This window comes from Nocardia sp. NPDC059195, assembly GCF_042754695.1.
Taxonomy (GTDB): domain Bacteria; phylum Actinomycetota; class Actinomycetes; order Mycobacteriales; family Mycobacteriaceae; genus Nocardia.
Genome location: NZ_JBHZBG010000035.1, coordinates 1 through 56,763 on the forward strand (window position 1 = coordinate 1; position 56,763 = coordinate 56,763).

The 56,763-nt window shown below is 68.0% G+C and carries 53 protein-coding genes and 1 pseudogene (1 of these 54 only partly in view); 22 read left to right on the top strand and 32 right to left on the bottom strand.

Annotation, left to right across the window (positions count from 1 at the left end; genetic code table 11):
- Positions 1–266: 266 nt before the first annotated feature.
- The 6 genes from ACFXKN_RS29630 to ACFXKN_RS29655 form a co-directional block, all read right to left on the bottom strand.
- The gene (locus ACFXKN_RS29630) at positions 267–980 is read right to left on the bottom strand and encodes an MBL fold metallo-hydrolase (protein WP_379434244.1); all 714 of its coding nucleotides are present in this window, start codon (positions 978–980) and stop codon (positions 267–269) included.
- 133 nt (positions 981–1,113) lie between these two features.
- The gene (locus tag ACFXKN_RS29635; protein ID WP_379434245.1) at positions 1,114–1,863 is read right to left on the bottom strand and encodes an adenosylcobinamide-GDP ribazoletransferase; all 750 of its coding nucleotides are present in this window, start codon (positions 1,861–1,863) and stop codon (positions 1,114–1,116) included.
- A 91-nt stretch (positions 1,864–1,954) separates the two neighbouring features.
- Complete coding sequence (gene cobT, locus ACFXKN_RS29640; protein WP_379434246.1) at positions 1,955–3,070, bottom strand: nicotinate-nucleotide--dimethylbenzimidazole phosphoribosyltransferase; 1,116 nt, start codon at positions 3,068–3,070, stop codon at positions 1,955–1,957.
- Between the two features lie 39 nt (positions 3,071–3,109).
- Complete coding sequence (locus ACFXKN_RS29645; protein WP_378964227.1) at positions 3,110–3,646, bottom strand: bifunctional adenosylcobinamide kinase/adenosylcobinamide-phosphate guanylyltransferase; 537 nt, start codon at positions 3,644–3,646, stop codon at positions 3,110–3,112.
- 79 nt (positions 3,647–3,725) lie between these two features.
- Positions 3,726–4,640 (bottom strand): alpha/beta hydrolase, encoded by a 915-nt coding sequence (locus ACFXKN_RS29650; RefSeq protein ID WP_379434247.1) that lies wholly within the window; start codon positions 4,638–4,640, stop codon positions 3,726–3,728.
- 256 nt (positions 4,641–4,896) lie between these two features.
- On the bottom strand, positions 4,897–5,850 hold the full coding sequence (locus ACFXKN_RS29655) for a helix-turn-helix domain-containing protein (protein WP_379434248.1): 954 nt from the start codon (positions 5,848–5,850) through the stop codon (positions 4,897–4,899).
- An 85-nt stretch (positions 5,851–5,935) separates the two neighbouring features.
- Here ACFXKN_RS29655 and ACFXKN_RS29660 point away from each other — a divergent pair, with 85 nt between their 5' ends.
- Entirely contained in the window at positions 5,936–6,103 is a 168-nt protein-coding gene (locus tag ACFXKN_RS29660) for a hypothetical protein (RefSeq protein ID WP_379434249.1), read from the top strand.
- Between the two features lie 203 nt (positions 6,104–6,306).
- On the opposite strand, the gene ACFXKN_RS29665 is transcribed toward ACFXKN_RS29660, so the two are convergent.
- The gene (locus ACFXKN_RS29665; protein ID WP_378964693.1) at positions 6,307–6,906 is read right to left on the bottom strand and encodes a DUF3043 domain-containing protein; all 600 of its coding nucleotides are present in this window, start codon (positions 6,904–6,906) and stop codon (positions 6,307–6,309) included.
- 315 nt (positions 6,907–7,221) lie between these two features.
- Here ACFXKN_RS29665 and ACFXKN_RS29670 point away from each other — a divergent pair, with 315 nt between their 5' ends.
- Both ACFXKN_RS29670 and ACFXKN_RS29675 read left to right on the top strand, forming a co-directional pair.
- Positions 7,222–7,578 carry an iron-sulfur cluster assembly accessory protein gene (locus tag ACFXKN_RS29670; RefSeq protein WP_056816608.1) on the top strand — a complete coding sequence of 119 codons (357 nt, stop codon included), beginning with the start codon at positions 7,222–7,224 and terminating at the stop codon, positions 7,576–7,578.
- A 420-nt stretch (positions 7,579–7,998) separates the two neighbouring features.
- Positions 7,999–8,925 (top strand): carbohydrate kinase family protein, encoded by a 927-nt coding sequence (locus ACFXKN_RS29675; protein WP_378964688.1) that lies wholly within the window; start codon positions 7,999–8,001, stop codon positions 8,923–8,925.
- A gap of 137 nt (positions 8,926–9,062) precedes the next feature.
- On the opposite strand, the gene asnB is transcribed toward ACFXKN_RS29675, so the two are convergent.
- Positions 9,063–11,039, bottom strand: a complete 1,977-nt coding sequence (gene asnB, locus ACFXKN_RS29680) for an asparagine synthase (glutamine-hydrolyzing) (RefSeq protein WP_378964684.1) — start codon at positions 11,037–11,039, stop codon at positions 9,063–9,065.
- A 483-nt stretch (positions 11,040–11,522) separates the two neighbouring features.
- On the opposite strand from asnB, the gene ACFXKN_RS29685 reads away from it, so the two are divergent.
- On the top strand, positions 11,523–12,512 hold the full coding sequence (locus ACFXKN_RS29685; RefSeq protein ID WP_378964676.1) for a cytochrome c oxidase subunit II: 990 nt from the start codon (positions 11,523–11,525) through the stop codon (positions 12,510–12,512).
- A 10-nt stretch (positions 12,513–12,522) separates the two neighbouring features.
- Complete coding sequence (locus ACFXKN_RS29690) at positions 12,523–12,939, top strand: cytochrome c oxidase subunit 4 (RefSeq protein WP_101463622.1); 417 nt, start codon at positions 12,523–12,525, stop codon at positions 12,937–12,939.
- Positions 12,940–12,998: 59 nt separating this feature from the next.
- On the opposite strand, the gene ACFXKN_RS29695 is transcribed toward ACFXKN_RS29690, so the two are convergent.
- The 3 genes from ACFXKN_RS29695 to ACFXKN_RS29705 form a co-directional block, all read right to left on the bottom strand.
- Positions 12,999–14,270 (bottom strand): FAD-binding oxidoreductase, encoded by a 1,272-nt coding sequence (locus ACFXKN_RS29695; RefSeq protein ID WP_378964207.1) that lies wholly within the window; start codon positions 14,268–14,270, stop codon positions 12,999–13,001.
- A 51-nt stretch (positions 14,271–14,321) separates the two neighbouring features.
- Positions 14,322–15,875, bottom strand: coding sequence for an alkaline phosphatase D family protein (locus tag ACFXKN_RS29700; protein ID WP_378964200.1), 1,554 nt, complete (start codon positions 15,873–15,875; stop codon positions 14,322–14,324).
- A gap of 96 nt (positions 15,876–15,971) precedes the next feature.
- Positions 15,972–16,664 (bottom strand): O-methyltransferase, encoded by a 693-nt coding sequence (locus ACFXKN_RS29705; protein ID WP_378964195.1) that lies wholly within the window; start codon positions 16,662–16,664, stop codon positions 15,972–15,974.
- Between the two features lie 161 nt (positions 16,665–16,825).
- Between ACFXKN_RS29705 and ACFXKN_RS29710 the strand changes: the two genes are divergently transcribed.
- Positions 16,826–17,530, top strand: coding sequence for a TetR/AcrR family transcriptional regulator (locus tag ACFXKN_RS29710; RefSeq protein WP_378964189.1), 705 nt, complete (start codon positions 16,826–16,828; stop codon positions 17,528–17,530).
- Between the two features lie 19 nt (positions 17,531–17,549).
- Here the strand turns inward: ACFXKN_RS29710 and ACFXKN_RS29715 are convergent, their stop codons facing one another.
- The 11 genes from ACFXKN_RS29715 to ACFXKN_RS29765 all read right to left on the bottom strand — a co-directional run bounded on the left by ACFXKN_RS29715 (position 17,550) and on the right by ACFXKN_RS29765 (position 28,201).
- A complete protein-coding gene (locus tag ACFXKN_RS29715; protein WP_378964185.1) occupies positions 17,550–18,929 on the bottom strand; it encodes an ABC1 kinase family protein in 1,380 nt (459 codons plus the stop codon).
- A gap of 331 nt (positions 18,930–19,260) precedes the next feature.
- On the bottom strand, positions 19,261–19,989 hold the full coding sequence (locus tag ACFXKN_RS29720; RefSeq protein WP_378964176.1) for a lysophospholipid acyltransferase family protein: 729 nt from the start codon (positions 19,987–19,989) through the stop codon (positions 19,261–19,263).
- A 118-nt stretch (positions 19,990–20,107) separates the two neighbouring features.
- Positions 20,108–21,103, bottom strand: a complete 996-nt coding sequence (locus ACFXKN_RS29725) for an ROK family protein (RefSeq protein ID WP_378964171.1) — start codon at positions 21,101–21,103, stop codon at positions 20,108–20,110.
- Positions 21,100–21,795 carry a hypothetical protein gene (locus ACFXKN_RS29730; protein ID WP_379434250.1) on the bottom strand — a complete coding sequence of 232 codons (696 nt, stop codon included), beginning with the start codon at positions 21,793–21,795 and terminating at the stop codon, positions 21,100–21,102. The genes ACFXKN_RS29725 and ACFXKN_RS29730 overlap by 4 nt, the downstream gene beginning before the upstream one ends.
- On the bottom strand, positions 21,785–23,035 hold the full coding sequence (locus ACFXKN_RS29735; RefSeq protein ID WP_378964164.1) for an ArsA family ATPase: 1,251 nt from the start codon (positions 23,033–23,035) through the stop codon (positions 21,785–21,787). Before ACFXKN_RS29735 ends, ACFXKN_RS29730 begins: the two co-directional genes overlap by 11 nt.
- 26 nt (positions 23,036–23,061) lie before the next feature.
- The gene (locus tag ACFXKN_RS29740; RefSeq protein WP_379434251.1) at positions 23,062–23,499 is read right to left on the bottom strand and encodes an SRPBCC family protein; all 438 of its coding nucleotides are present in this window, start codon (positions 23,497–23,499) and stop codon (positions 23,062–23,064) included.
- A gap of 196 nt (positions 23,500–23,695) precedes the next feature.
- Complete coding sequence (locus ACFXKN_RS29745; protein ID WP_379434252.1) at positions 23,696–24,091, bottom strand: polyketide cyclase / dehydrase and lipid transport; 396 nt, start codon at positions 24,089–24,091, stop codon at positions 23,696–23,698.
- Positions 24,092–24,134: 43 nt separating this feature from the next.
- Positions 24,135–25,262 (bottom strand): glycosyltransferase family 4 protein, encoded by a 1,128-nt coding sequence (locus tag ACFXKN_RS29750; protein WP_378964151.1) that lies wholly within the window; start codon positions 25,260–25,262, stop codon positions 24,135–24,137.
- A gap of 63 nt (positions 25,263–25,325) precedes the next feature.
- The gene (locus ACFXKN_RS29755) at positions 25,326–26,333 is read right to left on the bottom strand and encodes a peptidase MA family metallohydrolase (protein ID WP_379434253.1); all 1,008 of its coding nucleotides are present in this window, start codon (positions 26,331–26,333) and stop codon (positions 25,326–25,328) included.
- 9 nt (positions 26,334–26,342) lie between these two features.
- Complete coding sequence (locus ACFXKN_RS29760; protein WP_379434254.1) at positions 26,343–27,407, bottom strand: NlpC/P60 family protein; 1,065 nt, start codon at positions 27,405–27,407, stop codon at positions 26,343–26,345.
- A gap of 224 nt (positions 27,408–27,631) precedes the next feature.
- On the bottom strand, positions 27,632–28,201 hold the full coding sequence (locus ACFXKN_RS29765; protein ID WP_378964133.1) for a C40 family peptidase: 570 nt from the start codon (positions 28,199–28,201) through the stop codon (positions 27,632–27,634).
- 674 nt (positions 28,202–28,875) lie between these two features.
- On the opposite strand from ACFXKN_RS29765, the gene ACFXKN_RS29770 reads away from it, so the two are divergent.
- The 4 genes from ACFXKN_RS29770 to ACFXKN_RS29785 all read left to right on the top strand — a co-directional run bounded on the left by ACFXKN_RS29770 (position 28,876) and on the right by ACFXKN_RS29785 (position 32,996).
- Positions 28,876–30,150: an ATP-binding protein gene (locus ACFXKN_RS29770; protein ID WP_379434255.1), complete on the top strand. Its 1,275-nt coding sequence runs from the start codon at positions 28,876–28,878 to the stop codon at positions 30,148–30,150.
- 37 nt (positions 30,151–30,187) lie between these two features.
- Positions 30,188–32,047, top strand: coding sequence for a DEDD exonuclease domain-containing protein (locus tag ACFXKN_RS29775; RefSeq protein ID WP_379434256.1), 1,860 nt, complete (start codon positions 30,188–30,190; stop codon positions 32,045–32,047).
- 117 nt (positions 32,048–32,164) lie between these two features.
- Entirely contained in the window at positions 32,165–32,716 is a 552-nt protein-coding gene (locus ACFXKN_RS29780) for a hypothetical protein (RefSeq protein WP_378964115.1), read from the top strand.
- A gap of 4 nt (positions 32,717–32,720) precedes the next feature.
- Complete coding sequence (locus ACFXKN_RS29785) at positions 32,721–32,996, top strand: Lrp/AsnC family transcriptional regulator (protein ID WP_378964112.1); 276 nt, start codon at positions 32,721–32,723, stop codon at positions 32,994–32,996.
- Positions 32,997–33,005: 9 nt separating this feature from the next.
- On the opposite strand, the gene trpD is transcribed toward ACFXKN_RS29785, so the two are convergent.
- Both trpD and ACFXKN_RS29795 read right to left on the bottom strand, forming a co-directional pair.
- Entirely contained in the window at positions 33,006–34,067 is a 1,062-nt protein-coding gene (gene trpD / locus ACFXKN_RS29790) for an anthranilate phosphoribosyltransferase (protein ID WP_379434257.1), read from the bottom strand.
- A gap of 91 nt (positions 34,068–34,158) precedes the next feature.
- Complete coding sequence (locus ACFXKN_RS29795; protein WP_378964101.1) at positions 34,159–34,575, bottom strand: hypothetical protein; 417 nt, start codon at positions 34,573–34,575, stop codon at positions 34,159–34,161.
- A gap of 179 nt (positions 34,576–34,754) precedes the next feature.
- Between ACFXKN_RS29795 and ACFXKN_RS29800 the strand changes: the two genes are divergently transcribed.
- From ACFXKN_RS29800 to ACFXKN_RS29815, 4 genes are read left to right on the top strand one after another with little or no spacing between them, the layout of a single operon-like run.
- Positions 34,755–35,366 carry a heme-copper oxidase subunit III gene (locus ACFXKN_RS29800; protein ID WP_379434258.1) on the top strand — a complete coding sequence of 204 codons (612 nt, stop codon included), beginning with the start codon at positions 34,755–34,757 and terminating at the stop codon, positions 35,364–35,366.
- Between the two features lie 55 nt (positions 35,367–35,421).
- Positions 35,422–36,294: a c-type cytochrome gene (locus ACFXKN_RS29805; protein ID WP_378964090.1), complete on the top strand. Its 873-nt coding sequence runs from the start codon at positions 35,422–35,424 to the stop codon at positions 36,292–36,294.
- The gene (locus ACFXKN_RS29810) at positions 36,291–37,430 is read left to right on the top strand and encodes a ubiquinol-cytochrome c reductase iron-sulfur subunit (protein WP_378964085.1); all 1,140 of its coding nucleotides are present in this window, start codon (positions 36,291–36,293) and stop codon (positions 37,428–37,430) included. The genes ACFXKN_RS29805 and ACFXKN_RS29810 overlap by 4 nt, the downstream gene beginning before the upstream one ends.
- Complete coding sequence (locus tag ACFXKN_RS29815) at positions 37,427–39,037, top strand: cytochrome bc complex cytochrome b subunit (protein ID WP_378964082.1); 1,611 nt, start codon at positions 37,427–37,429, stop codon at positions 39,035–39,037. The genes ACFXKN_RS29810 and ACFXKN_RS29815 overlap by 4 nt, the downstream gene beginning before the upstream one ends.
- A 58-nt stretch (positions 39,038–39,095) precedes the next feature.
- On the opposite strand, the gene ACFXKN_RS29820 is transcribed toward ACFXKN_RS29815, so the two are convergent.
- On the bottom strand, positions 39,096–39,593 hold the full coding sequence (locus ACFXKN_RS29820) for a polyadenylate-specific 3'-exoribonuclease AS (RefSeq protein WP_378921815.1): 498 nt from the start codon (positions 39,591–39,593) through the stop codon (positions 39,096–39,098).
- A 143-nt stretch (positions 39,594–39,736) separates the two neighbouring features.
- Between ACFXKN_RS29820 and ACFXKN_RS29825 the strand changes: the two genes are divergently transcribed.
- Both ACFXKN_RS29825 and ACFXKN_RS29830 read left to right on the top strand, forming a co-directional pair.
- A complete protein-coding gene (locus ACFXKN_RS29825) occupies positions 39,737–40,393 on the top strand; it encodes a response regulator transcription factor (protein ID WP_378964077.1) in 657 nt (218 codons plus the stop codon).
- Positions 40,390–41,583: a sensor histidine kinase gene (locus ACFXKN_RS29830; RefSeq protein WP_378964070.1), complete on the top strand. Its 1,194-nt coding sequence runs from the start codon at positions 40,390–40,392 to the stop codon at positions 41,581–41,583. The genes ACFXKN_RS29825 and ACFXKN_RS29830 overlap by 4 nt, the downstream gene beginning before the upstream one ends.
- Before the next feature lie 64 nt (positions 41,584–41,647).
- On the opposite strand, the gene ACFXKN_RS29835 is transcribed toward ACFXKN_RS29830, so the two are convergent.
- Positions 41,648–42,022 carry a hemophore-related protein gene (locus ACFXKN_RS29835; protein WP_378964067.1) on the bottom strand — a complete coding sequence of 125 codons (375 nt, stop codon included), beginning with the start codon at positions 42,020–42,022 and terminating at the stop codon, positions 41,648–41,650.
- Between the two features lie 154 nt (positions 42,023–42,176).
- On the opposite strand from ACFXKN_RS29835, the gene ACFXKN_RS29840 reads away from it, so the two are divergent.
- The gene (locus tag ACFXKN_RS29840; RefSeq protein ID WP_378921718.1) at positions 42,177–43,562 is read left to right on the top strand and encodes a class II 3-deoxy-7-phosphoheptulonate synthase; all 1,386 of its coding nucleotides are present in this window, start codon (positions 42,177–42,179) and stop codon (positions 43,560–43,562) included.
- 78 nt (positions 43,563–43,640) lie between these two features.
- On the opposite strand, the gene pknB is transcribed toward ACFXKN_RS29840, so the two are convergent.
- Positions 43,641–45,560 carry a Stk1 family PASTA domain-containing Ser/Thr kinase gene (gene pknB, locus ACFXKN_RS29845; RefSeq protein ID WP_378964667.1) on the bottom strand — a complete coding sequence of 640 codons (1,920 nt, stop codon included), beginning with the start codon at positions 45,558–45,560 and terminating at the stop codon, positions 43,641–43,643.
- Between the two features lie 125 nt (positions 45,561–45,685).
- Here pknB and ACFXKN_RS29850 point away from each other — a divergent pair, with 125 nt between their 5' ends.
- Positions 45,686–46,054, top strand: coding sequence for an Rv2175c family DNA-binding protein (locus ACFXKN_RS29850; RefSeq protein ID WP_378964056.1), 369 nt, complete (start codon positions 45,686–45,688; stop codon positions 46,052–46,054).
- Between the two features lie 97 nt (positions 46,055–46,151).
- On the opposite strand, the gene ACFXKN_RS29855 is transcribed toward ACFXKN_RS29850, so the two are convergent.
- The 4 genes from ACFXKN_RS29855 to ACFXKN_RS29870 all read right to left on the bottom strand — a co-directional run bounded on the left by ACFXKN_RS29855 (position 46,152) and on the right by ACFXKN_RS29870 (position 51,925).
- Positions 46,152–47,276, bottom strand: coding sequence for a phytoene/squalene synthase family protein (locus ACFXKN_RS29855; RefSeq protein ID WP_379434266.1), 1,125 nt, complete (start codon positions 47,274–47,276; stop codon positions 46,152–46,154).
- A gap of 38 nt (positions 47,277–47,314) precedes the next feature.
- Positions 47,315–48,976 (bottom strand): alpha-(1->6)-mannopyranosyltransferase A, encoded by a 1,662-nt coding sequence (locus ACFXKN_RS29860; RefSeq protein WP_379434259.1) that lies wholly within the window; start codon positions 48,974–48,976, stop codon positions 47,315–47,317.
- Between the two features lie 101 nt (positions 48,977–49,077).
- On the bottom strand, positions 49,078–50,757 hold the full coding sequence (gene crtI, locus ACFXKN_RS29865; protein WP_379434260.1) for a phytoene desaturase family protein: 1,680 nt from the start codon (positions 50,755–50,757) through the stop codon (positions 49,078–49,080).
- Between the two features lie 13 nt (positions 50,758–50,770).
- Positions 50,771–51,925 carry a polyprenyl synthetase family protein gene (locus ACFXKN_RS29870; protein ID WP_379434267.1) on the bottom strand — a complete coding sequence of 385 codons (1,155 nt, stop codon included), beginning with the start codon at positions 51,923–51,925 and terminating at the stop codon, positions 50,771–50,773.
- Between the two features lie 251 nt (positions 51,926–52,176).
- Here ACFXKN_RS29870 and ACFXKN_RS29875 point away from each other — a divergent pair, with 251 nt between their 5' ends.
- Entirely contained in the window at positions 52,177–53,178 is a 1,002-nt protein-coding gene (locus ACFXKN_RS29875; protein WP_370585530.1) for a methylenetetrahydrofolate reductase, read from the top strand.
- Between the two features lie 193 nt (positions 53,179–53,371).
- On the opposite strand, the gene ACFXKN_RS29880 is transcribed toward ACFXKN_RS29875, so the two are convergent.
- Positions 53,372–53,881: a DinB family protein gene (locus ACFXKN_RS29880; protein ID WP_379434261.1), complete on the bottom strand. Its 510-nt coding sequence runs from the start codon at positions 53,879–53,881 to the stop codon at positions 53,372–53,374.
- A 446-nt stretch (positions 53,882–54,327) separates the two neighbouring features.
- Between ACFXKN_RS29880 and ACFXKN_RS29885 the strand changes: the two are divergent.
- The 3 genes and pseudogenes from ACFXKN_RS29885 to ACFXKN_RS29895 all read left to right on the top strand — a co-directional run.
- Positions 54,328–55,071: pseudogene (locus ACFXKN_RS29885) on the top strand (pyridoxal-dependent decarboxylase); the annotation flags it as partial.
- A gap of 80 nt (positions 55,072–55,151) precedes the next feature.
- Complete coding sequence (locus ACFXKN_RS29890; RefSeq protein WP_379434262.1) at positions 55,152–56,756, top strand: pyridoxal-dependent decarboxylase; 1,605 nt, start codon at positions 55,152–55,154, stop codon at positions 56,754–56,756.
- On the top strand, positions 56,753–56,763 hold the 5' end (the start) of the coding sequence (locus tag ACFXKN_RS29895; protein ID WP_378964023.1) for a hypothetical protein. Its footprint extends 748 nt past the window's final position; only the first 11 of its 759 coding nucleotides appear in the window; it begins with the start codon at positions 56,753–56,755; its stop codon lies beyond the right edge, outside the window. Before ACFXKN_RS29890 ends, ACFXKN_RS29895 begins: the two co-directional genes overlap by 4 nt.

Sequence of the window (56,763 nt, forward strand, 5' to 3'; positions counted from 1 at the left end):
AGCCTTCGGCTCAGCGCTTTCGAGCGCTAACCGGCGACCCGGCCGCGGACCGGCCACTTCGTGGCCGCCGCTCCCTATGGGTCGCGGGTGCGGGGCTGGGAGTGCGGTCATGGCGGACCTGGGGTGCACGGTGGGGCTGGGAGTGCGGTAGGGCTGCGGACTTCGGGGTGTGGGGTGGGGCTGGGAGTGCGGTCATGGCTGCGGTCTTCGGGGTGTGGGGTGGGGCTGGGAGTGCGGTCATGGCGGGCTTGGGTTTACGGGAGTTGTTATCCCGGCATCAACGCCTGCCATTCGCCGAGGGACTTCGGGCGTAGGACGTAGTTGCTTTCGCACACGGAAGTCAGTGCGGCGCTGGGGGCTTCGGAGTACCAGTGGCCGGGGTAGACGACTGGGTTGCCGTCGAGGGCGGCTAGTTGGCGCAGGCTGCGGAACATCTCGTCGGAGTCGCCGCCGGGGAAGTCGGTGCGGCCGCAGCCGTCGATGAACAGGGTGTCGCCGGAGATGAGGCGGCCGTCGAACAGGAAGCACTGGCTGCCGGGGGTGTGGCCGGGCGTGTGCAGTAACTCGATGTCGAAGGCGCCGACCTTCACCTTGTCGCCGTGGTCGTGGCCGGTCAGCTCGCTGGGGGCGATGCCGGTGGTCTGGGCGACCCAGTCCAGTTCGAGCTTGTTGACGTGCACCGGGACGCTGGTCTTCTCGAGCAGTTCGGCCACGCCACCGAGGGTGAAACCGAGCATGGTGCCACCGACATGGTCGGGGTGATGGTGGGTGGCGAGTACGCCGGACACGCGCATGCCGTCGGCCGCCGCGACGTCGACCAGGTCGGCCGCCTGGTAGGCAGGATCGACCAGCAGGGTCTCGCCGGTCTCCCGGTCGCCGATCAGATACGCGAAGTTGCGCATCTGCGTGGCGATCGGATCGCCGACGGCGTAGTCCCGGCCGGACAGCAGCTGGCGGAAGTAGAGGCGCTCGGATGACATGCGCTCCACTGTATTGCCACCGATGTGCTGGCAACCCACCCGAGTACCGTTGACCGGACGGTCTGTGGGACCACACAACCGCCGATATCCCGGACTTGTGGCCAGTCGGAGTTCGGTGCGATTTCGCGATCGGCTATAACGCCAGCGAGAAGCCCACCGCGGCAACCGAAACCGTGATTTCGATGACAGTTCCGAGAATATCGCCGGAGAGGCCTTCGAACCGGCGGACGCAGTGGCGGGTGATCGCGAAGGTCAGCGCGAGGCCGGCGATCACCACAACGGGGCCGAGCCAGAGGTTGGCTGGGACCGCCGCGACCGCGGTGACAACCGCGAGCGCCGACCAGATCAGCACAGCGCCGCGGCGCTGAGTGCCCGCGACCAACGCGCCGAAACCCGCGTCGGGGGCGGCGGGGATGCCGGTGCGGCAGGCCAGCACGACGGCGACTCGGCCCGCGGCGACGGCGAGGACGATCGCGAGCCAGCGCTGCTGATCGGCCAGAGTCGCGAAGGCGACCGATTGGACAGCGATGGCGAAAATGAGGGCGGCGACGCCGAACGGTCCCGCGCCACCGGACTTCATGATCTCGCGAGCGCGGGCGGGTGGTCCGTAACTCCCGAGGCCGTCGACGGTGTCGGCCAGGCCGTCGAGGTGCATGCCCCGGGTGAGCAAGGCGAGCAGGCCTACGGTGAGCACACCGGCGAGCAGGGTGGTCAGGCCCGCGCTGACCAGCAGCCAGAGCGCGGCCGTCGCCGCCGCCCCCAGAGCGAGGCCGATCAGGGGAGCGAGGGTAATGGCGTGGCCCGCGATCCGTCGGTCCACCGTCGCGGGGCCTGGCACCGGGATGACCGAGAGCCAGGAGACCGCCAGTCTCAGGGCGTCCATGGCGAGGTCTCCGCGGTAGTACCCGATCCTGCCGAGCAGTGCACCAGGTCGGGCCTCCGGGTGGGCGTCTCGACGGCCCAGCGGAACTCGCTCACTTCGCCAGGTCGACGGTGTCCGATTCCGCGGCGCCCGTGCTGACACCCGCGTCGGCGAAGGTCGACATTTCGGCGAGGGTGGCGACGGCAGCGCGCAGGATCGGGAGGGCGGTGAGGGCGCCGGAGCCTTCGCCGAGGCGCATCTCGAGATCGATCAGCGGGGTCAGGCGCAGGTGCTTCAAGGCCAGGTCGTGGGCGGGTTCGGTGGAGCGGTGGGCCGGGAGCCACCAGGCTTTCGCGCCCGCGGCGATGTCTTCGGCGACCATGGCCGCGGCGGTGACCACGACGCCGTCGAGCAGAACGGGGGTCCGGCGGATGGCGGCCTGGGCGAGGAAACCGGCCATGGCGGCGAAGTCGGCGCCCGCGGCGACGCGGAGCAGGTCGACGGGGTCGGTGGCCACGGGTCGGGCGCGGCGCATGCCGTCGCGGATGGCGGCGACCTTGCGAATCCAGCCCTGGTCGTCGACGCCGGTGCCGCGGCCGACAGCGGCGACGGGTTCGGTGCCGGTGAGTACGGCGATGAGGACGGTGGCGGGGGTGGTGTTGCCGATGCCCATGTCACCGGCGATGAGCAGGTCGGCGCCCGCGTCGATCTCCTCGTCGGCGATCGCGCGGCCCGCGGCCAGCGCGGCGGTGATCTCGGCTTCGGTGAGGGCGTCCTCGCGGTCGATGGAACCGCTCGACCGGCGAACTTTGTGCTGGGAAACCGAAGGCTCGGTGTCGCCGTCGACGGCGATATCGACGACCCGCACGGTCGCGCCCGCCACGGCGGCCAGTGCGTTCACGGCCGCGCCGCCCGCCAGGAAATTGGCCACCATCTGCGCGGTGACCTCGCTCGGATATGCCGAAACGCCGTGCTTCGCCACGCCGTGATCGCCCGCGAACAGCACCACCCTGGCGCGTTCGAACTGCTCGGGCGGGCACACGCCCTGGCACGCGGCGACCCAGTTGCCGAGTTCCTCGAGCCGTCCCAGCGATCCGGCCGGTTTGGTGAGCTGCGTCTGGCGCTGCTCGGCCGCCGCGCGCACCTGCGCGTCCGGGGCCGCGACCGGGTCGAATCCGTGAGTCACTGGCAAGCCTTTCGGAAGTGGTACTGGGTGTTCGACGCTCATCTTGCCCGGATCACGGTGCGCGGCGCCGACCGACCCGGCTCATTTCAGTCGAATCGGCAGCCCGGCGACGATGAGATACGCCGCGTCGCACGCCCGCGCGAGACGCTGGTTCAGCGTGCCGATCTCGTCGCGGAACAGCCGCCCCGAACGGGTCGCGGGAATGACGCCCATGCCCACCTCGGGCGATACGATCACCAACCGCCCTCGGTAGGCCTCGACGGCTTCGACGAGGGTGTCGCAGTCGGGGCCGACGGTGCCGCGCGGTGCGTCCCAGGCCGCGCGGGCATCCAGACGCGCGGTGAGCCAGGTGCCGATGTCATCGAGCAGCGTCGCGGGGGCCCCGGTGGCGAGAACCGTTGCGGGCTCGATGTTCTCGACGGTCGTCCAGTGCGCGGGGCGCCGGTCGCGGTGGACGGCGATCCGGTCGGCGAAGTCGTGATCAGCGGGGTCGAGGACAGCAGTGGCCAGGTAGCGGACCGCGGTCGCATCGGCCACGAGGTCCTCCGCAAAGGCGGACTTACCGGAGCGAGCGCCACCGAGGACGAGGATGCGGGTCTGCTCGACGCTGGCTGGCATTCCAGCACCGTAGCTGTTCCGCCTCCCCGCGACTTTTGCCGGTCGTGGGTGGGGAGCGGGCTCCGTGCTGGTGGCTAGGTCAGCGCGTCCCGAGAGCGTCGAGGATCATCGGGCGGGCAGTGGTGAGTGCCTGTTGCCAGTACGGCCAGGTGTGGGTGCCGTTGACGATGTCGACGCGGGCGGAGACACCGAGGGCGGTGGCCCGGTCGCGGAAGATGCCGGCGGCGACCACCGTCATCGCCTCGAGGCTCATCGCGTTGAGGGTGTTGCCGAGACCGTAGGGGACGTCGGCGGAGCCGGGGACGCCATTGCCGGTGGTGACGTAGAGGGGCAGGCCGCGTAGACGCTCGAGCTGGGCGGTGGCGTCGTTGCGGACCCACGCGGGATCGCTCGCCGGGCCCCACATGTCGTCGACGTTGAAATTGCCCTCGTCGCGCATGGCGACGCGCATGGCTTCGTTCCACATCGGGTAGGTCGGGTTGACGAAGCCGGAGAACGAACCGGCGAAGCGGAATTGGTCGCGGTGGTGGGCCGCGAGGACGAGTGCGGCGTTGCCGCCCATGGAGGCGCCGACGATCGCGTTGTTGGTGCGCGAGACCCCGTATCCGGCAAGGAAATCGGGGAGTTCGCGGGTGAGGAACGTTTCCCACTTGTAGGCCGTCTTCTGACCGTTGGTTCGGCTTGGCCGGTACCAGTCGGTGTAGAAACTGGAGTGCCCGCCGACCGGGAACACCAAAGTGACGTTGTCACCGGCGAATTGGCGCAGGGCGTCGGTGTCGGTGGTCCACTGGCTGTGGTCGGCGGGTGCGCGCAGACCGTCGAGCAGGTACAGCGCTGAGCTGCCGCCGCGCGAAGCCCACTGCACCTGGACCTTGATCGGGCCCATGCTCGACGGAACGAACAGCTCCTCGAAACCGCCTGCGGGCGCGCGCATCACCGGTGCCGCGATCGGCACGGCAACGGCCGCGGACGTGCCGACGGACGACACGACCACGGCCGCCGCGACGATCGTGAGAGCTCTGCTCAGCCGACGAAAACTTCCCCACCCAACGTGAAACACCTTGCTAGCCGACCAGTTTCCGCCGGTCGCGTCAAGTCGATTGTGGGGCTTCACAGCATCCGGGCAGTGCCTACCGCATCAATTCGCCGATGCGAGCCTGCGCGGTATCGGGCCGACCCGATGTGTCCCGGGCACTGCGCACCGCGGCTCGGGCGGTGAACGATCTTGCTGCCAAAGGTTTTCCCGAGGCTCAACCGGCCGCACCGAAGCGGCGCCGGTATTCGGTGGGCGCGATGCCGACCTGGCGCTGGAAGTGGTGGCGCAACAGGGCGCCGGAGCCGAAACCGGACTCCTCGGCGATCCGCTCCAAGGCCATGCCGGTGGTTTCGAGCAGGTGCTTGGCGAACAGGACGCGCTGGGTGGTGAGCCACTTGACCGGGGTAGTGCCGGTCTCGGCGGCGAAGTGGCGGGCGAAGGTGCGAGTGGACATGCTGGAGCGGGCGGCGAGTTCGTCGACGGTGTGCGGGTGGGCGAGGTTCTCGGTGAGCCACGCCAGGGTGGTGGACAGGCCGAGGGAGCTGCACTCGGGGACCGGCTGTTCGATGAACTGGCGCTGGCCGCCGTCGCGTTGCGGCGGAACGACCATGCGGCGCGCGATGCCGTTGGCGGCGGCGGTGCCGATCTCGCGACGGACCAGGTGCAGGCACGCGTCGATGCCGGCGGCGGTGCCCGCGCTGGTGATCAGGTTGCCCTCGTCGACGAACAGGACGTCGGGGTCGACGGTGGCCTCGGGGAACGTCGCGGCGAGTGTGTCGACATAGCGCCAGTGGGTGGTGCACTTGCGGCCGTCGAGTAGACCTGCCGCGCCGGCCAGGAAGGCACCCGAGCAGACGGTGAGGATGGTCGCGCCCGCATCGGCGGCATCGCGCACCGCTTCGAGGACCCGGTCGTCGTACTTGCCGATCGGGGAGGCGGGGATGGCGACCAGGTCGGCTTTCGTGAGTTGGTCGAGGCCGAAGTCGGGGGTGACGGAGATGCCGGGGGTGGTCGAGCGCAATGGCTTGCGGGGCTCGGCGCCGCAGACCCGGAAGTCGAAGCCGGGCAGGCCGTCGGCGGTGCGGTCGAGGCCGAAAACCTCACAGACGACACCGAATTCGAACATGGCGAGCCGGTCGTTGAGGACCACGGCGACGTTCGAGAGCACGCCTCATCCTAGCTGGCTGAATCTTTACGCACAATGACAGAACAGCCACTTTCGGCTGAAAATCATCGAGCGCAAAATTACTGCCATGCTTACTTTTCTGATCGTCCTCGCCGCCATCATCGGACTCGCCGTACTGATCGGTCACGGCACCGCCGGAACCACCGGAATCACCGACCGCGACGCCCAGCGCATGGACATCGAACTCAAGGCCATCGCGGGCTACGCCGACTACATCCGCCCGAGTCATCACTGAAAACACGAATACGCGATCGCGTCGAAAGTGACCACCCTCACGGGCGAATCGCCGCGCCTCCCGCAACCACCTACGGACTCCCAGTCAAGCCACCACGTTTTCGGCCGCCCCGGATCCGAGGGGCGAGACGGAACGCCGAAGGCGCAGTATCGCCCCTCGGATTCGGGGTTACGAGGCCGAAAACCCGCGGCGCCAGCCGCCAATTACACCGCGTCGCCGGGGCCGACCCTGGGCTTCGGGGCGCGCATCTTGCGGATCTGGGAGGCGCGGACGAACGCGTACCAGCCGAGCTTGAAGCCGGTGTCGGTGGTGTCGGGGAAGCGTTCGATCACCCGGTTGTTCACGATCTTGCCGAGGACGAAGCCCTCGATGATCATGAAGACCATCATCACCAGCATGGCCAGGGTCACGATGGTCTGCAGGCCGGGGGCCACGAACATCGACAGGATCAGCACCAGTGCCATCGGCATGAACAGGCCGACCAGGTTGCGGCGGGCGTCCACCAGATCGCGCACGTACGCGCGGACGGGGCCCTGATCGCGGGGCAGCAGGTACTTGTCCTCGCCGGCGAGCATGCGGGCGCGGCGGTCCTGCACGGCGGCGCGGCGGTCGGCCGCGGCGGCCTTGCGATCCTGCTTGCTGCCCTTGACGGCCTTGCGGCGGGCGCGGGCTTCCTTGGCAGTCAGTGGGGCGGGCGCGACGGGGCCGCGCCGCTTGCCTTCGGCCTCTCGCCTTTTCGGCGTCGGCTTGCCCTTACCGGGGGTGGTCGAAGTGGTGGCGGCGGCCTGTTCGGAGCCGGACACCGACGGGTCGACGGACTCGTCGGTGGTGCTGGACTCGTCGCGACGGAACAATTTCACGTTCACCAGGCTATTCGATGATGCCGACCATCGGGAAATGCGGTCCGCTCAACGGTGGGCCCGATCTCATACCAGGTGGTCTGCGACGCAGATCACGCCGTTATAGGGCGTACTGTGGGCGCAAGCACCCAGGTGGCGGCTACTCGGCTGCGCCGAGGGTGGCAAAATAGGAATAGCAGTTGCTGCGACAGCGTTGAAATCAGTCGTGCGCTGTGCACCTGAGGTCCGTTGACGGGCTGAGTCGAACTAGGAGTGTCCATGACTGTGCAGAACGAGACCGCCACCGAGACCCACGGTGCGACGCTGACCGACGCTGCCGCCATCAAGGCGAAGGCGCTGCTCGACCAGGAGGGCCGCGACGACCTGGCCCTGCGGATCGCCGTGCAGCCCGGTGGCTGTGCCGGTCTTCGCTACCAGCTGTTCTTCGACGATCGCATCCTCGACGGTGACATCGTCGTCGAGTTCTCCGGCGTGAAGCTGGCTGTCGACCGCATGAGCGCCCCGTACATCGACGGCGCCTCGATCGACTTCGTCGACACCATCGAGAAGCAGGGCTTCACCATCGACAACCCGCAAGCCACCGGCTCCTGCGCCTGCGGCGATTCGTTCAACTAGCGGCTGGCGCCGCGGGTTTTCGGCAGCGTTAATCAGCGGCTGGGCCGCGGGTTTTCGGCCTCGTAACCCCGAATCCGAGGGGCGATACTGCGCCTTCGGCGTTCCGTCTCGCCCCTCGGATCCGGGGCGGCCGAAAACGTGGTGGTTGGGTTGGGAGTCCGTAGGTGGGCGGGTAAGTGCGCGTGGTCCACTCGTGAGGGTGGATACCTTCGGTGCGGTGGCACGTGGGCCATTTGTGACGGGGGTTGCCCCCGGCGGGGTGCTCAGGTTGCGCTGAGGTGAACCATCGGGGTGTGGCGCTTGCTACCGTTGAAGTCCGGGATCGGTTGATCCCGGACTTCTTTTGTTTCCCGTCTAGCGTCGAAGGGGCCCTGCCTCGTGTCTGTTGCCGTGTCCGCATCCATCGCCACCGACCACCTCATGCGCTTCCCCGGCCGGTTCGCCGATGCGCTGCTCGCTGATCAACTCGATCATGTGTCCCTGAGCTTTCTCGTCGACGATCTGCAGATCCGCCGTGGCGGAGTGGCGGGCAACATCGCCTATGCGATGGGTCTGCTGAAGCAGCGTCCGGTGCTCGTGGGTGCCGTCGGCGCCGATTTCGCAGAGTACCGCCAGTGGCTGGAGGCCAGCGGCGTCGACTGCTCCGCGGTGCACGTCTCCGCGACGTCGCACACCGCGCGGTTCGTGTGCACGACCGATGAGACGATGGCGCAGATCGCCTCGTTCTATCCGGGTGCGATGAGCGAGGCGCGCGATATCGACATCGCCGCGATCGCCGCCGCGCACGACGTCGACCTGGTGCTGGTGGGTGCCAACGATCCCGAGGCGATGGTCGCGCACACCCGCCAGGCCAAGGCGCAGGGCATCGCCTATGCCGCCGACCCGTCCCAGCAGCTGGCTCGCCTCGACGGCGAGCAGGCGAGCGAACTGGTCGACGGTGCGGCCTACCTGTTCACCAACAAATACGAGTGGGCCCTGCTGCAGCAGAAGACCGGCCTCAGCGAAGCCGACATCACCGCCAAGGTCGGCATCCGGGTCACCACACTGGGCTCCGAAGGTGTGCTCGTCGTCGACGCCGACGGCACCGAGGTCCGCGTCGGCGTGGTGCCCGAGGTGGCCAAGGTCGACCCGACCGGCGTCGGCGACGGTTTCCGCGCCGGCTTCCTCACCGCCCACCGCGCCGGCCTGAGCCTGGAACGCGCCGCCCAGCTCGGCTCCCTGATCGCGGTCCTCATCCTGGAAACCACCGGCACCCAGGAGTGGACCCTCAACACCGAAGACGCACTCGAGCGCCTCACCAAGGCCTACGGCACCGACGCCGCCGACGAACTGGCCTCGCTTCTGTAGCGATGATCTACGCCCCGGGGTGGCACGTGCCACCCCGGAATGCGTAGCGCAACAACTGATTTCGTTACGACATGGGTAACTCGCCGGGAACGGCCAGAACCCGCATGGTCCTGACCGTCGGCCCGGCTACTCAGCCCTTACGCACTCACGTCCGGCTGAATACCCGGAGAGGCGGGCCGGACCGGGTAGGTCGGTTCCTGGATTTCGGGCTTGATGCGGTCTTCTACGAAGATGCCGTGCCAGACCATGAAGACCAGGACGGTCCAGAGGCGGCGGCTGTGGTCCGAGAGGCCTGCTTTGTGGTCGCGGAGCATCTGGAGGATGGCCGGCTTGTTCAGCAGGTGGTCGGTCTGGGACTCGGCGATCTGGGTTTCGGCCCAGTCGTAGAGTTCGGTGCCGCGCAGCCAGTGGCGCAGGGGGACCGGGAAGCCGAGCTTGGCGCGGTGGAGGACGTGGTCGGGGACGATCCCGTCCAGGGCCTGGCGCAGCGCGTACTTCGAGGTTTCCTTGGTGATCTTCTGGTCGAAGGGGATGCCTTCGGCGACGCGCATGACCTCGTTGTCGAGGAACGGCACACGCAGTTCGAGTGAGTTGGCCATGGTCATTTTGTCGGCCTTGACCAGGATGTCGCCGCGCAGCCAGGTGAACAGGTCCAGGTGCTGCATGCGGGCGACCGGGTCCCAGCCGGCGGACTGGGCGTAGATCGGGGCGGTCACGTCCTGGTGGGTCCACTCGGGGCGGAAGTCGCGCAGGACCGAGCGCAGCTGGGCGTCGTTGAAGCTGCGGGCGTTGCCGTAGTAGCGCTCTTCGAGGGACAGCGATCCGCGGTGCAGAAGGGACTTGCCGCGCTTGCCGTCGGGGATCTTGTCGCTGAGCTTGCCGAGCAGCTTGCGCGCACCGGCAGGCAGGTATTCGAAAGGCTTGAGCGACAACGGTTCCCGGTAGATCGTGTAGCCGCCGAACAGTTCGTCGGCGCCCTCACCGGAGAGCACCACCTTGACGTGCTTGCGGGCCTCCTTGGCCACGAAGTACAGCGGGACCAAGGCAGGGTCGGCGACCGGGTCGTCGAGGTACCAGACGATCTCGGGGATCGCGGCGGCGAACTCGGCGGGGGAGACCACCTTGACGATGTGGCGGGCGCCGATCAGCTCGGCGCTCTCGGCGGCCACGTCGACCTCGGAGTAGCCCTCGCGCTCGAACCCGGTGGTGAAGGTGATCAGCTTCGGGTTGTGGCGCATGGCCAGCGCGGCGATGGCGGTGGAGTCGATGCCGCCGGACAGGAACGAACCGACGGTGACATCGGCGCGCATGTGCTTGGCGACCGAGTCCTCCAGCGCGGCGGCGATCTCGGCGTAGCGGGCCTTCTCCGCACCCTCGGCGAACGGGCGAACCCGGAAGTCGGGGCGGAAGTAGCGGGTTGTGACCGGCTCCTGGCCGAGCTTCACCGTGGCGTAGGTGCCGGATTCGAGGCGGCGGATGTTGCGGTGCAGCGACTCGGGCTCCGGCACGTACTGCAGCACCGTGTAGTGCTCGAGGGCGCGCGGGTCGAGCTCGTCGGACAGGTCGAGCGGGCTCAGCAGTTCGAGCAGGCTCTTCTTCTCGCTGGCGAAGGCGGTGCCGCCGGGGCCGGTCGCGATGAACAGCGGCTTGATACCGAACGGGTCGCGCGCCAGGAACAGCTGCGAGGTCTCGGTGTCCCAGATCGCGAAGGCGAACATGCCGCGCAGCTTGCGCACGGCCTCGGGGCCCCAGAAGTGGAAGGCGGCCACGATGGCCTCGCCGTCACCGTCGGTGGCGAAGATCTTGGCATCGGGGAATTCGGCGCCGTGTTCGACGGCCAGCTGCTCGCGCAGCTCGAGGTAGTTGTAGATCTCGCCGTTGAAGGTCATCGCGTAGCGCTGCGGGTTGTCCGCGGGCCCCCAGCGCAGCGGCTGGTGCGAGTGCTCGATATCGATGATGGACAGGCGATTGAACCCGAAGATCATGTGATCGTCGTGCCAGGTGCCCTTCTCGTCCGGGCCACGATGCCGCTGGCAGTGCAGCGCGTCGTACACCTGATCGACCACCGCGGTCGTCGCGGAATCAGCTGTCAGGAATCCGAGCAGTCCGCACACGGTGTCGCCCAACCTTCTCTCGTTCGATGATGGGTGGCCACAAACGGGCCGAAACGCTGTGTCCGAGTATGCCGCACACCTGCCCGACACGCCGCGCTCGCCCGCTCGCGCGGGGCACCCGGTCGCCAGACGGGGGTCAAACCGCAGGTCGCGATGATCGGTGACGTCACGGCGGAGTGTCGAAAGTGACCCCGCGACAAGACAGTGCCCGCTTTGGTCTACGCTGCGTAGTACTCAGGTCCTTCTCAGGTGTGCAGGCGTCACAGCGGCAATACTTCAGGACGGCCTGAAACTGCTTTGAAGAGGTGTCGGAACGGGCGAATCGCCGCCCGGACGACGCAATGTGTCGGAATGTGTGGCGACCAGGAAGGCGTGAGCGTGGCGCACAAGGCGAGCGAAGAGATCGGGGCACGACCCGTTAAGGGCCGGCAGGGCCGGATCCTTCGGCGGGCCGGGCTGGCGGTGTCCTTGGGGATCACCGCGATGCTCGTCTCGGGCTGCTCGATCGACAATGTTTGGCTCCGATTCGGCTGGCCATCGGGTATCACCCCGCAGGCCACCCGGATGCGTGAGTTGTGGACCTGGTCGGTGCTGGCCGCGCTCGCCATGGGCGTGCTGGTCTGGGGCCTGACCTTCTGGACGGTCATCTTCCACCGCAAGCGCAAGAACTCCCCGGAGTTCCCGCGCCAGACCGGGTACAACGTGTCGCTCGAGCTGACCTACACGGCGATCCCGTTCGTGATCATCGCGGTGCTGTTCTACTTCACCGTGGTCGTGCAGAACTACGTGCACGAGAAGACCGACAACCCGGATGTCACCGTCGATGTGACCGCCTTCCAGTGGAACTGGAAGTTCGGCTACCGCAACATCAACAATGTCGGCGGTCTCACCTGGAACGGCATCGATACCGAGCGAGAGCTGCTGAACGAAGAGCAGCTCGCCGAGTACCGTGAGCTGAAGAACGACAAGGGTCACCCGCAGCCGGGTCCGTTGCACGGCAAGCCGGCCAACGACATCCTCTCGTACCTGCACTACGACAAGGTCGAGACCTTCGGCTCCAGCGAAGAGATTCCGGTCCTGGTGCTGCCGACCGGCAAGCGCATCGAGTTCCAGCTCGCCGCCGCCGACGTGATCCACGCCTTCTGGGTGCCGGAGTTCATGTTCAAGCGCGACGTGATGCCGAACCCGAAGGAAAACCAGTCCGACAACGTCTTCCAGATCTCGGAGATCGAGAAGGAAGGCGCGTTCGTCGGCCGCTGCGCCGAGATGTGCGGCACCTACCACTCGATGATGAACTTCGAGGTCCGCGCGGTCTCGCCGGAGAAGTACGCCAAGTACATGCAGGCGCGCATCGACGGCAAGACCAATGGTGAGGCGCTGGCATCGATCGGCGAGTCGCCGGTGGCCACCTCCACGTACCCCTTCAACACCAAGCGCGATATCAAGAGCGCTTCGGTGAACGAGAGCAAGTGAGGATTCTGATATGAGGATCGAAGCGCGGATCTTCGAACTGCTCACGGCCTTCTTCATCCTGGTTGGCATCGTCTACGGGTTCTTCACCGCGCAGTCGCGCACCGGCATCGAGTGGGCAGGCACCACCGCGATCGTGCTGACCGCGGGCCTGTCGCTGATCATCGGCACCTACTTCCGGTTCGTCGCGCGTCGCATCGACCTGCGGCCCGAGGACTACGAAGAGGCCGAGATCGTCGACGGCGCCGGTGACCTGGGCTTCTTCTCACCCGGCAGCTTCTGGCCCATCCTCCTGGCGGCCGCTGGTTCGGTCACCGCGCTGGGCCTGGCGTTCTTCCAGTTCTGGCTGATCGGTCTCGGCGTGGTGCTCGTGCTCGCCGCCGCAGCCGGCCTGGTGTTCGAGTACTACCTGGGTGCCGAAAAGCACTGAGTTACAAGTAAAAGGAAGGCCCCCACCGGAATCCGGTGGGGGCCTTCCTTTTCGGCTGTCTAGACGCTGTAGCGCAGTGCCTGTTCCGAGCGGCAGATGTCGTCGATACCGGCGACGATCTCGCGCAGCTGCTCCGAGGGCAGGGCGGAGGGGCGCAGGCGGCAGGTGAAGGTGATCAGGCCGTAGTCGGCGGGGGTGAGGCCGCGGGCGGCGGCTTCGGCGCGCAGGTACTCCGAGCGCACGCCGTAGGTCATCGCGGAGATCACGGTGAAGCAGCCCGAGCGTTCGCGGTGAGCCGAGAACAGGTCGTGCAGGCCGTAGAAGACCGAACCGTAGTTGGCCAGTGGAGCGAACACGCCTACGCGGTACGCGGGGCCGCGCTCGGAGGAGTTGATCACGGTGTCGGCCAGGTACTCGGCGTCGCGCATGGTGAGGACCTTCGGCGCGAACATCAGCGCGCCCGCCGCCGCGTTGCGGACCGGCATGCCCGCCCGCCCGCCCGCGGCGGAGGCGATGGCGCCCAACGACTTGCGGGTCCGCGTGCCGACCTCGCGCCGGGCCCGCAGGCCGCGGGTGGGGGCGGTGGGGTACAGGCTCGACCACTGACCGAAGCGGACGGCACCGAGAGTCACCTGGCCGGTGCCGACGGGGCGCGCCACCTTCAGCGGTGCGGTATCGACCCAGCGGCCGACCTGGAGTGCCGCGCTGCCGGGGTTGGTGATCTCGTTGGTCGCGTGCTCGACGAAGGAGTCGAAGTCGAGGAAACGGTCGGCGTCGGTGGTGAGCATGGTGTGGTCTTTGTCGACCTCGACCACATCGAGGGTCAGCGCGGTGATGATGCCCGCGCGACCACCCGCGCCGAGGATGCGATGGAAACGCTCGGTGTGGTGGCCGCGCCCGCAGGTGCCGATCCGGCCGTCGGGGTCGACGTACTCGAGGTCGACGATCTGGTCGATGAACATGCCGTAGCGGTGCGAGGCGGTGCTCACCCCGCCGACGGAGGCGAAACCGCCCGCGGTGATGTCGCGATGATCGCCGACCACCGGCAGGCCGAGGCTGTGCGCGCCGAGGCGGCGGTCGATCTCGGACAGCTTCGCGCCCGCCTGCACGCGCACGGTGCGTCGACCCAGGTTGATGTCGAGCACCGAGTTCATCTTGCGCAGCGAGAGCACGCCGCGCTGATCGGTCAGACCATAGGACTCTTCGGTCTGTTCACCGCCGCGCACCGTCAACCGTTCCGACCGGCCGCGCGAATCACGCACAGTGCGAACGACATCCGCCGTATCGGTGGGGAGATATTCTTCGGAGATGACGGTTTGCGGCGTGCCCATGACCGCATAGCTAACCACAGGTGCGCGGTTCTTGCGCAGGGTACTTCGCACCTATTTCCGCGTGGGCGCGAGTTGCTTGGTGAACAGGACTTTTCCGGTCGCGTCGCACAAGTTGACGGTCATTTCTCCGGTGCGGCCGTCGATCTTCACCTCGCCGAAGTGCTGGTACTCCGGGTCCATCGGGGAGGTGTTGGGTGTGGGCGGCGCGTGGACATAGACCGCTTCGGGTCCGAAGGTGGGGTCGAGGGGGTTGGGGCCGAACGCGCCGGCGTTGAGCGGGCCCGAGACGAACTCCCAGAACTCGTCGAAGTCGGTGAAGGCGGCGCGGGTGGGGGAATAGTGGTGCGCGGCGGTGTAGTGGACGTCGGCGGTGAGCCAGACGACGTCGGCGACCTTGTTCGCCTTGATCGCCGAGAGCACCTGGGCGATCTCGGTCTCGCGGCCCGAGGGTGCGCCGGGGGCCGCGTTGGCGGGGCCTTCGAAGGCGGTCTTGCCGTCGGGGACGATGACGCCGAGCGGCAGGTCGGCGGCGACGATCTTCCAGGTGGCCTTGGAGTCCTTCAGGCCGTCGGTGAGCCACTTGGTCTGGGCGGCGCCCAGGATCTGGCCCTTGGCCGCGGTATTGGCGGTGTTGGCGTCCTTGTAGGCACGCATGTCGAGGACGAATACATCGAGCAGCGGGCCGTAGGAGATCTTGCGGTAGAGACGGCCGTCGACGGCTTCCTTGGGCTCCAAGGGCATCCACTCGTGGAAGGCCTGCCAGGACCGCGTCGCGAGGGTGTCCATGCTGCGTTCGGTGTAGCCCTTGTCGGCGGCCACCGTGCCGCCGGGGGACCAGTTGTTGGTGGTCTCGTGGTCGTCCCACTGGACGATCTGGGCGACGGCGGCGTTGAACCGGCGGTAGTTGTCGTCGGTGAGGTTGTAGGCGTAGTTGCCGCGGAACTGGTCGAGGGTTTCCGCGGGCGCGTTCTTCGCCTCGGCGGTGATGTTGCGCCAGATCCGGCCGTCGGGCAGCGTCACCGACTCCTTCAGCGCGTTGTCGGCGTAGATGCAGTCGCCGGAGTGCAGGAACAAGTGTGGGTCGCGAGCGGCCATGGCGGAGAACACCTTCATACCGCCGAGGTCGGGGTTGATCCCGAAACCCTGGCCCGCGACGTCACCGGACCACAGCAGCGAGATGTCGGCGGGCGCGGTCGGCGCCGTGCGGAACACGCCGGTGAGCGTCTCCGAGCTCGCGCCGCCCTCCCCGTCGAGGCGCACCCGGTAGTGCACGAGCTGCCCGGCGGGCAGACCGTTCACCCGCACCCGCCCGGTGCCGTCGGTAGCCGGGGTGAGCAGCGGCCCGGTGAATCGCTTGACGTCTGTGAACTTCTCGCTCGCCGACGTCTCCACCACCAGCGTCGCGGGCGTGTCCGACCGAGCCCAGATCAACGCACCATCACTACGCGGATCCCCGACCGCGACCCCGTGCGTGAGCGCGGGCCTGGCCCGCACCAGAGCGGGCCCATCATCACCACAGGCCACCAGGGCGGGAGCAGTCACCACACCGAGAGCGGTTGCGCGCAGCAGCGTGCGCCGAGACATCGCGAAATCCGAAACAGCCATGAACCTCACGGTGCGCCACCGGTCGGAACACGCGGTCGTTAGCAAGGCAACGGAACATGAACGATGCCGTACGACGGGCCGAACACGGTTGGCCCATCAGAGCTTGACTGCCATCTCCAAACCTCCTTCGAACGGCAGCGTTTGGGTGGTGAACCCATTGCCTGGATCATCGATGAAGTCGAACAGATCGCGGTAGCTCGGTGGGCGGTTCTCGGTGTTATCGACGATGACGACGGCGCCGCGGCGAAGGTGGGGTGCGATCAACTCGATCGCGGGACGGGCCATGACCGGCCAGATATCGATCAGGGCGAAATCGATGGGTTGATCGATGTGCTGAAGGGTTTCGCGGAGGTCGCCCTCCCGGAGGTCGACGTATCGGTCGAGGTCGGCGGAGGCGAGGTGTTCGCGCGCACCGGCGGCCTTGGCGGGTTCGTGTTCGGTGCCGATGACCACGCCGGGCTGTCCGTCTTCGGTGGCGACCAGGTGGATCGCCTGGGCGAGATAGAGGGTGGAGACGCCGTACGAAGTGCCCACTTCTACCGCGCATTTCGCGCGGAGGGCGAGGCAGAGGCGGTGGCAGAACAGTGCCTTGTCGTGGTCGAGAGCGACGAATTTGTCGGCGAGGAAGCGCGTGGCGTCGTTGTCGATCGTGCCTGGATCGAGCGCTTCGCCGCGTTCGGCGCGGGCGGTGAAATGGTCACCGATATCGACGATCTGGTCGGTGCTTCGCTGCTGCAGCTCGGCGATCAGCCGATCGAGGTGCGGGTTTCGCAGTTCGCTGTGTGTCACGGGGACAACCTTTCTTGCTGGAAATCTTTGCGCGGCACGGCGGCGGTGTTCGGGCGCGCGGCGGTTCCGCTGTCGTTCGGGGCGACCGGCCCCAGTCTGCGACCGCGGCGCGTTAATGTCAATGATGTGTGAACATCAAGCGCCTGGGTTATCGTGCAGGAGTGCCGGACCAGCTATCACCAGGGCGTCAGCGCCGAAGTCCGGTCGCCCGAGGCGGGCGGCCGACGCTCAACGCCGACCTGATCGCCGCGGCCATGCTCGAGTTGGCCGGGCGCGACGGGTTCCGTGCGGTGACGATGCAGGTCCTCGCCGAACATCTCGGGGTGACCGTGCGTGCGCTGTATCGCCATGTCCGGGACCGGCAGGATGTCGTCGACCGGGCGGTCGAACTCTGGCTGGCGAAATGGCCTGAGCCCGAACTCGATCCGGGCGATTGGCGGGCGAGCTTTGCCGAGTACTGCCGCCTGCGACGCGAAACGAACCGCGCGCATCCGCGTGCGCTGCTCTTCTCTCTCGATGAGCAAGTCGGCGATGTGCGCCTGCACCCGAGGCGCCTCACCGCGCCCGACGCCTTCCTCGGCTTCCTGACCGGCCTCGGCCTGAGCATGCCCGACGCGCTGTTCGTGCACCGCGACCTGACCCTGCGGCTGTACGCCTTCGCCCTGCTCGTCGACTACCGCCATGACCTCGGTCAGCCGGGTGTCGGCGACTCTCCGATGCCGAGGCGCTGGCTCGATCGCTTCCCCGATCTGGACGTGCCCCACCTGCGCGAAGCCATGGACGTTCCGCGCACCGACCCCGATGAAATGTTCGACCGCATGGTGGACGACATCGCCCACACCATCACCCGGCTCCGCGAGCGCTGAGCTGGGTGATGGGCTCCGCCTACAGCCCTGCCGCCGCGGCGGTTTCGGGGTACCAGCGGGTGCATTCGGCGCGGAGGGGGACGGCGGTGTGGAGTTGGCACAGGACTGCCAGGCCGCCGAGGAAGGAGCGGAGGATGGGGGTGTGGTCGGGGGGCATGGTCAGTTGGCGTAGGACGTTGGAGAGGCGGAGGTCGGTGGCCAGGCGGACTTGTTTGCGGAGCCAGGCGGAGGAGAGCGGGTAGGTGGGGGCGAGGAGGGCTTCGCGGGCCGGTTGGAGACGGGCGGCGACGGTGGCGATGTCGAGGTCGCGGTCGGGGGCCACGAACCCGTGGCGGCGCATGGCGGCCTCGAGGTCGGCGGGGGAGTCGGCGATGACGGCGGCGCCGACGTCGCCGGCTACGTCGAGGAAGGTGGCGGGCCAGGGAGTGCAGGCGCCGAAGTCGACGACACCGAGGCGGCCGTCGGGCATGCGCAGGAAGTTGCCGGGGTGTGGATCGCCGTAGACCATGGCGGCGCGGGCGGGGGCGGAGAACAGGAAGCGCATGATCAGCACGCCGAGGCGGTCGAGTTCGCCTGCGTTGCCGCGAATGATCAAGCGGGGCAGGGGAACACCGTCGAGCCATTCGGTGACCAGGACGTCGCCGCGCTGGGCGATCACCCGGCTCACCACGATATCGGGGTCGTCGGCGAAGGCGGTGGCGAAGGCACGCTGGTTGACGGCCTCACGGGCGTAGTCGAGTTCGTCGCGGATCTCGTCGCACAGCGCCTCCACCACCGGGCGGGTATCGGCGGCGGGCAGCAGTGCGGTGAACAGTGGGGTCGCGCGACGCAGGGCTTGCAGATCGGCGAGCACCGCGCGCCGGGAACCGGGGTACATGACCTTCACCGCGACCTGGGTGCCGTCGTGCCAGCGGGCGCGGTGGACCTGGCCGACCGAGGCGGCGGCGGCCGCGCGGTCCTCGAATTCGAGGAACAGTGAGCGCCAGTGCGGGCCCAGGTGGGCGGCGAGCTCCGCGTGGACCGCGCCGGGCAGCATCGCGGGTGCCGAATCGTGCAGTCGGGCAAGAGCTTGGCGGTACGGTTCGGCCAGGTCGGGAGCCAGTCCGAGTTCGAGTAGGCCGAGGAGCTGGCCCAGTTTCGCGACGCAGCCCTTGAGTTCGCCGAGCACCTGGAAGAGGTGTTCGGCGGTACGGACGCGGATGTCGCGGTCGACTTCGGCGGGGTCGCGGCCCGCGGCGCGTTTACCGAAGCCCGCGATGCGCCTGCCCGCGTAGGCGACCGGTACCGCGGCCAAGCGGGCGCCGCGTACCACCCGGCCGGTGGGTGGATTGCCGTCGCGAGGTGTCGCGCGCCGGGTGAACGGCATGACGCGACCCTCGTCGGATTCGCCTGCGGCCATGCCTACCTCGCTGTCCGCCGACGCCCGCCACCTCTGGTAGCCCACCCGCCCGTCGGCCATTGCCGCCAAAGATTACCAATCGGGTGTGCGGGTGTCCGGGCAACGACAGTCCAGCACAGCTGGTTCGCTCGAGGCCGGGCCGATAATCGGCGGCCCGATAGTCGAGCGCGACGCTCGACACGTGAGCTGATCGGCCCGTTCAGCGCTGGGTGGCTCTGGAAGTCCGGAATCGACCCAGGTTCCAGCAGGCGATCGCCCCTGTGTGTGTGCGGTCCGGCCGAGCGTGCTGACGTTGCGAGTCAGCTCATCGTGCGGCGCAACAGGGTTCGACTCAGCTCGCCTTGGTCTCGGGGATGCGGGTGGCGTCGATCTGATTGTCGGTGGGCGCGACGCCCTTCTTGAGGCTGTGCGCGTAAACGTCGACGTATTCCTGGCCGGTGAGGCGCATCAGTTCGTACATCACCTCGTCGGTGACGGCGCGTTCGACGAAGCGGTTGCCGCTCATGCCCTCGTAGCGCGAGAAATCAAGGGGCGCACCGAACTTCAGGGTGACCTTCTGACGACGCCACTTGAACGGTCCGGGCGGGCTCACCTTGTCGGTGCCGATCACCGCGACCGGGATCACCGGGACGCCGGTCTCGAGCGCGAGGCGTGCCATGCCGGTCTTGCCCTTGTAGAGGCGGCCGTCGGGGGAGCGGGTGCCCTCGGGGTAGAGGCCGACGAGGCGGCCCTCGTCGAGGAGCTTGGTGGCCGCGGTGAGCGCGTCCTCGGCGGCCGAGGCGCCGCTGCGGTCGATCGGGTACTGGCCGGTGCCGCTGAAGAAGAACTTCTGCAGGCGGCCCTTGAATCCGGGGGTGGTGAAGTACTCGGCCTTGGCCAGGTAGTTGATCCGGCGCGGGCTCAGCAGGGGAGCGAAGAGCCAGTCGGAGAAGGAGAGGTGATTGCCCGCCATGATGGCCGGGCCGTCGGTCGGGATGTTCTCGACCCCTTCGACCTCGGGCCGGTTGTACACGTGCATGAACGGTCCCACGAGAACGAACTTGATCAGCCAGTAGAGCATGACGTCCTTTCCCCGGGGACCGGGATGGTCGTGTAGAGCCTCGTCGGAAAACGACTTTACCGCTGGTCGCAGGTCACAACCAACCCAGGACGGTAGCCGCTGTGCATGGATGTGACACTCATCTCCCGGTGCGGCCCGCGACCGGTGTGTCCAGCGCCGCCCTGGCCAATTCCGCGGCGCCGATCATGCCGGCGGCCTCGCCGAGCTGGGTGGTGCGCAGCCGGGCCAGCGGGCGGTGCCCCGCGCCGGTCACCGCGGCCGCGTAATGCTCGCGGGCCTCGTCGAGGAACAGCGGCGCCGAACTGCTCACCCCGCCGGCGATCACCACGAGGTCGGGATCGAACAGATCGCTGACGAAGGCGAGGCCGAGGCCGAGCCAGCGGGCGAAGTCGGCCATCACCCGGACCGCGAGTTGGTCGCCGTCCTGGGCGGCGCCCGCGACCCGGCGGCCGGTGAGCGAGCCGGGATCACGGATCACCTCACGTGCCAGCGCCGAGCGCACGGGGTCGGTGGCGAGCATTTCGATGGCGGTTTCGGCCAGTGCCGTTCCGCTGCAGTAGCGCTCCCAGCAGCCGTGTTTACCGCAGGCGCAGGCGCGCCCCTCGGGGACGACCTGGAGGTGGCCGAGTTCGGGGGCGATGCCGTGGCTGCCGCGGTAGAGGCGGCCGTCGATGAGCAGGGCGGCGCCGATACCGGTGCCGATCGCGACGAGCACCACCGTCTGCCCGCCCGCCGCCGCGCCGAAGCGGTACTCGGCCCAGCCCGCGGCGTTCGCGTCGTGCTCGAGGATCACCGGCAGGCCGAGGCGCGCGGTGAGTCGTTGGGCGACGGGGGCGTTCTGCCACGGCAGGTGCGGGGCGAACAGGACCGTCGATTGATCCGTCGAGATGAAACCGGCGACGGCCAGCCCGACCGCCGCGATCGGATGGCGCCGGGCCAGCTCGCGCACCGAGCGGTCGATGGCGTCTTCGAGCGCGCGCGCCGAATGCGGGGTCGCCGCCTGCACGGTGTCGAGCACCTCGCCCTCGGCGTCGACCACCGAGGCGCGAATGTTGGTGCCACCTACGTCGATGCCGACCGTGAGCAGGTGTTGAGGGTCGATCCGGCTGGTCATCCCCGGATCGTCACCGGAATGTCGACATATTGCGAGCGTGGCGCGCGGGGGGCCGATCGATCCTCGGGGGCGGGGCGGCGGCGCTGAGACGGATTGTCGGCGAAAGCGTCTGTGCCCGAAGCATTCGCGGCGGCACCGGTCCGGTCCGGTTCGGGCGTGATGTGCGGTGTCCGGGTGGCCCGCGGGGCGGTGTATTCGTCGACCCGGCGAGGGCGCGGGACGCCGGACTGATCCGGGTGGGTGGCTCCCCGGCGTGGGCTGGAACCCGGATCCTGCAGACCCGTTGCGGCGTTCTGGCGTGGGGGCTGACCCGTGGGCTCGGTGGCTGGACCGTGCGCCGCTGCCGGGCCGTCGGTCGAATTCGGGTGTGCCGCAGCGTGTTCGGTCCACTCAGGAGGCAGGACCGGTTCGACGGGGATGCCCGCAAGGGCTTCGCGCAGGACCGTCACCATGGAGGTGCCGTGTTCGGCGAGGGCGGCGACGACGTCGTGGTGGTCGCCGCGCACCAGGGCCGCGGCCGCGCAGACCGGGCACCAGGCGCAGCCGCCCAGGTCGGCTCGGCCGTCGGCGGCGGTGCGGCGCAGCACCGGTTCGACCCGGGCCAGGAGGACTTCGGAGAGTAGGCGCAGCTCCTCGGTGAACTCGGCGAAGCCGTCGTGGCCGTGACGCTCGGACTGGGAGTCAGTGCTCATCTGCGGAGGCCTTCGTGTAGTTCGGATCGGCGGGCCACACCTGTGGGTCGGGCCGGAAGCGGACCACGAGGTGACCGGTATCGAGTTCGGCGCCCGCCACCGTGCAGCGTCGCAGCACCGGCGCGAGCCGTACGCGTGTGCGTACCCCGTCGGCTCCCACGATCAGATCGTCCTCCACTCGGCCCAGCCGCAAGGTGCCGGGATCGACCACCGGCAGCCGCATCCGCATCGCGTACACGGAGTCGACACCGGAGCCGGACTCCCATCGAACCATCGGTTCGCCCGATTCCGCGCCCTGAGCGTGCGCGGCGGGCAGCGTGTCGACCGAATGCGAGAACACCGCCAGCGAATTCACCCCCACCGGTTCGGCACCGGCGTGCTGGGCGATCAGGATCGGGACATCGGTGAGTTGTTCGTGTAGCCGGGCCACCACTTCGAGTTGCTCGGCGCGGCGGTTGAGGTACCAGTGCACGGCCGGGTGGGCGTTGTCGCCGGGCGGCGGCACCGGGGCGAGCACCTTGTTCACCACCACCGCGTCCATCCGCAGGCCGAGTAGCGCCGCCGCCGAACGCACCCGCCGTGCCTCGGCGACGGCGACCTGTTCGGGCCCGGTGATCAGGCGGGCGCTGGTGCGGGTGCGGTCGGCGAGGAGGTCGCGGACCTGTGTCACCGCCACCACGATCCGTTCGACCGCGGCCGCGAGCACCGCCTTGCGCAGGTCGAGGCCGATCGCGCTCATCGTGCGCGCGTGCTTGGGCCAGAGGCGTTCGAGGTAGTTGAGCATCGTGTCGGGGGCGGTGACGATGCGCAGCATGTCGGCCGAGGGCGGGCAGTCGACGACGATGACGTCCCAGTCGTTCTCCTCGGCGTACTGGGCGATCTCGACCAGCATCAACAGTTCCTGCACACCGGGCAGCCCGGTCAGCTCGGCCGGGTCGAGCGCGGCCAGATCGAAGCCGTGATCGTGTCCGCCGCCCTTGGCCAGCATCGCCACCACATCGCGGAAACGGTCCTCGAGCAGAGCGAGGGAGTCGATCTCGATCACCTCGATACCGGGGGCCACCCTGGCCACCCCGGCGACGGTGCCCGGATCGTGCGGGAAGCGGAAACCGAGCGCGTCGCCGAGCGAATGGGCCTGATCCAGCGAGGCGATCAGCACACGCTGACCCGAGCGGGCATAGGTCATGCTCGTCGCGCAGGCCAGCGTCGTCTTCCCGACACCACCCTTGCCGACGAACAACTCGACGCGGGTACCGCCCGGGGCGCTCAGCCTTCGACCCGCTTCTTCAGCTCGTTCAGCGCCGTGTCGGTGATGACCTTCTCGGCTTTGCGTTTGAACATGCCGATCATCGGGATGTTCAGGTCGACGGTGAGTTCGTAGACCACCTCAGTACCGCCACCGGGCCGGTCGAGCAGTTCGTAGCTGCCGTCCTGGGCCTTCTGCAGGTCACCGCTGAGCAGGCGCCAGGTCACAGCCTTGCCGTCGGCTCGCCAGGTGTAGGACAGCACATAGGTGTCTTTGACGACGCCCGCGTCGAGCACGAACCGGGCGGTGGCCGCGCGGCCACCGGCGTCACGCTCGATGACCTCGACCGACTTCGCCGCAGCGACCCACTCCGGGTAGGACTCCAGATCCGCGATGACGGCCATCACCTGCTGCGACGGTGCGTCGATCAGGATCGATCTCTGAGTCCGGTCGGCCATGGCAGCCAGTCCTCTTTCTGTGTTTTATTGGCGGCTGGTGCCGCTGTTCTCGGCGCTTAACTCCGCCTCTTCCCTCCCTACGGGTACTCCTTCGTCGCACCCTTCGGTCAGTCCATCGGCGGAGGCGCGCCGAGAACGCTCCTTTGTCGCATCGTTCGGTCAGGCCCATCTGCGCCAGGCGCGTCGAGGACCTGCATCAAGGGGCGGCGGCGACCGGGGGTGCGACGCCCGCGGGTCGGCCGACTTCGAGCCGTGCCTTGAGTTCGAATGCCATGTTCCGGCCCGCGACCCGGCGGGCCCGATTGGCCGCGGCCAGCGCGCGTGCCGACTTCGATTCGGCCGCGGTGGGTTCGGCGTGCAGGAAGTAGTGCAGGATCGCCCCCTCGGGGACGGCCTCGAGCCACACCTCCATGGTGCCGGTCAACGCGCCTGCCACCGTCCAGCGGATGCCTTTGTCGCCGCGATCCTCGCGCACGTCGAGGCGCAGGTCGGGCCACCAGCGGCGCCAGTTGTTCGCGGCGCTCAGCACGTCGGCGATCGCGGCGCCCGGTGCGGCGAGAAAGGTCTGATCTGCGACCTGGATACTGCTCACCAGGCTGAGCGTAGTGGACGCCACACCGGGCCCGGCCGGGGTGTCACCGCAGCAGTTCCCGCAAGCGGGTGCCCTGACGGTCCCAATGCCAGTTCTGCTCCACCCACGCCCGGCCCGCGGCGCCCATCTGGGCCGCCTTGTCCCGGTCGGTGAGCAGTTCGACGATGGCGTCGCTGATCTGCGAGACCGACCGCCCGTGCACCACGATGCCGGTCTCGCCCTCGCGCACGGTCTCGGGGGCGCCGCCGGAATCACCGGCCACGACCGGGACCCCGGTCGCCGATGCCTCGAGGAACACGATCCCGAGACCCTCGACGTCCAGGCCTGCCCCGCGCGTGCGGCACGGCATCGCGAACACGTCGGCGATCGTGTGGTGGGCGGCCAGCTCACCCGAGGGCACCCGGCCGGTGAACACCACGTTGTCCTGCACGCCGAGCGCCTCGGCCAGCGCGCGCAGTCGCGGCTCGTACGGTCCGCCGCCCGCGATCACCAGCACCGCACCGTCGACGCGCTCGCGGATCTCGGCCATCGCCACGATCAGCATGTCCTGGCCCTTGCGCGGGACCAGCCGCGACAGGCACAGCACGGTCGGGCGCTCACCCAGGCCGTAGCGGGCGCGCAGCTCTGCCCTGGCGGCCTGGTCGGGCCGGAATTCGGTGGGGTCGACCCCCGGCGGTAGGTGCTCGAGCGCCGCGCGCGGACCGAAGGCCGAGGCGAAACGGCCACGGGTGTACTTGCTGACGTAGGTCACCACATCGGTGTGCTCGCCGATCGAACGCAGCACCTGCCGCGATCCGGGCAGCATCGACCAGCCGACCTCGTGACCGTGGGTGCTGGCCAGGATGCGCTCCGCACCCGCGCGCCGCAGCATCGGCGCCATCACTGCCAGGGGAGCGGCCGCGCCGAACCACACGGTGTCGCAGTCGTGTTCGCGCAGCAGCGCGCCCGCCCGCTTGATGACCGCGGGGGTCGGCAGCATCAGCGTGGTCGGATGACGCACCACCTGGAACTTCTGCGCCGCGTCGAACTTCTCGTGGCTGTCACCGCGCCAGCGCGGCGCGTACACCACCAGGTCCTCGGGCGGCAGCTGATTCGACAGTGCCTGCAGATACGACTGGATTCCGCCCGGCCGAGGCGGGAAATCGTTGGTAACCAGCAGAGTTCGGGCCATAAGAGAACAACCTAATCGGTCGGCTGAGGGGTGGGCAGACGTGGTCGGGCGCGCCTGCGCCCATCATGCAGCGTGACCGCGCAACCACGCCCGCCACCCGTCCAGCAGCTCGGCGCGCGAAGCCCCGAGCACGGCGGTGAACGCGGCGTCCTGTGCCGCCGGGGACTGCGGGCCGGTCGCCAGGCGCTTGTACAACGTGTTGAGCGTGCTCGTGCCGTAGCGATCGGCCAGGAACGCGCAGGTGCTCCACGCGCTTTCGTAGGCGTAGGCCGCGTCGACACCGGTGAAATCGGCGTCGGCGACGAGCTCGGTGGGCAGGGTGCCCGCGCGCAACCGGGTGGTCAGGGTGGGCGCGATCTGGGAGAACGCGGTGTCCTGATCACGCTGAGCGACGTACTCGGCGAAGCCTTCCAGCATCCACAACGGTGCGCCGTCGGTGGTGGCGGCTCTGGTGGCGATGTGGGTGAGTTCATGGCGGAGCAGGGTGGCCAGGCCCTCGTCGCCGACTCGCAGGCGCGCGTCGGGATTGAACACGATGCGCTGGTCGGTGGGCTGGGTGCCCGGGGCGTAGGACCCGGTCAGCGACACGGCGGCCACGTCGGCCCCGGTGGTGCCCGCGGATCTGGTCAGCGCCGTGAATTCGGCGGGCGTGCTCGCCACGACCACGACGGGCGCGCGGTTCCAGTCGGTGCCCCACACCGCGCTCACATCCGAAATGGCCTGGCCCAGTTGACCTTCGAGGACATCGAGGTCAGCGCGATGGCTGGGATGGGCCACCAGCAGTGCCTCGGACGCGGCACCTTCGGCGACTTCACGCACCAGGATCGGGCCATAGGGTTGCAGCTCGCGCCGCACCGGACTCAGGCGCGGATTGTCGATGCCCTCGGACATGCCGAGCACCTCGGCCTCGTCGGTGGCCAGCTGCAACGGCCCCGCGTTACGCGGCACCAGGATCAGTGCGACGCACGCCCCGGTCAGTAGCGTGACCGAGGCGAGCGTGAAGCAGAATTCCAGGCGGCCATTCGACGAGAACCACGAACGCAGGCCCGTGCGGGGGGACGATTCGGTCACCGGTCTGGCTCAGTATCGCCGGGCCGAGTGGTACGGGGTGGTGTTGATCGGTGCGACAGCGACCGGCACACCGAAAGTGGAGGCGTGCACCATCATTCCGTTGCCCGCGTAGATGCCGACGTGGGTGATGTCGGGATAGAACAGGATCACGTCGCCGGGCAGCAGCTCGTCCTTCGACACCGGCGTGCCGTAACCCGCCTGCTGGGAACTGGTGCGCGGCACACTCTTACCGACCTGCTTGAACGCCCACTGCACGAGACCGGAGCAGTCGAACTGGTCGGGCCCGGTGGCGCCCCAGACATACGGATCGCCGACGCGGGTGAGGGCGGCGGCCAGCGCGCTCGTGCCGCTGCCGGGAACCAGGCCCGCCAGCAGCGAATCGCGGTCGAAGCCGGGGGGGAACGGCGAACCGGCCAGCGTCGACTTGTCGCGGGCCGAGAGCTGGCTCCATGCCTCGACCACGGAGGTGGTCGAGGTGGCGAGGTCCTGGCGTTTGCGTTCGACATCGGCGCGCACCGCGTCGGCGGCGGTGGTCGCGGCATGCGCGGCCTCGGCGGCCGTGCGGGCGACGGTGTCGGCCGCAGTGGCGGCGTCGGCGGCCTGTTTGAACTGGCGGACCGTGTCGGCGGTCTGCTGGGCGAGCACGTCCAGCGTCGACATCTTGTCCAGCAACTGCTGCGGTGAACCGCTCGACAGCACGGCGAACATGCTGTTGGTGCGCACGCCGGTATAGGCGGCCACGGCGGTGCGGTCGATCATCGGCTGGAACTTGCGCACTTCGGCGCGGGCGGCCTCGACGACCGCGGAGGTGGCGGCGACTTTGTCGTCGGCCTCGCGCTGTACCGCGAGCTTGGCGTCGAGATCGATCTGAGCGGTAAGAGCGAGTTGGTTGAGCTGCTCGGACTGGCGCGAGAGGTCGACCATCCGGGAGATCGCGTCGGTCGCGGTGGTCGGCAGGGCTACCGGGTCGGCGCCGGCGGGACCGGCGGTGTAGATCGCGCACACCAGCATCGCGGCGGACAGGGTTCCGGCGAAACCACGCGTAGCGTGCGCATTCCGGTGGTGTGCAGTCACAGTGCCCCGTGCCCCGTTCTCTCGTTGTCCCCCGATGCAGCGCAATACCTGAGCGGGATCTCCTCGTCAGCCGAGAAGGTCTCGATCAGGTTACGGAACTGCATGCATCTGTGTCCAGTAAAGCTACGTGCGCCGCTCAACCCAGTGGACGGCGCGTATGCCCGGACGATCACTGCGACTACGGTGCGCCCTTCCCCGTGAACGACGCACCGTGCCCGGCTGGATCAGAAGCGGCGAGCACCCGCGAACGGCATCGACGACACCGGCGCGAGCTGGACCGGGGTGCCCGAGGTGGAAGCGTGCACGACGTTGCCGTCGCCCGCGTACATGCCGGAGTGGCCGCCGCCGTAGAACGACACCATGTCGCCGGGCTGCAGGTCATCGATCGAGACCGGGGTGCCCGCACCCAGCTGGGCGCCACTGGTGCGCGGAATGTCCATGCCGGCCTGGGCGTAGGCCCACTGGATCAGACCCGAGCAGTCGAAGGCGTTCGGGCCCGCGGCGCCGTAGACGTAGGGCGAGCCGATCTTGCTCAGCGCGGCATCGAGGGCGATGTCGGCGGCGGTGGCGCGCGGCGCGGTGAAAACCTGCGGCGCGGCCGGGATCTCGATACCGGGAATACCTTGGGGCAGCGGAATCTCGTTCGGCACCTCGAACGTGCCGATGCCGGGCACGGTCACCGGCGTGGCCGATGCCGGGGCGGCCGGCAGGAGGAACGCGCCGATGGTGGCAGCGCCGACGGCTCCGACGGCAACGGCACGCTGCGCCTGACGCTTGACGGTGTTGTTCGCCATGATGCGGAACTTCCAATCTGCCCCACGACGCCGTGTCCGTATGACGCGGCGGGCTTCGTCTCGCTCGGCCGTTTCCGGTCAGCGGGACTCCGTGAGGTCTCAAAAAGGTTACGAAGACATCACGGGGGTTTGTAAAGTCGGACATCGGTCCAAAGGGGATTTCGGGTGATATCACCGAGCAATGTGTGCGAGCTGGATCACACCCGATCACGAAACGATAACGCCAGGTCGCGTCGACTGGGATTTCGGAGTGCTACCGGCGCGTCGCCAATAAGGCCCGCAGGGCTGTTTTCGCTCCCCGAATCGGTGAACCCGCAGGTGGTACGTGCCCGTCGCGGGTATCGATGGTTCGCCGGGTGGTCCGCCTCGCAGGCGGCGCGCCGTGAGCTGCGACGTGCGCAGAGCGGTAAGGCCGATTACCCATTGAAATCTGACGGACTCATATGAATTTCATAAGTATGTGAGCCCGGTCACGATTGAGTTTGATCTCGGTCATTTTGTTCGCATCAGAACGAAAGCCTCGCGCCGAATTATCGGCGCCGAAGATCACGGACCCGCGTCGAGCCGGGGCGGGGGACGAGTCGCCGAGTGGATCTGTGTGCTCGCCGCTTGGCGGGAAAGCCGTTGTGGCGGTTAGGGTACGGCCGAATATTCGCAGTTCGAAGGGGGCGCGGGTGGCCGACGACCAGGTTTTGACCGACATGCTGACGATGCTCGATCGCACTCCGACGGTGCTCGCGCTGCGCGTGTGCGTCATCGAGCTGCTGATCGAGCGGCAGCGCTATGCCGACGCGCTCGCCCACTGTGGCACCGCGCTCGGCCACGATCCGGGGAATGCCCAGGTCCTGGGGTTGATGATGCGTTGCACGACGGCGTTGTCCGGTGGATCTCCCGCGCCGGGCGTCGCCCCTGCGCCCTTGCCCGACACCTCCACCCCCGGCTCCGCCGTCGCACCCTCCGCGGCGCAGTCGGACTTCGACTGGGCCGCGGCCGAGGACGAAGTCGGCGACATCATCGAACCGGCATTCGTGCACGGCGTCCCCACCGAGTTCGTCACCGACGATGACGCCGCCACCGTCGAGCGCCCGACCCTGCGCCTGGCCGATGTCGGCGGCATGTCCGAGGTGAAACAGCAGCTCGACCTCACCCTGCTCGGCCCGCTGCGCAATCCGGAACTGGCCAAGGCATTCGGCACCTCGGCGCGCGGTGGCCTGCTGCTCTACGGCCCGCCCGGCTGCGGCAAGACCTTCATCGCCTCGGCGGTCGCGGGCGAACTCGGCGCCAACTTCTACCCGATCGAGATCACCGACATCCTCGACATCTACACCGGCGCCAGCGAACGCAATGTGCACAGCATCTTCGAGATGGCCCGTCGCAACGCCCCCTGCGTGCTGTTCCTCGACGAGGTCGACGCGCTCGGCCACAAGCGCAGTCAGATGCAAGCCTCGGCGACCATGCGCACGGTCGTGAACCAACTGCTCACCGAAATGGATTCCGCCACCCACAGCAATGAAGGGGTGTTCGTGCTCGGCGCGACCAACCACCCGTGGGATGTCGACGTCGCGCTGCGCAGGCCGGGCCGCTTCGACCGGATGATCTTCGTCGGTCTGCCCGATCTCGCCGCCCGCGCGTCGATCCTGCACTACCACCTGCGCGACCGCCCCGTGGCGGGCATCGACCTCACCACCCTCGCCGCCCACACCGACGGCCTCTCCGGCGCCGACCTCGCCCACGTGTGCACCTCGGCCACCCAGCTGGCCATGGCCGACTCGATGCGCTCGGGTGAAGTACGCCCGATCGGCATGGCGGACGTGCGGGCGGCGCTGGCCCAGATCCGGCCGAGCACCGGCGCCTGGTTCGAATCCGCCCGCAATGTGGTCGAATTCGCCAACGGTGACGGCAGCTACGACGAGCTGGCGCTGTACCTCAAACGCCAGAAGCGGCGCTGACACGAGCTTGTCGGACCCCCGTCCTACGCTGCTCGCCGTGCCCGATCCCCTTCCGCTCCCGGCTGCCGCTCGGCAGTTGGCCTTCGATGAGCTCGATACTCCGCTGTATGCCACCACTTTCGTCGTCGTCGACCTCGAAACGACCGGGACCAGCGCGGATCGGGACGCGATCACCGAGATCGGGGCGGTGAAGGTGCGTGGGGGTGAGGTGCTGGGGGAGTTCGCGACGTTGGTGAATCCGGGGTACGCGATTCCGCCCGCCATCGTGCAGATCACGGGGATCACCACGGCGATGGTGTACGACGCGCCACGGATCGAGGGGGTGTTGACGGGGTTCTTAGAGTTCGCGGCGGGGGCGGTGCTGGTGGCGCACAACGCGCGATTCGACACCGCGTTTCTCAAAGCCGCCGCGGCGCGTCAGGAGATCACCTGGCCCAATCCGCAGGTGCTGTGCACCGTGAAATTGGCGCGGCGGGTGCTCACGCGCGACGAGGCGCCGTCGGCGCGGCTCGGGGTGCTGGCGCAGATTCTCGGTGCGTCGACCACGCCGACGCACCGCGCGCTCGATGACGCCCGCGCCACCGTCGACGTGCTGCACGCGCTGATCGGTCGGGTCGGCAATCAGGGTGTGCACAGCCTGACCGAGCTACTCGACTATCTGCCCGGTGTCACCGGAACCCAGCGCGCCAAGCGCACGTTCGCGACCGACCTGCCTGCCGCGCCCGGCGTCTATCTCTTCCGTGGACCGTCGGAGGAAGTCCTCTATATAGGGACGGCGGTGAATCTGCGCCGTCGCGTGCGCAACTACTTCACCGGCTCGGAAACCCGTGGCCGGATGAAAGAGATGGTGGCACTGGCGATTCGGGTCGACCATGTGGTGTGCGCGCACGGCCTCGAGGCCGGGGTCCGCGAGTTGCGGTTGCTCGCCGCGCACGCGCCGCCGTACAACCGTCGCTCGAAGTTCCCGAAGAAAGGGTGGTGGCTCACGCTCAGCGACGAGGCTTTCCCCCGGCTGGTCGCCGTGCGTACCCCGACCCGAACCGCGGTGGGGCCGTTCAATTCTCGTGTCCACGCGGTCGATGTGGCGTTGACGATCGCCGAATTCGCCGGGATGCGAACCTGCGCCACGCGCCTCACCCGCACGGCGAAACACACTTGCCCACCCGCTGTCGTCGGCGGCTGCCCCGCCGCTCGAGATGGTGATCTGGACGCGGCGAGGTACGCCCCGGCTGTCGACGCGGTCCGCGACCTGTTCACCGGTCGCGCCGACACCCTGCTCCGCGCGATGATCGATCGCATCGAAACACATTCCACCGCACAGCATTTCGAGGCGGCCGCCCGTCTGCGTGACCGCGCCGCGGCCGTCGCCACCAAACTCCACCGCACCCAGCGACTGACCGCCCTGGCCCGCCTCGCGGAATTGATCATCGCCCTCCCCGACGGTGCGGGCGGCTGGGAATTCTCCGTCATCCGCTACGGCCGCCTCGCCGCCGCGGGCACCGCCGCCCGCGGCACCCCACCGATGGCCGTCGTCGATCAGATTGTCGCCGCCGCCGAAACAGTGATCCCCGACCTCGGCGTCGCGTCGTCGGGTAGCGGGACCCAGCGCCCAGCAGCCGACTCCGCCACCACGTCTGTAGAACCCACCGCCGCGTCCGCGAGCCCCGGCACCGCCATACCTGGCGCCGACGACATCCCACCCCTGCGCGGCGCCCCACCGGAGGAAGTCGGAGTAATCGCTCGCTGGCTCGCCAAACCGGGCGCGCGGATCGTGCGCACCAGCGACGGATACCACGAACCGCTGCACGGCGCCGGTCGCTGGGTGGGGTGGGCGCAGCTCGCTCGCGCGGCCGCGGCGACCAGGAGTGAGCAGGAGCAGTACCTGGCCGAGCGTTGACGAGCCGCTGGAACAACAGCCTCCGGCGGCTGGCCGAACGGGTGTGGAGTCCGTCCTGGATTATGGAACTCGACTCCGTGCACTGTGGCGCGGCGCAGGGATGAGGAGCAGCGGCCGATGTTCGTGAAGGTGTGCGGGTTGACCACCGAGGAGCAGATCGACTGGGCGGTCGAGCTCGGATACTCGGCGATCGGCGTCATGCTGACGACCAAGAGCAAGCGGTACCGCACCCCCGAACAGGCACGCGCCCTCGCCGATTACGCGCGCGGCCGCATCACCACCTTCGCCGTCGCCCTGCAGGCGAGCGAGGTCGCCGAGGTGGCCGACGCGTTCGACGTCGTGCAGCTCTACCAGTGGGCCGACCTGCCGAACCTGGCCTTCTGCTCGTCGAACCCGCCGGAACCGGGGCAGACCAGCGAATACTTCTTCTACGACGCCAGCGCGGGCTCCGGTGTCTTCGAGGAATTTCCCGACTGGGTGCGCGCGCAGCCGGGCCGGGTCGTGCTGGCGGGGGGCCTCGACCCGGACAACGTCGCCGATGTCATCGCCCGGCACCGGCCCTACGGTGTCGACGTGTCCAGTTCGGTGGAAACGGCACCCGGTGTGAAGAGTCGTGACCTGATGCGACGGTTCAAAGCGGCCACCGAGCGGCCCGAAGTTCTAGAGTGATCCCATGATTACCGCGATCGTGATGATCCAGGCGCAGAACTCTCGCATCCCCGAGACCGCGCAGGCCCTCGCCGACACCGAAGGTGTCGCCGAGGTGTACTCCTGCGCGGGCGACGTGGACCTGATCGCGATCGTGCGGGTCCGCGACCACGCGCGCATCGCCGAGGTGGTCACCGCGGGCATCGACAAGGTGGCGGGCGTGGTCCGCACCACCACCCACATCGCCTTCAAGTCCTATTCCAGCGCCGACGTGGAAGCCGGATTCTCGCTGGGGGAGTGAGCCCGCGGTTCAGTTCTCGTCGAGCACCTGGGTGAGTTCGGCCCAGCTCTGCAGCAACTTGGCCGCCGCCCCGCTGTCCACCGCGGCGGCGGCGCGCTCGAGCCCGCCGGTCAGAGCCGCGTCCAGGTCGAGATCGGCATCGCCGACCCCGCGGGAGAGGTCGTAGGCCACGATCGCCGCGGCCGAGTTCAACAGCACCGCATCACGAACAGCTCCGGCCGTCCCCGCGAAGACATCGCGCGCGACCTGGGCGTTGACCTGGGCATCCCCGCCGCGCAGGTCGTCCAGATCTACCCGGGCGATGCCGAGCCGCGTCGGATCGATCAGCGTGTGCCGGATCCGCCCGCCACTGACCACCCACACGTCGGTGAGATCCGAGGTGGTGATCTCGTCGAGCCCGTCCCGCCCACGCACTACCAGCGCACTCGCCCCGCGCGCCGCGAACACCCCGGCGATCACGGGCGCGAGATCGGCGAACGCGCACCCGATCAGCCCGGCCCGCGGCTGCGCCGGATTGGTCAGCGGCCCCAGCACGTTGAACACCGTCGGAATGCCGATCTCCTTGCGCGCGGCACCGGCGAAACGCAGCCCGGAGTGGAACAGCGGCGCGAAACAGAACCCGATCCCCACCTCGCGCACCGACCGCGCCACCGACTCGGGTCCGAGCGCGAGCTTGACCCCCAGCGCTTCGAGCACGTCGGCCCCACCGGATTTCGACGACGCCGCCCGGTTCCCGTGCTTGACCACCGGTACCCCGGCCGCCGCCACGACCACCGAGGACATGGTCGAGATGTTCACCGACCCCGAACGATCGCCGCCGGTGCCGACGACATCGACCGCGTCGCCTTCGATATGAACCAGTCGCGCGTGCCCGAGCATCCCGGCCACCATGCCCGCCAGTTCGGTCGGCGTCGGGCCCTTGATCTTCATGGCGACGCCGAACGCCGCGATCTGGGCCGGAGTGGCGTTGTCGGTGAAGATCTCGTCGATCACCCAGGTGGTGTCGTCCGCGGCCAGGTCGCCACCGTCGGCGAGGGTTCCGAGCACCTGGGGCCAGCTGCGCACGCTCATCTGCTCTGCTTCTCCTTCGACGAGACCGTTGCGCCACTCTAGATCGGGCGCGCGGAGGTGGCACAAGGTCTTTTTGCGCCGTCGGGCAAGTTTACGGGGCGGTGCGGGGCGGTTGCAGCGCGTCCCAACCGTCGGCCACGCCGTCGTGGCGCTGCGCGAGCCCGGCCATCCGCGAGCGTTCCTGCGAACAGCTCAGCGGATCGAGCCGCTGCACCCGCTGCAAGATGACCGGAACCAGGTCCTGCCCGGGAGCGGCGGCCTCGGCGCGTTCGTATCCGTCGTACCCGGCGATCTCGCACGCGGCCTCGATCTGCCCGGCGGGTAGCCGCAGATGATGCCGCAACACCGCGTCGGCTTCCCGATCCAGCTCACCGGCTCGGTCCAGCGCGGTCGAACAAGCCTCGACATCGTCGAAACTCGACGCGACCACGACAAGATCGTCACGCCTTGGATCCAACTCCCGCGCCGACCCACCGAACAGCCGCCGCCACATCCGCACCACGACCATCGCCGCCTCCTCGTCTCAGCCTATCCACATCCAACGCTGTCACAATGGGTTGTCGCGCGATCGTCGCCAACACGCCGACGGAAGTCGTAGACCCCCTCTGTGCGTGGGTTTTCCGACTGGCGCCACAAACTTTCGTACCCGGGTACATGTGTCGTACTACGAAGAGTCATACTTACCCCGTGACGACCGCAGTAGGCACCCCAGGATCGGCCATTACTCAGCGTGTGCATTCGCTGAACCGGCCCAACATGGTCAGCGTCGGAACCATCATCTGGCTGTCGAGCGAGCTGATGTTCTTCGCCGGCCTGTTCGCCATGTACTTCGTTGCTCGCGCGCAGGCGCAGGGACATTGGCCCCCGGAGCCGACCGAGCTGAACATGAAGCTCGCGATTCCGGTGACGGCCGTGCTGATCGCGTCCTCGTTCACCTGCCAGATGGGTGTGTTCGCCGCGGAGAAGGGCGATGTGTTCGGTCTCCGTCGCTGGTACACGATCACCCTGCTGATGGGCGCGTTCTTCGTCGCCGGGCAGGGCTACGAGTACTACCACCTGGTGGAGGAGGGAACTTCGATCGCCGGCAGCTCGTACGGCTCGGTTTTCTACATCACCACCGGCTTCCACGGTCTGCACGTGATCGGTGGTCTGATCGCGTTCGTGTTCCTGCTCATCCGCACCACGCTGAGCAAATTCACCCCCGCCCAGGCCACCGCCGCGATCGTGGTGTCCTACTACTGGCACTTCGTCGACATCGTTTGGATCGGGCTGTTCGCGACGATCTACTTCGTCCGCTAGCGCGCGGCACACAGCATTTGCACAAGTCGGTTCCGTCTACTCCAAAGGGACACAGATGAGTTCATCTCCCCCGTCGGCCCCAGAGCCCGCCGGCCCCGGCGCCGGGCAGGCCGCACAGGCCGCCAAGGCGCGTAAACAGCGTCGCGCCCGCCGTCGTATCGCGGGTGCTCTCGCGCTGATGATCGGTTTGGTCGGAGCCGGCTTCCTGGCTACCGCGCTCACTCCGCAGGCGCAGGTCGCGACCGCGCACGAGGACCAGTCCGCGCTCATCCGCGAGGGCAAGCAGCTCTACGACACCTCCTGCGTCACGTGCCACGGCGCGAACCTGCAGGGTGTCGCCGATCGTGGTCCGAGCCTGATCGGCGTCGGCGAGGCCGCCGTCTACTTCCAGGTTTCCACCGGTCGTATGCCGATGGCCGCCAACGGCGCCCAGGCATTGCGCAAACCGCCGAAGTTCGACGCGCACCAGACCGACGCGCTCGGCGCCTACGTCGCAGCCAACGGTGGTGGCCCCTCGGTGATCCGCGACGCCAACGGTGAGATCGCCCAGGAATCGTTGCGCGGCGACGACATCGCCCGTGGCTCGGAGCTGTTCCGCATGAACTGCGCCTCCTGCCACAACTTCACCGGTCGCGGTGGGGCGCTCTCCGGTGGCAAGTTCGCGCCGCCGCTGGCCGAGGCCAACGAGCAGCAGATCTACCAAGCGATGATCACCGGCCCGCAGAACATGCCCAAGTTCTCCGACCGGCAGCTGTCGCCGGAGGAGAAGCGCGACATCGTCGCCTACGTCAGGAACTCCGCCGAGGAGAAGGCCCCCGGCGGCTGGGATCTCGGCGGTTTCGGTCCGGCCACGGAAGGCCTCGCCATCTGGGTTATCGGCATCACCGCCGTTGTCGGCGCCGCGATGTGGATCGGATCCCGATCATGAGTGGACAGGAGCACAGCGACATGGGTCGCGAACCCACCGAAGACGAACTGGACGCGATGACGCGTGACGAGCTGGTCGAGCTCGGCACCAATCGCGACGACGTCGATGTCGTCTACCGCAACGAGCGGTGGCCGGTGCCGGGCACCAAGGCCGAGAAGCGCGCCGAACGCGCGGTCACGTTCTGGTTCGCCATCTCCGGCCTGGCCGCCGCCGCGCTCATCGGTGTCTTCCTGTTCTGGCCGTGGGAGTGGAAGGGCTACGGCGATGAAGGCCATGCCGCCTACTCGCTGTACACCCCGCTCGTCGGCCTGACCTTCGGCATCTCGGTGCTGGTCATCGGCATCGCGGTCGTGCTGATCCGCAAGCGGTTCATCCCGGCCGAGATCTCCATCCAGCAGCGCCACGACGGCCCGTCGCCCGAGGTCGAGCGCCGCACCCTGGCGGCCGAGCTGGGCGACGCGCTCGAGACCTCCACCCTCGGTCGTCGCAAGATGATGCTCGGCACCGCGGGTGCCGGTGTCGGTGTGCTCGGTATCGGTGCCGCGCTGGTGTTCATCGGCGGCATGGTGAAGAACCCGTGGGCCAAGCGCGACAAGTCGCCGCTGTGGGTCTCGGGCTGGACCCCGGACTACCCGGGCGAGACCATCTACATCCGCCGCGACACCGGTCGCCCCAACGACATCGTCCTGGTGCGCCCGGAAGACCTGGACGCGGGCGCGATGGAAACCGTGTTCCCGTGGAAAGAGAAGTGGCGCGGGGATGCGCACGAGACCCTGCAGTCGCTGCGCGGTATCCGCAACGCGGTCATGATGATCCGCCTGCGCACCGAAGACGCGGAGAAGGCGATCAAGCGCAAGGGCCAGGAGAGCTTCAACTTCGGCGACTACTTCGCCTACTCGAAGATCTGCACCCATCTCGGCTGCCCCACCTCGCTGTTCGAGCAGCAGACCAACAGGATCCTGTGCCCCTGCCACCAGTCGCAGTTCTCGGCGACCGAGTGGGGTAAGCCGGTCTTCGGTCCTGCCGCCCGCGCGCTGCCTCAGCTGCCGATCACCGTCAACTCCGAGGGCTTCCTGGTCGCCGCGGGCGACTTCATCGAGCCGCTCGGCCCGGCCTTCTGGGAGCGTCGTTCATGAGCCAGGTAAACGAGTTGGACGAGCGGTATCGCGCCGCCGCGTTCATGAAGCGGTCGATCAACAAGGTCTTCCCGACCCACTGGTCGTTCCTGCTGGGTGAGATCGCGCTCTACGCGTTCATCATCCTGCTGCTGTCGGGTGTGTACCTGACGCTGTTCTTCGACCCGTCGATGACCCACGTGGTCTACGACGGCGCCTACCAGCCGCTGCGCGGTGTCGGCATGTCGCGGGCGTACGAGACCGCGCTGAACATCTCCTTCGAGGTGCGCGGCGGTCTGTTCGTCCGGCAGATCCACCACTGGGCGGCCCTGCTGTTCGCGGCGTCGATCATCATCCACCTGTTCCGCATCTTCTTCACCGGCGCGTTCCGCAAGCCGCGTGAGGCGAACTGGGTGATCGGCTCGCTGCTGCTGATCCTGGCGATGTTCGAAGGCTTCTTCGGCTACTCGCTGCCCGACGATCTGCTCTCCGGTACCGGCCTGCGTGCCGCGTTCTCGGGCATCACAATCGGTGTGCCGGTCGTCGGTACCTGGATGCACTGGCTGATGTTCGGCGGCGACTTCCCCGGCGACATCATCATCCCGCGCCTCTACATCGCGCACGTGCTGTTGCTGCCCGGCATCATCCTGGCGCTGATCGGCGCGCACGTCGCGCTGGTCTGGTACCAGAAGCACACCCAGTTCCCCGGACCGGCCCGCACCGAGCACAACGTGGTCGGCGCGCGCATCATCCCGGTGTTCGCCGCCGACCAGGGCGCGTTCTTCGCGTTCACCCTCGGCATCGTCGGCATCATGGGCGGTGTCCTGCAGATCAACCCGATCTGGAACCTCGGTCCGTACAACCCATCCCAGGTGTCGGCGGGTTCACAGCCCGACTTCTACATGATGTGGACCGATGGTATGGCGCGTCTGATGCCGCCATGGGAGCTCTACCTGGGTCGGTACACGATCCCGGCGGCGTTCTGGGTGGCGCTCGTCATGGGTCTGGTGTTCACGCTGCTGATCGCCTACCCGTGGATCGAGAAGCGGCTCACCAACGACCGCACGGCGCACCACAACCTGCTCCAGCGTCCGCGCGACGTGCCGGTGCGTACCGCGATCGGCGCCATGTCCATCGCGTTCTACGTGGTGCTCACGCTGTCGTGTGTCAACGACATCATCGCGCTGAAGTTCGACATCTCGCTGAACGCGACCACCTGGATCGGTCGTATCGGTCTGCTGTTGCTGCCGCCGATCGCGTACTTCGTGACCTACCGGTTCTGCATCGGTCTGCAGCGCAGTGACCGGGCGGTGCTCGAACACGGCATCGAGACCGGTGTGATCAAGCGTCTGCCGCACGGCGAGTACATCGAGATCCACCAGCCACTGGGTGGGGTCGACGCGCACGGCCACGCCATCCCGCTGGAATACCAGGGCGCCTCGGTGCCCAAGAAGATGAACAAGCTGGGTTCGGCGGGCAAGCCGGGCACCGGTAGCTTCCTCAAGGCCGACCCGAGGGCCGAGGGCGAGTCCTGGGCCGAGATCGAGGAGAACGAGGAGCACCGGATGCTCACCGTCCTCGCCGAGCAGCAGGCTATCGCCAACAACAGCGAGCCGTTCGGTCACTGACCTGACGTGTAGCACAAAGGCCCCGAGTCGAATTCGACTCGGGGCCTTCGCTGTTGTCCTAGAGGCGCGGGGTGCGCCGGTATGTCTCGATGGCCTCGAACTTGGCCAGGTTGTGGCGGGCGTCGGCGAGGGCGTCGTGCGCGTCGTCGGGGATGGGCGGCAGCGCCGGGCTGCCGTTGACAGCCCAGTGCTGGCGCAGTTCGTTGGTGTAGCGCGGCATGCCCTTGGGTAGCGCGGTCATGTCACCCCACAGCTGGCACAGCGCCACATGGTCGTAGGCGCCGACCCAGGCCCACAGCTCCGGCTGCACACTCGGCCGCGGCAGGAAGAACTTGAACAGGTCGTCGCGGATCTGTTCCCTGGTGCGATACAGCGGCGACCCGGCGGGCGGGAGCTTCGGCAGCACATGCTTACGGACCCACGGTCCCGCCCGCCCCGCATCGAATTCGGTGGAGACCGCATAGTATTCGCGCCCGTCCTCGCAGACGACGCCGATCGAGACCAGGTCGATCGTCGTGCCGTCCTCGATGAATTCCGAATCGTAGAAATATCGCAGGGAAATCGCCTCTTCGTGCCGGTGGGGTGCTCGTCCGACCGAAACCCTATGTCGACGGTCGGGCTGCCGGACGCACGGGTCCTGGTACTGCGAATATTCGCCCTCACAGCGAACCAACAGCTTCGCCGGGCAGGATGACCCGGGTGCGGGTGCTGGTGGTCGAAGACGAGACAGTGCTGGCCGACGCGATCGGCACGGGATTGCGTCGCTACGCGATGGCGGTGGACGTCGTCTACGACGGTGACGCGGCATTGGAAAGAGTGCCGGTGAACGACTACGACGTCGTCGTACTCGACCGCGACCTGCCCGGTGCCTCCGGTGACGAGGTGTGCCGCTGGATGATCGAGCACGGGGTGGACAGCCGGGTGCTGATGTTGACCGCGGCGACCGCGATTCGCGAGCGGGTCGCCGGGCTCGGGCTCGGTGCCGACGATTACCTGACCAAACCGTTCGCGTTCGCCGAACTGGTCGCGCGGGTACAGGCGCTCGCGCGCCGGTCCAGGCCCGCGACACCGCCGATCCTCACGCGCGCCGGCCTGCGTCTCGACGTGCACCGGTGCGCGCTCACCCGCGATGGTGTGCCGATCGCCTTGTCGCGTAAGGAGTTCGCGGTGCTGGGTGAGCTCATGCGCGCCGACGGAGGTGTGGTGTCGACCGAGCAGTTGTTGGAGAAGGCATGGGACGAGAACATCGACCCGTTCACCGGCGTGGTGCGGTACGCGATCATGATGTTGCGACGCAAACTCGGGGAACCGGCGTTGATCGAGACCGAGCCGGGCATCGGCTACCGGATCCGATGAGTAGGTCGCGCTCGACCATCCGGCTGCGGTTGACGCTGCTGTACGCGGGGTCGTTCTTCGTGGCCGGTGCGGTGCTGATCGCGCTGATGTACTTCTCGCTCGAGCAGTGGCTGGAGCAGCGGCCCGTGGCGGCCACCCACATGATCATCAGCAAGCACCTGGCGCTGGGCGACCGGATGCCTGCCGCCGACCGGTTGGCCGAGGCCATCGTCGCGCAGGCCGAACAGGAGCGTCGCGAAGTCCTGCGGGCGATGCTGTTGACGTCGTTGACCGCGCTCGTTGTGGTCGGGATCGCGGCGGCGGGCTTCGGGTGGCTGCTCGCCGGGCGCGCGCTGGCACCGCTGCAGCGGGTCACCGCGACGGCACGCCGGGTCGCCGACCGCAGCTTGCACGAACGGATCGCACTGGAAGGGCCACCCGACGAGATCAAAGACCTCGCCGACACTTTCGACGCCATGCTCGAGCGCCTCGATCGCGCGTTCGACGGCCAGCGGCGCTTCGTCGCCAACGCGTCCCACGAGCTGCGCACGCCGTTGGCGATCAACCGCACCCTGATCGAGGTGGCGTTGGATCGGCCCGATCCGCCCGCGTCGCTGCGTCAGCTCGGTGAGACCTTGCTCGAGGTCAATGGACGGCACGAACGCCTCATCGAGGGATTGTTGCTGCTGGTTTCGAGCGAGCAATTGCTCACCGAACACCGGCGCTGCGATCTCGCCGATCTCGCCCGCCATGTGGCCGGGTCGAGCGCTGGTGCGGCCGCTGATGCCGGAGTGGCAGTGGATTGTTCGCTCGCCACCGCGCCGGTCGACGGCGACCCGATCCTGCTGGAACGGCTGGTACACAATCTCGTCGACAACGCGGTGCGCTACAACGTCTCCGACGGCCGGGTGCGGATCCGCTGCGAGAGTGCGGATGGATTGGTGCGGCTGGTGGTCGCGAACACCGGGCCCGTGGTGCCGGTTTTCGAACTCGACGGCTTGTTCGAGCCGTTCCGTCGCGCGTCCGCGATCACCCGCCGCGCCGACGAGCCCGGCGCGCGCCGGGGCGCCGGGCTCGGGCTTTCCATTGTCCGGTCGGTCGCGCACGCGCACGGTGGCTCCGTGCACGCGGCCGCCGATCCCGCCGGCGGGCTGATCATCACGGTGTCACTGCCCGCCGCCGGAACCCCGAACACCGGCCTCAGCCGATAGTTCGCGCGGGTGGGCGGCTCACGACCGAGCTCACGAACACGCGGTCACCGACCCGGGCGCGCGATCAGTAGTCGCCGCAGACCTCGAATACCTCGCGCATCGCGGCGTGCTGTCCGGTGTGCTCGCCGGTGTGCTGTCCGGCGTGTGCACCCTGGCGCTGCTGGATGACGATGCGCCGCTCCTCGGGCGTCTTCGACAGCAGTTCGGCGAGTTTCGCCCGATGCTCGGGGTGCTGCGCCATCTTCGCGGCGAGCTCGGGGGCGTGGGCGAGCGCGGCGGCCTCGATCTGTTCCAGTGAACAGGTTGTGTCGAGCATCGGATGCGACCGGTCGGCCGGTGCGGCGGCCGCCATGCCGATGGTGCCCACGGTGGCGAGTGTGGCGAGGCCGGTCACCAGCGCGGTGCGGACGGTCGTGCGTTCGGGCAGGTTCGTCTTCATCTTCGGTAGACCCTTCTGATCGTGTGGTCGCGGTGTCGTGACCGCATGCCAGTCCACCAACCTGCTCGTTTGCCCGGTGTGAGGAAGCGCTGACACGGCCGTACGGAGCGGCCCGGGGGTAGGCGCGGCCAGAGCAGGTCCGTATTCTGATCTGGTGACCTGGACCGTCGACGTACCCATTGACCGCCTGCCGGAACTGCCGCCGCTGCCCGCCGAGTTGCGCGGTCGCCTCGATGCCGCGCTGGCCAGGCCCGCCCTGCAGCAGCCGTCCTGGGACGCCGACGAGGCCGCCGCGATGCGGACTGTGCTCGAGAGCGTGCCACCGATCTGCCTGCCCGCCGAGGTGGAGGACCTCAAGGCGCAGCTGGCCGCCGTCGCGCGCGGTGAGGCGTTCCTGATGCAGGGCGGTGACTGCGCGGAGACCTTCGCCGACAACACCGAACCGCACATCCGCGGCAATATCCGCACGCTGCTGCAGATGGCCGTCGTACTCACCTACGGTGCGAGTCTGCCGGTGGTGAAGGTGGCGCGGATCGCGGGCCAGTACGCCAAGCCGCGCTCGTCCGACACCGACGCCCTCGGCCTGAAGTCCTACCGCGGCGACATGGTGAACTCGCTCGTCGCCGACGAGGCATTGCGCCGCCACGACCCGTCGCGACTGGTCCGCGCCTACGCCAATGCCAGTGCCGCGATGAACCTGGTCCGTGCCCTGACCAGCGCGGGCACCGCCGACCTGCACCGCCTGCACGACTGGAACCGCGATTTCGTCGCCCAGTCGCCCGCGGGCGCGCGCTACGAGACGCTCGCCGAAGAGATCGACCGCGGCCTGCGCTTCATGGCCGCCTGCCAGGTCAACGACCCGAGCCTGAAGACCGCGCGCATCTACGCCTCGCACGAGGCGCTGGTCCTGGACTACGAGCGTGCCATGCTGCGGCTGAGCGAGTCCGAAACGGGCGAACCGCTGCTCTACGACCTGTCCGCGCATTTCCTGTGGATCGGTGAGCGCACCCGTCAGCTCGACGGCGCCCACATCGCCCTGGCCGAACTCCTCGCGAACCCGATCGGCCTCAAGATCGGGCCGACCACCACGCCGGAGCTGGCCGTGGAATACGTCGAACGGCTCGACCCGAACAACGAGCCGGGCCGACTCACCCTGGTCGCCCGCATGGGCAACGGCAAGGTGCGCGATGTGCTGCCCCCGATCATCGAGAAGGTGCAGGCCACCGGCCACCAGGTGATCTGGCAGTGCGACCCCATGCACGGCAACACCCACGAGTCGTCCACCGGGTTCAAGACCCGCCACTTCGACCGCATCGTCGACGAGGTCCAGGGCTTCTTCGAGGTCCACCACGCCCTCGGCACCCACCCCGGCGGCCTCCACATCGAGCTGACCGGCGAGAACGTCACCGAGTGCCTCGGCGGCGCCCAGGACATCTCCGACCTCGACCTCGGCGGCCGCTACGAAACCGCCTGCGACCCGCGCCTGAACACCCAGCAGTCCCTGGAACTGTCGTTCCTGGTCGCGGAGATGCTGCGCTGAATCAGCGGGACGAGCCCGGGGCGGTCAGCGAGGACCGCGCCCGGGCTTTTCTTTTTCCTTCTCGGGATCCTTACCCCTTCAAGGCAGGGCGGTGAGCGTCACGACGCTGCCCGCCTCCACATTCGAGTTGATGCCCGGTACCTGGCCGATCACCAGGGAACTGTCGGAATCGGTGAGGGACTTGACCTCCACCCGCAGGCCGAGCTGTTGCAGCTTGGAACGGGCATTGCCGACGGTCTGACCCATCGCATTGGGCACCTTCACCGCGTTCGACAGAATCAGCGTCACGGTGTCGCCCGATTGCAGGGTGGTGCCGACGGCGGGCTCGGTGGCGATCGCCTTGTCGCCCTCGACGTTCTTGTCGAACTGCACGCGCGTCTCGCGCACGACCAGGCCCGCGGTGGTCAGCGCACTCGCTGCCTCCTCGGCGGTCTTGCCGCGCACATCGGGCACATTGACCGGCTGAGATCCCTTGCTGCGGTACACCTTCACCTGCGCGCCCATCGGCAGAATCGTGCCCGGCGCGGGCTCCACCTTCGCCAGTGAACCCTTCGGCGCGGTACTCGCCGCCTCACCGCTGTCGATCGGCTGCAGACCCGCATCGCGGATCGCCTGATTGGTCGCGCTGAGCTGGTCGCCGGGCTTGATATCGGGCACTCGCGGTTTGCCGTTCGAGATCAGCACCGCGATCGTGGAACTCTTGGTCACCCGCGACCCGGCCGACGGATCGGTGCCGACGACCCCGCCCACCGGAATCGTGTCGGAGGCCTTCTGCCGCAACGCCGTCTCGAAACCGGCCTCGTGCAGGACCGCGACGGCCCGCGCGGAGTCCATGCCCGCGATCGGCGGCACGGCGGTGTAGCGGCCGACGCCGAGCCACCAGCCCCCGATGCCGACCAGCAGGGTGAGCGCGGTGACGATGCCCACCCACACCAATCCCGTTCGGCGCGAATGATTGTCGCCACTGCCGAACGCGCTCGCCGCCGGTGCGGGGGAATACTCCTCCTGCCGAGGGCGCTGCGCGGTCACCACCCTGGTGTGGTGCGGTTCGGGTGCGTGGGAATGGTGTGCGGCGACAGGATGCGGGGTCGCCGGGCGCTCGCCGGGATGATGCGCGGCGCCGGTCTGGTAGCTCTCGCTGAGATGTTCGGCCGAGTCGCGCGGTGCGGGCACCCGATACGGCGGCAGGTTCAGCTCCATCGCGATCGTCTGCAGTTTCGCCGCCATCTCGTTGGCGTCGGCGAAGCGCTGCGCGGGGTCGCGGGAGGTGGCCTTGGCGACCAGGGCGTCGAATTCGGGCGGCACGCCACCGATGAAGTTGCTCGGCGCAGGCACGTCGTTCTCGACCCGCTGATACGCCACCGACAGCGAGTTGTCACCGCTGAACGGCACCCGCCCGGTGAGCAGCTCGAAGATGAGGACACCGAAGGCGTACACGTCACTGCGGGCGTCGGCGGTGCCGGTGGTGACCTGCTCGGGGGAGAGGTAGGCGGCCGTGCCGAGGATCACACTCGCGGAGGTGGTGTTGGCCGCGGCCACGGCGCGGACCAGGCCGAAGTCGGCGATCTTCACCTCGCCCGCGTCGGAGATCAGCACGTTTTCGGGTTTCACATCGCGGTGCACCAGGCCGGCGTCGTGGGCGGTGCCGATCGCGCGCAGCACCGGCTCGGCCACGGCGCGCACGGCGTGTGGCGGCATCGGCCCGCGTTCGCGCAGCAGCTCACGCAGCGTGCCGCCCTCGACCAATTCCATGATCAGGAACGGGTATTCGCCGTCGATACCCTGGTCGTACACCGCGACCAGCGACGGATGCTTGAGCTTGGCCACCGCCCGCGCCTCGAACTCGAAACGGCTGAGGAACTGCGGGTCGCCGGCGAACTTCGGATCCATCACCTTGATCGCCACGGGGCGATCGAGCCGGGTGTCTGTCCCACGGAAGACCATCGACATCCCGCCGCGGGCGATCGGCGCATCGATGCGATAGCGCCCTTCCAGCATCTGGCCGATCAAGTGATGTCCTCCGGCATTCAACCGGCCGCCGTGTGCGGCCACCACGATGGTAACCGGGTGGAGTCGGCATGCCAGACGATGCGTGCGCGCTGACACGTACTACCGTTGTGCGGGTGAGTGCCTTCCCCTGCAGCAACGACGTGCTGCCCGACACCGAAACCATCGTCTCGCTGCCCGAGGCGGCCGACATACTCGGCGTCCCGGTCACCTCGGTGCACCAATTGCTGCGTGACCACCAGGTCCTCGCGATCCGTCGCGACGGCGTCGCAGGCATTCCGTCCCGCTTCTTCGATTCCGAGGACGAGATCGTCCGCATGCTCCCTGGCGTGATCACCGTCATGCGTGACGCCAAGTACACCGACGAGGACATCCTCGGCTGGCTCTACACCGAAGACGACACCCTCCCCGGTCGCCCCGTGGACGCCCTGCACGGCCATTTGGCCCGCGAGGTAGTCCGCCGCGCCCACGCCGAACCCTTCTGATCCTCACACCGGATCGAGTTGCGTCGTAGCTGCCTTCGATCTCGTCGACGGCAGCTCGATCCGACCTGACTGACAGTTCGCGGTGCTGGACCGGCGACTAGCGGTGGCGGGTGGGGGTGGTCAAACCCTTGGCGGCGACCAGGATTCGGCGACGGTTCGGCACCGTGGCGCGGGTGGTGAAGACCTGATAGTCGGCTGCTTCGATGCGGTCGAGGATTTCGGCGTAGAGGGTGGCGGCGGTGGTGATCGCCGGGCGTACTCGGGGGGCGAGCAGGGCGATGCCGGGGACTGCTTGCCGGTAGATGTCGCGGTTGACGGCGATCAGGTGGGCCAGCGCACGGCGTAGCGGTGCGTCGGCGTGGCCACGATGGTGGCAGTCGCGCAGGTGGGCTTCGTCTACGCCGAATGCCCGCAGCTCGTCGGTGGGGAGGTAGATGCGGTCGCGGTCGAGGTCTTCGGCGACGTCGCGCAGGAAATTGGTGAGCTGGAAGGCTTCACCGAGGGCGCCTGCCGCGGGTTCGGCAGCGGCGACGGGGACGACGGTGCCGAGGACCGGAAGCAGTTGCAGGCCGATGGCAGCGGCGGATCCGCGCATGTACTCGCGGAGCTCGCTCATCGTGGCGTAGCGGGTGCGGTGGGTGGCCGTGCCGGGGACGTCCATGCGCATGGCATCGAGGAACGTCCAGATATGGGTGTGTGCGATGTCGTAGCGGGCGATGGTGTCGGCGGCCGCGGTGACGATCTGGTGGCGGCGCAGGTCGGTGGTGTCGAGGTTGCCTTGTTCCAGGGCTAGGCGCAGCTGCTTCTCGACCAGGTCGAGGTGCTGGGCAGGGGAGACGTCGGAGAGCAGTCCGAGATCCCGTCGGTCGTGCCGAGGAGCCGGGGAAAACTCAGCGAATGGACCGGCTTCCCGCGCATCGCCCACTTGCCGGGCGGTGTTGCTCCGGGCGACATCTTGCTGACCGAAGACGTGTCGGTCGGAGTGGGACCCGGGGGCATCCTGCGGGTCGAGGACGCGCGCGGGGTCATCGGCGTGATCGACGATGTCATCGACCATCCGCGCGAACGCGTACAGCGCGTGCACGGCCCGTCGGCGCTCCGGCGAGAGCAGCGTGGTCGCCAGGTAATAGGTGCGCCCGTGCTCGGCCGCGATCCGCCGACAACTCGCGTATGCGGCAGCCAGCTCGCCGGTCAGCGGTCGGGCACCAGCATCGGCAGCCACGTTCACGATCTCTCTCCGAAGCCGGGGTGCTCGACCGCTCATGCCCGAACTGGCGGCGCCGATTCCGTGGCAGCGGCCTTCGACCTGGCCGAACGCAGATGCAGCGGATCAACGGTACGCAGCGACACGGCCGCGACCACGGCGGCGAACGTCGCCAGCGCGACGTGCCAGAAGTTGTAGAGCCCGATCGACCCGTCCGGCTGGAACACCAGCATCAACCAGGTGCAGATCCCTACCAGCCACATCAACGTCGTGGTCGACAGCGCGAACGCGGCGGCCAGCGCCAGCGGCCACGAGTAGTACCAGGGCAGCGCGGCGGGCGAGAGCAACACGATCGCGACGAACGCGATGATGATGCCCATCACGGCCTCACGTTCACTGTGCCGGAACCGCCACCAGGTCGCGACGAGCAACACCACCATGGCGATCTGGCACAGCGGGCGGGTCACTTCCAGCACCGAGTCGTGAGCCAGCGGGGTCACCCAGGTGACCATGTGCGCGAGAATCGTGGGCAGCGAAAGCCAGTTGATGATCTTGTTCGAACCCTGCAACGCGGTGACCCAGCCGAAGCCGACGCCCGCGATCACCGACGCCGCGCCGAACACCAGCGCGAACACGCCCACGCCGATGCCGGCGATCTTGGCGAAGACGAACAGCGGGTGCGGCATATCCGCGGACGGTCGGGCAGCGTCGGGGTGTCGCTGTTCTTCGGTGAGCGCGGCATCGGAATCCACCGCCGCTCGACGCTCGGCAGCTCGGCGTTCCTTTTCGTGCAGAATCCAGATCCACACCAGGAACGGCAAGGCGACGCCTGCGGTCGCCTTGATCGCGACGCCGATCGCGACCACCACGATGCCCGCCACATGGTGGCGTTCGAGCACCAGCGCGACGCCCGCGCACATCAGCCCGACCATCAGCATCTCGTTGTGCACGCCGCCGATCAGGTGGACCAGCACCAGCGGGTTGAGCACCGCCAACCAGAGCGCCACCGTCGGCTTACCGCCGAGATGCTTGGTCAGATACGGCACGGCCCACATCATCAGCGCCAGCCCGGGCAGCATCGCGAAGCGCAGGGCGATGGTCCCGGCGATCACATTGTCGCCGGTGATCGAGGTGATCGCGCGGCCGATCAGCAAGAACACCGGCCCGTACGGCGCGGTGGTGGTGGTCCAGACCGTGCTCACGTTGTCCAGCAGCACACCCGGATTGGCGACGGGCCCTACCTGATAAGGGTCGAAACCGTCGCGTAGCAGCGCGCCTTGGGCGAGGTAGGAGTAGACATCGCGGCTGAACATCGGCGCCGCGAACAGCAGCGGCGTGATCCAGATTCCGACGGTCGCCCGCAACTCGTTGAGGGTGACCGTCGGGTCGCCCTTGCCGATGGTGATGCGACCGAGGCGAACCCACGCGGTGATCATCATCAGCACGCCGACCCAGATAACGATCATCGACAGCGCGTACCCGTGGCCGAACCGCAGCCAGGACAGGTGTAGCGCCTCGAGGAGCGGGTCGCGTTTGCGGACGGCGCCCGCACCGAAGCCACCGAAGGTGATCATCATGGCGCCGAAGAATCCCATGAGGGCCGCATGGCCTTCTGGGCTCCGGGCGAACTCGCCTGCGGTGCGCAGCCAGGTCCGGACGCCGGGATCGGCCCCAGTGGGTAGGTGACGCTGGCGCTCGATAGTGCGCGTGTTGTCCATGGTGCCTACGGTCGTCTCGGAGGGCGGCATGTTCGGTCGGTCCCCCCGGATGGTCGGCGGTCGCAACCGCGAGCTGATAAGTCGGCCGTCAGTTTACGGCTTCAAGTTGGAACACTAACCCGGTGGTCGGTACCGGTGTGTGCCCGGCTGCCGGTGATTCGTGCCGCCGCCAGCTTGCCCGACAGCAGCGTGGTGGGCACACCCACCCCCGGAGTGGTGCCGCAACCTGCGAGAACAACGTTGTCCACACCCCTTGGCAGATTGCGTGGCCGGAAGGGTCCGGTTTGCCGGAACAGGTGCGCGATCGAGAACGGCGTGCCCGCGATCATGCCCTGGGCGGCCCAGGTGCCGGGAGTGTCGAGGTGGTCGACGCGGAAATGTTCGCTGATGCCGGTGTAGCCGCGCTGTTCCAGTACCGCGAGCAGCTCGCGCAGGTAGGCCGGGCCGAGCCGGTCCCAGTCGAGCGGGGCGGCGGTCAGGTTGGGGCAGGGTGCGAGCACCGACAGAGGTTCGCAGCGTCCGCTCGCCCGGTCGATGAACTGGTCGGCATCGGTCAGCGCGGGCCGCGTGAGCAGCAGTGACGGATCGCGCATGAGCTGTCCGCGACCCTTGCGCGCGGCGATCTCGGCGAACGTCTGCGCCCACGCGGCGCCGAACTCGATGGTGTGATGGGCCTGCACGGGCCAGCGCGCGGCGATCTCGGCGGGGATGGTGCCGTGGGCGACGACGGCCGACGGCGAGGCCCGCAGGCCGCGACGGTGGCGCAGCCCGAATCGGGGTAGCGAGCCGATGTCGGCGGTCAGGATCACCGCATCACACGAGTAGCTGCGTCCGTCGGTAGTGCGGACGGCTTCGGCGTGACGTGCACGGGCTGGGGCACCCGCTCGGATTCCAGGTGTCGAGGCGTCCCCTTCGAGGGCGTCGGCCGATCCCGCACCCTTTCGGGTGTTCGACAGGCGACCGTTGGCGCGGGTGTCCGAGGTCCGGTTGGAGCGCGTCGCGTAGTCGATGCCGTCGACCTCGGCGTCGAGGACGAGACGGCCACCCGCAGCGGTGAATGCCTCGGCGAGCGCGGTCGTAATCGCGCGCATCCCACCTTCTGGGAAATAGACGCCCAAGCAGGTGTCCATGTTCGGGATCGCGCCGTAGATCGCCAGCGCGTGATCCGGCGACATGCCCGCATACAGTGCCTGGAAGGTGAACAGCCTGGTCAGCCGCTCGTCGCGCAGATAGGACCGCACGCGAGGGCCCAGCTTGCCGAACCCGCCGAGTTTGGCGAGCGCGGTCAGCGCGGCCCTGGCGCGCGGCGTGCGCACCATGTCGAGGGGCGAATCGAAATCGGCGTTCATGAACTCGTCGAATTCGGCGTCGTAGATGCGGCCGAGCCAGTCGCGCAGGCGTCGGTAGTTGCGCGCTTCGGCAGGCCCGCACGCACTTTCGACCTCGGCGGCCATCTGGTCGGCATCGTCGAAGACGCGGATGTCGCTGCCGTCGGCGAAGCGTGCGTGATAGGCGGGGGTGAGACGGTGGATGCGCAAGCCGACGCCCTCGCGGGTATGCCCGACGGCGGCCAGTGCGTCGTCGATCACTTCGGGCAACGTGAGAACCGTTGCGCCGCTGTCGATCTCGTAGTCGTCGAACCGGTAGCGACCCACCCGTCCGCCCGGATGATCGGCCCGTTCCAGCACCGTCACCTCGTGGCCCGCGCCCCGCAGATGCAGCGCGGCCGCGAGACCTGCCAGCCCGGCTCCGACTACGACGACATGATTCGCTTGTCCCACAACACTTTTCCTATCAGGCTGCGCGGCGAGTGGCAGCCAGTGTCATCGCGTGGAGCAACTGCTCGGCTCGCGGCGTCGCGGAACTGGTCGCGATGGCGGCCAGCCCGGTATCGGTGAGTTCGGCGATCCGCCGCTCCACCTCGTCGACCGCGCCCAGGTCGGTGAGCACCGTGCGCAGCCGGTCGACGGCGGCATCGTCGAGATCCGTGCCGAGACCCGTCCGGATCAGGGCGGCCGATGCCGGATCGGCCCGGCGCAGCGCCTCCGCGATCAACACGGTCCGCTTGCCTTCCCGCAGGTCATCGCCCGACGGCTTCCCCGTCACCACCGGATCGCCGAACACGCCGAGCAGGTCGTCACGCAGCTGGAACGCGATCCCCACATCGGTCCCGTAGGTCCGCAACGCATCCACCAGCGCCTCATCGGCACCCGCCAGCGCCGCGCCCAGGTGCAACGGCCGTTCGATCGTGTACGCGGCGGTTTTGTACCGGTTGATCCGCAACGCGGCCTCGACCGATTCGTCGCCGCCTGCCTCGCCGTTGATGTCGAGGAGCTGCCCACCGAGCACCTCGGTGCGCATCCGCGCCCACACCGGCGCGAACCGGGCCAGCGCTTCCTGGCTCAACCCGGCCTCGTGGACCAGATCATCTGCCCAGGCCAGCGCGAGATCGCCGATCAGAATCGCGACGGCCGAGCCGTAAGCGGCGCCGTCGCCGGGCCAGCCCGCCGCCCCGTGCCGATCCTCGAACTCGATGTGCACGGTCGGGTACCCGCGCCGCGTCCGCGAGGAGTCGATGATGTCGTCGTGCACGAGCGCGCACGCCTGCACCAATTCCAGGGCCGAACAGGCGGTGAGCACCGCGGCGGCGTCGGGCCCCGCGGGGTCGCCGCCCGCACCGAGCCACCCGGTCCACGCGAACCCCGGCCGGGTCCGCTTGCCGCCACGAACAACGAACTGTTCCAGCGCCTCGACGGCATCGATGAACACGGGCCCCAGTGGCTCGACGATCTCACGCCGGGTGGCGAAGAAGCTGGTCAGCACCTGTTCGACAGCGGCGACGAAAGCCGGCGTGCCCGGTGTCAGCGCGGCGAGATCGACCGAGGTCAGCGCGTCGGCGGCGGACCGGGAGAGCGGGGTACCGATTCCGGCGAACAGGGCGGCCTCCAGGGGCGAAGTGGGCGAACAGCGGGACCGGTTGGGCACTCGGTGGTGCGGTCACCAGCGTTGGGTCGAACGATACGCGGGTGGGCTGGGCGCGCTCCCGGCGCACAGGGCCGCTGCGACGCAGCCCACACCCGGCGTTTCGGCGGGTTCTGCCGTCGCGGACACGTCCATTGGACTTGACGCATTGTCCGGTGTTCGGTGGCCGGATTCCCAGTCGGTGCCGGGGCCTCATCGCCTCCCACTAGACTGAGCCGGTGGATTTCGACAATGGACGGGGAAGTTCGACCCCAGATCGACCCGCCCAGCGGCCGTCGATCGTCTCGAACACCCCCTCGGTGGTGCAGAGTCTGCGCACTCACTCGGGCAGCGGCGTGCCCTTCTCCGTCGAGTTCAACCCCCCGCGTGACGCGGCGGGCGAGGCTCGGCTGTGGCGTGCGGTCCGCGAGTTCGAACGCATGCATCCCGCCTTCGTGTCGATGACCTACGGCGCGGGCGGCTCCACCCGCGACCGCACCGTGCGCATCACCGGCGCCCTCGCGCAGGAAACCACCCTGCTGCCGGTGGCCCACCTCACCGCGGTCGGCCACAGCATCGCCGAATTGCGTTCCCTGATCGGCTCCTATGCCGACTCCGGTATCTGCAATGTGCTGGTCCTGCGCGGCGATCCGCCCGGCGACCCGCTGGGTGAATGGGCCAAGCACCCCGGTGGTGTCGAATACGCCGAGGAACTGGTCCGCATCGTGCGCGACCTCGGTGATTTCCACGTCGGCGTGGCCTCGTTCCCCCAGGGCCACCACCGCTCGCCCGACCTCGACCACGACACTCACCACCTGGCCGCGAAACTCCGTGCGGGAGCCGAGTATTCGATCACCCAGATGTTCTTCGACGTCGAGCACTACCTGCGCCTTCGCGACCGCGTGATCGCGATGGACCCTATCGAGGGTGCCAAGCCGATCATCCCCGAACTGATGCCCATCACCTCCCTGCGCACGGTCGCCCGCGCCGAGGAACTCAGCGGCCGCCCCGTCCCCGCCGACGTCGTAGCCCGTCTCACCCGAGCAGCAGGCACCGGCCCGGAAGAAGACCGCGCCGCGGTCCGCGCCGAAGGCATCCAGATCGCCACCGAAATGGCCCAGCGCCTCACCGACGAAGGCGCCCCCTGCCTGCACTTCATCACCCTCAACTTCGCCAAAGCCACCAGCGAAGTCCTCACCAACCTCGGCTACGGGGTGACCGCCGCCCCGCTCAGCGCGTAGAACTGGCGGTTCTAGTGCTACTTTTCGCGCGAAAAGTAGCACAGCTGGCTGGCAGTGCTACTTAAGTAGCACTGCGCCTCATCAGTGATAATTTTCGGCCGAAAAGTATCACTGAATGCCGATCCGAGGGTTCGAGCTTCTCTCCCCTTCCGCTTATCGAGGTCTGCCGCCGAAGGCGAGGCCGTCGATGTCGTCACTCGTCGTTGCGGGCTGCGCGCAGTAGCCGCAACTGGCCGATCTCGGTGACGTTCTTCATCAGCTCGGCGTTCACCCATGCGAGGGTGTGGGCAACGGACTTGTCCGAGTCGCCCTGCCACGGAAATGCCGCTGGGGCGACAAGATCGGCCTCGGTGACCTGATCCAGAATTGGCAGCCATTCCTCGCGCAGGCCGCGCAGCCAGTCGGCGACCGCGGGTCCGGGGCCCGGCCACGCGATCTCGCTACGGTCTCGTGGAGCGCGTTCTCGCAGGTGATCGATGGCGACGCTCCACCACCACCCGATATGCCAGCTGATCCAGCCGATGGTCGGGACCGGGATCGGATCGGGCTCGGAGTCCGCCCAGTCCGGCTCCCAGCCGCCGCGCTCGTCGAGGTGCAGTGTCCAGCACAAACCCGCGGGCTCCCACAGGAAGTCGTCTTCTTTCAGTCGATCGAGATGGAACTCGAACAAGGACCAGATCAGATCGAACTGCCAGCGCAGCACGGTAGAACACGATGCATCCACACACCGCATCTTGCGCGGAACCGCCGATCCTGACCATTGGTTTTGCCGACCAGAAGCCACTGAGTCCCTTGGCGCGGAGCCGCAGACCCCCGGCCATACGGCGATCAGCTGGCCCAGCACCGTAGAAGAGCGTCACTGCTTTGAGTCGCCAGGGTCTTCTATCGCTCGCTGATCACCGGCAGGACCATCGGGTCGAGCTTGGATGATGCCCAGATCATCTCGAGCCGGTGGCCGGACCGCCTGCTCCCAGAGCTGTCCGGGAATCGACCGATTAGCTTCGCTGCCAGCTAGGTCAGTTGGACCTTCCGAAGGGCCGGATTCCGCTTGCATGTCGGTTCCGTAGCGGTTGCGTCGCTTCCCGCCTTCTTCTGCTGCCTGGATCGTTGTATGCACCAGGTTGTTACCCCGTTCGGAAGGCAAACACCATGCACACGACGGCAATTCGCACACATAACCCGCCCGCCGTAGACCCGCATGACGGGCTGGCACATCAGGCCCTCGATATCGGCTTGCAGTTCAAAGCGCGCACGGAGATCTTCGGTCGACGGAGCACCGCGGGGGAGATCCGCAATCTGCTGGTCACCGACCTTCCCATCGAGCCGATGGCGGGTGAGGCGGTGTTGGCCGAATTCGTTGATCGGGTCCTGCCGCTGTGCAAGAACGAAGCCTCGCCGCGGTTCATGGGTTTCGGCGACACCGGTGACGATCACCTCGCGCTGGCGGGCAGTGTGCTCGCAACGCTGACGCAGCAGAACATGATCAACCAGTCGTTCGACAGTCCGAGCGCGACTTTCATCGAGATCACGGTTCTCCGGTGGCTGCGGGGGCTGCTCGGCTACGCGAATCCGCTGGTCGGGAATGTGAACACGGTCTGGGACGTTGGCGGCATGGTCACTCCCGGCGGAACGACCAGCAACACTGTCGCGATGATGCTCGCCCGTGAGGCGAAAGCGCCGGGCACGATGCAGTCCGGGGTGGCCGATCCGAGCCGATTCGCGGTTGTCGTGCCGAGGGGAATTGGGCACTACAGCGTGAAGGCCGCGTTGACCTGGATCGGGTGCGGCGCACACATCATCGAGGTCGCGACTGACGGGTTCCGTTACAACACAGACGAACTCGCGCGGACCCTACGTGAGCATCGTGATCGAGTGATGGCGGTTATCGCGTACGCCGGCGACAGCCGAACACAACAATCGACGACCTGCGGGCTGTCCATGATGTCGTCCGGGCTATCGACCCGAAGATCTGGTTGCACGCGGATGCGTGCTGGGGGTTGCTCGCGGCGTTCAGCCCGAACCTGCGGGACAAGATCGACGGTATCGCCGAATTCGACAGCATCACCGTGGACCCGCACAAGATCATGGCAGTGCCATACGGGTTGAGTGCGCTGTTGGTGCGGGATCCGGCTGCGGTGCGGACGATCTCGACCTACTCGGACCTGATCATGCAGGAAGACTTCGCGTTCGGCCAGGTCACACCGTTCATCGGAACCAAAGGGTGGATGTCGCTGAAGCTGTGGATGATGATGCTCGGTCGTGGCCGAGCGGGGCTCGTGGAGTTGGCCGATCACCGACATGAGGTGGCGCAGACGTTCGCGGGGTTGGTCGATGCGCACCCGCGGTTGGTGCGGCTCAACGACCTGGATCTTGCGGCAGTGGTGTTCGCCTACCTGCCGGCAGGCATCGAGGCAGGAAATCTGGATGACGCGGAACTGGACCGACTCAACCGGCTGAACATCGCGATCCATGCACGGATGATGGACGAGGGCCGGTGGCACCTGCATCAATTCACCCTCCCCGATGACCTGGGTCGGCTGCGCTCGGGAGCGGTCGTGCACCCCCTGCGTTATGGCGAACAATCCCGCGGTCACCGAGACCTATATGCGCGACGTCCTTGCCTACCTCGACAACCTCGCACTCGATCTGGAGGGAGAAACAGCATGACGAACAAGACCTTTCGCGCGGTCTACGAGTCGGCAGGCGTCTATGACGAACTGCTGCTGCGCCATTACTACGGCGGCACGGAGGATGTCGACCTGGTTGCGGACTGGCTTACCGAACATCACCGCGCCCCAACCGCCTCGTTCGAGGTCGTGGAGTTCGGTTGTGGCACAGGCCGGATCACCGAGACGATCGCGCCCTACGCACGCAACCTCGTGCTCGCCGACTACAGCGAAACGATGGTGAGCGCCGTTGCCCAGAAATTTCCCGCGGCGCAGACGATCTGCGCAGATACCAGCGACGCCGTGACCACGCTCCTTCGGGAGGGCCGGTCGAAGAGCTTTGACCTGGTGACAGCGTTCTGGTCGTTGAGTTACCCGATCGGGGAGTTCTTCGAGGAACTCTCACCTACGGGTGTGCGGCCTCGCCAGGATCAGGTTCACGCGCATACCCAGGCACGGGAATTCGTGCTCGACCTGGTTCGGTTGGTCGCTCCGGGCGGGCACCTGCTTGCCATGTTGTTCGATGCCGAGAGCCCTGAGCAGCAGTTGGTGACCCGTGGTTGGGAAGCTGTCGCGCCGTTTCCTGTGGGAGGTCGCGCGTACACGAGGAATGTCCTGGTCGACGCGCTTCGTGACGCGGAAGAGCAGGGCATTGGGGCGTTGACCCACACGCGTCTCGGGGGAGTGGCGTGGGCATCGAGCCGGGAAGCGGCGCGTGAATGGTTCTTCGGGGTGCATTTCAAACACCATCCGCAGTTGCTCGACGATCCTGAGCTCGCGATATCGGTGGAGGAATTCATCGACCGATATGAGATCGCAGGTGGTGTCGCTCTCCCGAGCGGAGTCCACTTCGTTGACTTCCATGCCGCCGCGCACCCGTATGCGTCGCTTCCGATCGGCCTGTCGTCATGACGCCCGA

What these genes read in the sequence shown, in the direction of transcription:
- ACFXKN_RS29630 (WP_379434244.1), bottom strand. Translation starts at nt 980, where the DNA reads ATGTCATCCGAGCGCCTCTACTTCCGCCAGCTGCTGTCCGGCCGGGAC.
- ACFXKN_RS29765 (WP_378964133.1), bottom strand. Translation starts at nt 28,201, where the DNA reads ATGGCGAACAACACCGTCAAGCGTCAGGCGCAGCGTGCCGTTGCCGTC.
- ACFXKN_RS29740 (WP_379434251.1), bottom strand. Translation starts at nt 23,499, where the DNA reads ATGGCCGACCGGACTCAGAGATCGATCCTGATCGACGCACCGTCGCAG.
- ACFXKN_RS29635 (WP_379434245.1), bottom strand. Translation starts at nt 1,863, where the DNA reads ATGGACGCCCTGAGACTGGCGGTCTCCTGGCTCTCGGTCATCCCGGTG.
- ACFXKN_RS29780 (WP_378964115.1), top strand. Translation starts at nt 32,165, where the DNA reads ATGTTCGTGAAGGTGTGCGGGTTGACCACCGAGGAGCAGATCGACTGG.
- ACFXKN_RS29685 (WP_378964676.1), top strand. Translation starts at nt 11,523, where the DNA reads ATGCTCGTCTCGGGCTGCTCGATCGACAATGTTTGGCTCCGATTCGGC.
- ACFXKN_RS29730 (WP_379434250.1), bottom strand. Translation starts at nt 21,795, where the DNA reads ATGAGCACTGACTCCCAGTCCGAGCGTCACGGCCACGACGGCTTCGCC.
- cobT (WP_379434246.1), bottom strand. Translation starts at nt 3,070, where the DNA reads ATGAGCGTCGAACACCCAGTACCACTTCCGAAAGGCTTGCCAGTGACT.
- ACFXKN_RS29725 (WP_378964171.1), bottom strand. Translation starts at nt 21,103, where the DNA reads ATGACCAGCCGGATCGACCCTCAACACCTGCTCACGGTCGGCATCGAC.
- ACFXKN_RS29715 (WP_378964185.1), bottom strand. Translation starts at nt 18,929, where the DNA reads ATGGCCGCAGGCGAATCCGACGAGGGTCGCGTCATGCCGTTCACCCGG.
- ACFXKN_RS29805 (WP_378964090.1), top strand. Translation starts at nt 35,422, where the DNA reads ATGAGTTCATCTCCCCCGTCGGCCCCAGAGCCCGCCGGCCCCGGCGCC.
- ACFXKN_RS29785 (WP_378964112.1), top strand. Translation starts at nt 32,721, where the DNA reads ATGATTACCGCGATCGTGATGATCCAGGCGCAGAACTCTCGCATCCCC.
- ACFXKN_RS29645 (WP_378964227.1), bottom strand. Translation starts at nt 3,646, where the DNA reads ATGCCAGCCAGCGTCGAGCAGACCCGCATCCTCGTCCTCGGTGGCGCT.
- trpD (WP_379434257.1), bottom strand. Translation starts at nt 34,067, where the DNA reads ATGAGCGTGCGCAGCTGGCCCCAGGTGCTCGGAACCCTCGCCGACGGT.
- ACFXKN_RS29670 (WP_056816608.1), top strand. Translation starts at nt 7,222, where the DNA reads ATGACTGTGCAGAACGAGACCGCCACCGAGACCCACGGTGCGACGCTG.
- ACFXKN_RS29720 (WP_378964176.1), bottom strand. Translation starts at nt 19,989, where the DNA reads ATGCTCTACTGGCTGATCAAGTTCGTTCTCGTGGGACCGTTCATGCAC.
- ACFXKN_RS29835 (WP_378964067.1), bottom strand. Translation starts at nt 42,022, where the DNA reads ATGAAGACGAACCTGCCCGAACGCACGACCGTCCGCACCGCGCTGGTG.
- ACFXKN_RS29810 (WP_378964085.1), top strand. Translation starts at nt 36,291, where the DNA reads ATGAGTGGACAGGAGCACAGCGACATGGGTCGCGAACCCACCGAAGAC.
- ACFXKN_RS29795 (WP_378964101.1), bottom strand. Translation starts at nt 34,575, where the DNA reads ATGGTCGTGGTGCGGATGTGGCGGCGGCTGTTCGGTGGGTCGGCGCGG.
- ACFXKN_RS29750 (WP_378964151.1), bottom strand. Translation starts at nt 25,262, where the DNA reads ATGGCCCGAACTCTGCTGGTTACCAACGATTTCCCGCCTCGGCCGGGC.
- ACFXKN_RS29675 (WP_378964688.1), top strand. Translation starts at nt 7,999, where the DNA reads ATGCGCTTCCCCGGCCGGTTCGCCGATGCGCTGCTCGCTGATCAACTC.
- ACFXKN_RS29690 (WP_101463622.1), top strand. Translation starts at nt 12,523, where the DNA reads ATGAGGATCGAAGCGCGGATCTTCGAACTGCTCACGGCCTTCTTCATC.
- ACFXKN_RS29860 (WP_379434259.1), bottom strand. Translation starts at nt 48,976, where the DNA reads ATGGACAACACGCGCACTATCGAGCGCCAGCGTCACCTACCCACTGGG.
- pknB (WP_378964667.1), bottom strand. Translation starts at nt 45,560, where the DNA reads ATGCTGGAAGGGCGCTATCGCATCGATGCGCCGATCGCCCGCGGCGGG.
- ACFXKN_RS29830 (WP_378964070.1), top strand. Translation starts at nt 40,390, where the DNA reads ATGAGTAGGTCGCGCTCGACCATCCGGCTGCGGTTGACGCTGCTGTAC.
- ACFXKN_RS29700 (WP_378964200.1), bottom strand. Translation starts at nt 15,875, where the DNA reads ATGGCTGTTTCGGATTTCGCGATGTCTCGGCGCACGCTGCTGCGCGCA.
- ACFXKN_RS29695 (WP_378964207.1), bottom strand. Translation starts at nt 14,270, where the DNA reads ATGGGCACGCCGCAAACCGTCATCTCCGAAGAATATCTCCCCACCGAT.
- ACFXKN_RS29660 (WP_379434249.1), top strand. Translation starts at nt 5,936, where the DNA reads ATGCTTACTTTTCTGATCGTCCTCGCCGCCATCATCGGACTCGCCGTA.
- ACFXKN_RS29815 (WP_378964082.1), top strand. Translation starts at nt 37,427, where the DNA reads ATGAGCCAGGTAAACGAGTTGGACGAGCGGTATCGCGCCGCCGCGTTC.